The organism is Aeromonas sp. s10 (genome assembly GCF_040907975.1).
Classification (GTDB): Bacteria; Pseudomonadota; Gammaproteobacteria; order Enterobacterales; family Aeromonadaceae; genus Aeromonas; species Aeromonas caviae.
Genome location: NZ_JBFOCV010000035.1, coordinates 1 through 54648, shown reverse-complemented (window position 1 = coordinate 54648; position 54648 = coordinate 1). Strand labels below are relative to the sequence as shown.

Annotated in this window: 61 protein-coding genes, 1 other RNA gene and 1 riboswitch (1 of these 63 only partly in view); of the genes, 24 read left to right on the top strand and 38 right to left on the bottom strand. The window is 60.7% G+C overall.

Annotated features, from left to right (window positions below; translation table 11 throughout):
* The 16 genes from lfiJ to rsmI all read right to left on the bottom strand — a co-directional run.
* On the bottom strand, nucleotides 1-337 hold the 5' portion of the coding sequence (gene lfiJ / locus AB5Y59_RS11580; protein WP_201890386.1) for a lateral flagellar protein LfiJ. 80 nt of this gene lie to the left of the window's left edge; the window shows 337 of its 417 coding nt (coding positions 1-337); the start codon lies at nucleotides 335-337; its stop codon lies off the left edge, out of view.
* A gap of 9 nt (nucleotides 338-346) precedes the next feature.
* A complete protein-coding gene (gene lfiI, locus AB5Y59_RS11575) occupies nucleotides 347-1678 on the bottom strand; it encodes a lateral flagellar FliI-like assembly ATPase LfiI (protein ID WP_041214019.1) in 1332 nt (443 codons plus the stop codon).
* On the bottom strand, nucleotides 1671-2363 hold the full coding sequence (lfiH, locus tag AB5Y59_RS11570; RefSeq protein ID WP_041211826.1) for a lateral flagellar assembly protein FliH: 693 nt from the start codon (nucleotides 2361-2363) through the stop codon (nucleotides 1671-1673). Before lfiH ends, lfiI begins: the two co-directional genes overlap by 8 nt.
* 12 nt (nucleotides 2364-2375) lie before the next feature.
* Nucleotides 2376-3404: a lateral flagellar motor switch protein FliGL gene (gene fliGL, locus AB5Y59_RS11565; protein WP_041211827.1), complete on the bottom strand. Its 1029-nt coding sequence runs from the start codon at nucleotides 3402-3404 to the stop codon at nucleotides 2376-2378.
* The gene (gene fliFL / locus AB5Y59_RS11560; RefSeq protein ID WP_128312869.1) at nucleotides 3391-5145 is read right to left on the bottom strand and encodes a lateral flagellar M-ring protein FliFL; all 1755 of its coding nucleotides are present in this window, start codon (nucleotides 5143-5145) and stop codon (nucleotides 3391-3393) included. Before fliFL ends, fliGL begins: the two co-directional genes overlap by 14 nt.
* Nucleotides 5146-5153: 8 nt before the next feature.
* Nucleotides 5154-5480 (bottom strand): lateral flagellar hook-basal body complex protein LfiE, encoded by a 327-nt coding sequence (lfiE, locus tag AB5Y59_RS11555; RefSeq protein ID WP_128271445.1) that lies wholly within the window; start codon nucleotides 5478-5480, stop codon nucleotides 5154-5156.
* 11 nt (nucleotides 5481-5491) lie between these two features.
* Nucleotides 5492-6754, bottom strand: coding sequence for a lateral flagellar response regulator transcription factor LafK (gene lafK / locus AB5Y59_RS11550; RefSeq protein WP_286700740.1), 1263 nt, complete (start codon nucleotides 6752-6754; stop codon nucleotides 5492-5494).
* Nucleotides 6755-7005: 251 nt separating this feature from the next.
* Nucleotides 7006-7093: riboswitch (cyclic di-GMP riboswitch) on the bottom strand.
* A 193-nt stretch (nucleotides 7094-7286) separates the two neighbouring features.
* Entirely contained in the window at nucleotides 7287-9362 is a 2076-nt protein-coding gene (gene lfhA, locus AB5Y59_RS11545) for a lateral flagellar biosynthesis protein LfhA (protein WP_139737877.1), read from the bottom strand.
* A 3-nt stretch (nucleotides 9363-9365) separates the two neighbouring features.
* On the bottom strand, nucleotides 9366-10502 hold the full coding sequence (flhB, locus tag AB5Y59_RS11540) for a flagellar biosynthesis protein FlhB (protein ID WP_041214022.1): 1137 nt from the start codon (nucleotides 10500-10502) through the stop codon (nucleotides 9366-9368).
* On the bottom strand, nucleotides 10499-11281 hold the full coding sequence (gene lfiR / locus AB5Y59_RS11535) for a lateral flagellar biosynthetic protein LfiR (protein ID WP_104452187.1): 783 nt from the start codon (nucleotides 11279-11281) through the stop codon (nucleotides 10499-10501). Before lfiR ends, flhB begins: the two co-directional genes overlap by 4 nt.
* Nucleotides 11278-11547: a flagellar biosynthesis protein FliQ gene (fliQ, locus tag AB5Y59_RS11530; protein WP_041211832.1), complete on the bottom strand. Its 270-nt coding sequence runs from the start codon at nucleotides 11545-11547 to the stop codon at nucleotides 11278-11280. Before fliQ ends, lfiR begins: the two co-directional genes overlap by 4 nt.
* Nucleotide 11548: 1 nt before the next feature.
* Entirely contained in the window at nucleotides 11549-12283 is a 735-nt protein-coding gene (gene fliP / locus AB5Y59_RS11525) for a flagellar type III secretion system pore protein FliP (RefSeq protein ID WP_041211833.1), read from the bottom strand.
* Nucleotides 12283-12660 (bottom strand): lateral flagellar motor switch protein LfiN, encoded by a 378-nt coding sequence (lfiN, locus tag AB5Y59_RS11520; protein WP_041211834.1) that lies wholly within the window; start codon nucleotides 12658-12660, stop codon nucleotides 12283-12285. Before lfiN ends, fliP begins: the two co-directional genes overlap by 1 nt.
* 7 nt (nucleotides 12661-12667) lie before the next feature.
* Entirely contained in the window at nucleotides 12668-13543 is an 876-nt protein-coding gene (lfiM, locus tag AB5Y59_RS11515; RefSeq protein ID WP_180344885.1) for a lateral flagellar motor switch protein LfiM, read from the bottom strand.
* 219 nt (nucleotides 13544-13762) lie between these two features.
* Nucleotides 13763-14149: RNase P RNA component class A (rnpB, locus tag AB5Y59_RS11510), an RNA gene on the bottom strand.
* 62 nt (nucleotides 14150-14211) lie between these two features.
* Nucleotides 14212-15045: a 16S rRNA (cytidine(1402)-2'-O)-methyltransferase gene (gene rsmI, locus AB5Y59_RS11505; protein ID WP_201888087.1), complete on the bottom strand. Its 834-nt coding sequence runs from the start codon at nucleotides 15043-15045 to the stop codon at nucleotides 14212-14214.
* Nucleotides 15046-15244: 199 nt separating this feature from the next.
* Here rsmI and AB5Y59_RS11500 point away from each other — a divergent pair, with 199 nt between their 5' ends.
* The 4 genes from AB5Y59_RS11500 to dolP are packed head-to-tail and all read left to right on the top strand — an operon-like array spanning nucleotide 15245 to nucleotide 18531.
* Complete coding sequence (locus tag AB5Y59_RS11500; RefSeq protein ID WP_319921790.1) at nucleotides 15245-17035, top strand: penicillin-binding protein activator; 1791 nt, start codon at nucleotides 15245-15247, stop codon at nucleotides 17033-17035.
* A complete protein-coding gene (locus tag AB5Y59_RS11495) occupies nucleotides 16953-17348 on the top strand; it encodes a YraN family protein (protein WP_049637187.1) in 396 nt (131 codons plus the stop codon). Before AB5Y59_RS11500 ends, AB5Y59_RS11495 begins: the two co-directional genes overlap by 83 nt.
* A gap of 9 nt (nucleotides 17349-17357) precedes the next feature.
* Nucleotides 17358-17948, top strand: coding sequence for an SIS domain-containing protein (locus AB5Y59_RS11490; protein ID WP_010675848.1), 591 nt, complete (start codon nucleotides 17358-17360; stop codon nucleotides 17946-17948).
* A gap of 4 nt (nucleotides 17949-17952) precedes the next feature.
* A complete protein-coding gene (gene dolP / locus AB5Y59_RS11485; protein ID WP_010675849.1) occupies nucleotides 17953-18531 on the top strand; it encodes a division/outer membrane stress-associated lipid-binding lipoprotein in 579 nt (192 codons plus the stop codon).
* A gap of 44 nt (nucleotides 18532-18575) precedes the next feature.
* Here the strand turns inward: dolP and AB5Y59_RS11480 are convergent, their stop codons facing one another.
* From AB5Y59_RS11480 to zapE, 8 genes are all read right to left on the bottom strand, one after another.
* Entirely contained in the window at nucleotides 18576-19007 is a 432-nt protein-coding gene (locus tag AB5Y59_RS11480) for a ClpXP protease specificity-enhancing factor (RefSeq protein ID WP_029314842.1), read from the bottom strand.
* Nucleotides 19004-19633 carry a stringent starvation protein SspA gene (gene sspA / locus AB5Y59_RS11475; protein ID WP_039040485.1) on the bottom strand — a complete coding sequence of 210 codons (630 nt, stop codon included), beginning with the start codon at nucleotides 19631-19633 and terminating at the stop codon, nucleotides 19004-19006. The genes AB5Y59_RS11480 and sspA overlap by 4 nt, the downstream gene beginning before the upstream one ends.
* A gap of 87 nt (nucleotides 19634-19720) precedes the next feature.
* The gene (locus AB5Y59_RS11470) at nucleotides 19721-20455 is read right to left on the bottom strand and encodes a cytochrome c1 (RefSeq protein WP_104454878.1); all 735 of its coding nucleotides are present in this window, start codon (nucleotides 20453-20455) and stop codon (nucleotides 19721-19723) included.
* On the bottom strand, nucleotides 20452-21669 hold the full coding sequence (locus AB5Y59_RS11465) for a cytochrome bc complex cytochrome b subunit (RefSeq protein WP_010675853.1): 1218 nt from the start codon (nucleotides 21667-21669) through the stop codon (nucleotides 20452-20454). Before AB5Y59_RS11465 ends, AB5Y59_RS11470 begins: the two co-directional genes overlap by 4 nt.
* A gap of 2 nt (nucleotides 21670-21671) precedes the next feature.
* On the bottom strand, nucleotides 21672-22262 hold the full coding sequence (gene petA, locus AB5Y59_RS11460; RefSeq protein WP_010675854.1) for a ubiquinol-cytochrome c reductase iron-sulfur subunit: 591 nt from the start codon (nucleotides 22260-22262) through the stop codon (nucleotides 21672-21674).
* A 299-nt stretch (nucleotides 22263-22561) separates the two neighbouring features.
* A complete protein-coding gene (gene rpsI, locus AB5Y59_RS11455) occupies nucleotides 22562-22954 on the bottom strand; it encodes a 30S ribosomal protein S9 (protein ID WP_005336286.1) in 393 nt (130 codons plus the stop codon).
* 14 nt (nucleotides 22955-22968) lie between these two features.
* The gene (gene rplM, locus AB5Y59_RS11450) at nucleotides 22969-23397 is read right to left on the bottom strand and encodes a 50S ribosomal protein L13 (RefSeq protein ID WP_005336289.1); all 429 of its coding nucleotides are present in this window, start codon (nucleotides 23395-23397) and stop codon (nucleotides 22969-22971) included.
* Nucleotides 23398-23663: 266 nt separating this feature from the next.
* Nucleotides 23664-24758, bottom strand: a complete 1095-nt coding sequence (gene zapE, locus AB5Y59_RS11445; protein WP_139737881.1) for a cell division protein ZapE — start codon at nucleotides 24756-24758, stop codon at nucleotides 23664-23666.
* 139 nt (nucleotides 24759-24897) lie between these two features.
* Between zapE and AB5Y59_RS11440 the strand changes: the two genes are divergently transcribed.
* The 12 genes from AB5Y59_RS11440 (at nucleotide 24898) to AB5Y59_RS11385 (ending at nucleotide 35860) form a co-directional block, all read left to right on the top strand.
* Nucleotides 24898-25278, top strand: a complete 381-nt coding sequence (locus AB5Y59_RS11440; protein ID WP_010675856.1) for a YhcB family protein — start codon at nucleotides 24898-24900, stop codon at nucleotides 25276-25278.
* Nucleotides 25279-25359: 81 nt separating this feature from the next.
* Nucleotides 25360-26718, top strand: a complete 1359-nt coding sequence (locus AB5Y59_RS11435) for a Do family serine endopeptidase (protein ID WP_042015057.1) — start codon at nucleotides 25360-25362, stop codon at nucleotides 26716-26718.
* A gap of 89 nt (nucleotides 26719-26807) precedes the next feature.
* Nucleotides 26808-27935, top strand: coding sequence for an outer membrane-stress sensor serine endopeptidase DegS (degS, locus tag AB5Y59_RS11430; RefSeq protein WP_010675858.1), 1128 nt, complete (start codon nucleotides 26808-26810; stop codon nucleotides 27933-27935).
* Between the two features lie 307 nt (nucleotides 27936-28242).
* Nucleotides 28243-28605, top strand: a complete 363-nt coding sequence (locus AB5Y59_RS11425) for a transcriptional regulator (protein ID WP_010675859.1) — start codon at nucleotides 28243-28245, stop codon at nucleotides 28603-28605.
* On the top strand, nucleotides 28606-28971 hold the full coding sequence (locus AB5Y59_RS11420) for an SFCGS family glycine-rich protein (RefSeq protein WP_010675860.1): 366 nt from the start codon (nucleotides 28606-28608) through the stop codon (nucleotides 28969-28971).
* Nucleotides 28971-29267, top strand: coding sequence for a DUF4312 family protein (locus AB5Y59_RS11415; protein WP_041211841.1), 297 nt, complete (start codon nucleotides 28971-28973; stop codon nucleotides 29265-29267). Before AB5Y59_RS11420 ends, AB5Y59_RS11415 begins: the two co-directional genes overlap by 1 nt.
* Before the next feature lie 25 nt (nucleotides 29268-29292).
* Nucleotides 29293-30069, top strand: coding sequence for a DUF4311 domain-containing protein (locus AB5Y59_RS11410; RefSeq protein WP_010675862.1), 777 nt, complete (start codon nucleotides 29293-29295; stop codon nucleotides 30067-30069).
* Nucleotides 30070-30080: 11 nt separating this feature from the next.
* Entirely contained in the window at nucleotides 30081-30731 is a 651-nt protein-coding gene (locus AB5Y59_RS11405; RefSeq protein WP_041211843.1) for a DUF4310 family protein, read from the top strand.
* Nucleotides 30732-30873: 142 nt separating this feature from the next.
* On the top strand, nucleotides 30874-32013 hold the full coding sequence (locus AB5Y59_RS11400; protein WP_368212003.1) for an amidohydrolase/deacetylase family metallohydrolase: 1140 nt from the start codon (nucleotides 30874-30876) through the stop codon (nucleotides 32011-32013).
* Nucleotides 31997-33112 (top strand): DgaE family pyridoxal phosphate-dependent ammonia lyase, encoded by a 1116-nt coding sequence (locus tag AB5Y59_RS11395; RefSeq protein WP_368212002.1) that lies wholly within the window; start codon nucleotides 31997-31999, stop codon nucleotides 33110-33112. Before AB5Y59_RS11400 ends, AB5Y59_RS11395 begins: the two co-directional genes overlap by 17 nt.
* The gene (locus tag AB5Y59_RS11390) at nucleotides 33112-33852 is read left to right on the top strand and encodes a KDGP aldolase family protein (RefSeq protein ID WP_368212001.1); all 741 of its coding nucleotides are present in this window, start codon (nucleotides 33112-33114) and stop codon (nucleotides 33850-33852) included. The genes AB5Y59_RS11395 and AB5Y59_RS11390 overlap by 1 nt, the downstream gene beginning before the upstream one ends.
* A 103-nt stretch (nucleotides 33853-33955) precedes the next feature.
* The gene (locus tag AB5Y59_RS11385) at nucleotides 33956-35860 is read left to right on the top strand and encodes a transcription antiterminator (RefSeq protein ID WP_368212000.1); all 1905 of its coding nucleotides are present in this window, start codon (nucleotides 33956-33958) and stop codon (nucleotides 35858-35860) included.
* 15 nt (nucleotides 35861-35875) lie between these two features.
* On the opposite strand, the gene npr is transcribed toward AB5Y59_RS11385, so the two are convergent.
* The 10 genes from npr to AB5Y59_RS11335 form a co-directional block, all read right to left on the bottom strand.
* Nucleotides 35876-36148, bottom strand: a complete 273-nt coding sequence (gene npr, locus AB5Y59_RS11380; RefSeq protein ID WP_010675868.1) for a PTS phosphocarrier protein NPr — start codon at nucleotides 36146-36148, stop codon at nucleotides 35876-35878.
* A gap of 20 nt (nucleotides 36149-36168) precedes the next feature.
* Complete coding sequence (gene rapZ, locus AB5Y59_RS11375) at nucleotides 36169-37035, bottom strand: RNase adapter RapZ (protein ID WP_010675869.1); 867 nt, start codon at nucleotides 37033-37035, stop codon at nucleotides 36169-36171.
* A gap of 40 nt (nucleotides 37036-37075) precedes the next feature.
* The gene (gene ptsN / locus AB5Y59_RS11370; RefSeq protein ID WP_010675870.1) at nucleotides 37076-37522 is read right to left on the bottom strand and encodes a PTS IIA-like nitrogen regulatory protein PtsN; all 447 of its coding nucleotides are present in this window, start codon (nucleotides 37520-37522) and stop codon (nucleotides 37076-37078) included.
* Nucleotides 37523-37524: 2 nt separating this feature from the next.
* Nucleotides 37525-37812, bottom strand: a complete 288-nt coding sequence (hpf, locus tag AB5Y59_RS11365; RefSeq protein ID WP_005305957.1) for a ribosome hibernation promoting factor — start codon at nucleotides 37810-37812, stop codon at nucleotides 37525-37527.
* 20 nt (nucleotides 37813-37832) lie between these two features.
* Complete coding sequence (locus tag AB5Y59_RS11360; protein ID WP_039040474.1) at nucleotides 37833-39272, bottom strand: RNA polymerase factor sigma-54; 1440 nt, start codon at nucleotides 39270-39272, stop codon at nucleotides 37833-37835.
* A 65-nt stretch (nucleotides 39273-39337) separates the two neighbouring features.
* Complete coding sequence (lptB, locus tag AB5Y59_RS11355; protein WP_010675872.1) at nucleotides 39338-40063, bottom strand: LPS export ABC transporter ATP-binding protein; 726 nt, start codon at nucleotides 40061-40063, stop codon at nucleotides 39338-39340.
* A gap of 12 nt (nucleotides 40064-40075) precedes the next feature.
* The gene (gene lptA, locus AB5Y59_RS11350; protein WP_010675873.1) at nucleotides 40076-40594 is read right to left on the bottom strand and encodes a lipopolysaccharide transport periplasmic protein LptA; all 519 of its coding nucleotides are present in this window, start codon (nucleotides 40592-40594) and stop codon (nucleotides 40076-40078) included.
* Nucleotides 40581-41141, bottom strand: coding sequence for an LPS export ABC transporter periplasmic protein LptC (gene lptC / locus AB5Y59_RS11345; protein ID WP_039040473.1), 561 nt, complete (start codon nucleotides 41139-41141; stop codon nucleotides 40581-40583). Before lptC ends, lptA begins: the two co-directional genes overlap by 14 nt.
* Nucleotides 41138-41692 carry a 3-deoxy-manno-octulosonate-8-phosphatase KdsC gene (kdsC, locus tag AB5Y59_RS11340; RefSeq protein ID WP_368211999.1) on the bottom strand — a complete coding sequence of 185 codons (555 nt, stop codon included), beginning with the start codon at nucleotides 41690-41692 and terminating at the stop codon, nucleotides 41138-41140. Before kdsC ends, lptC begins: the two co-directional genes overlap by 4 nt.
* The gene (locus AB5Y59_RS11335; protein ID WP_029314845.1) at nucleotides 41692-42687 is read right to left on the bottom strand and encodes a KpsF/GutQ family sugar-phosphate isomerase; all 996 of its coding nucleotides are present in this window, start codon (nucleotides 42685-42687) and stop codon (nucleotides 41692-41694) included. Before AB5Y59_RS11335 ends, kdsC begins: the two co-directional genes overlap by 1 nt.
* A 206-nt stretch (nucleotides 42688-42893) precedes the next feature.
* Between AB5Y59_RS11335 and mlaF the strand changes: the two genes are divergently transcribed.
* From mlaF to murA, 7 genes are read left to right on the top strand one after another with little or no spacing between them, the layout of a single operon-like run.
* Entirely contained in the window at nucleotides 42894-43694 is an 801-nt protein-coding gene (gene mlaF, locus AB5Y59_RS11330; RefSeq protein ID WP_069785529.1) for a phospholipid ABC transporter ATP-binding protein MlaF, read from the top strand.
* Nucleotides 43694-44473, top strand: a complete 780-nt coding sequence (mlaE, locus tag AB5Y59_RS11325) for a lipid asymmetry maintenance ABC transporter permease subunit MlaE (RefSeq protein ID WP_010675878.1) — start codon at nucleotides 43694-43696, stop codon at nucleotides 44471-44473. Before mlaF ends, mlaE begins: the two co-directional genes overlap by 1 nt.
* A gap of 7 nt (nucleotides 44474-44480) precedes the next feature.
* Nucleotides 44481-44978, top strand: coding sequence for an outer membrane lipid asymmetry maintenance protein MlaD (gene mlaD, locus AB5Y59_RS11320; protein WP_043154596.1), 498 nt, complete (start codon nucleotides 44481-44483; stop codon nucleotides 44976-44978).
* 2 nt (nucleotides 44979-44980) lie between these two features.
* Nucleotides 44981-45613: a phospholipid-binding protein MlaC gene (gene mlaC / locus AB5Y59_RS11315; RefSeq protein WP_039040470.1), complete on the top strand. Its 633-nt coding sequence runs from the start codon at nucleotides 44981-44983 to the stop codon at nucleotides 45611-45613.
* The gene (locus tag AB5Y59_RS11310; protein WP_010675881.1) at nucleotides 45610-45882 is read left to right on the top strand and encodes a lipid asymmetry maintenance protein MlaB; all 273 of its coding nucleotides are present in this window, start codon (nucleotides 45610-45612) and stop codon (nucleotides 45880-45882) included. The genes mlaC and AB5Y59_RS11310 overlap by 4 nt, the downstream gene beginning before the upstream one ends.
* Nucleotides 45882-46139 carry a BolA family iron metabolism protein IbaG gene (gene ibaG / locus AB5Y59_RS11305; RefSeq protein WP_010675882.1) on the top strand — a complete coding sequence of 86 codons (258 nt, stop codon included), beginning with the start codon at nucleotides 45882-45884 and terminating at the stop codon, nucleotides 46137-46139. Before AB5Y59_RS11310 ends, ibaG begins: the two co-directional genes overlap by 1 nt.
* 19 nt (nucleotides 46140-46158) lie before the next feature.
* On the top strand, nucleotides 46159-47415 hold the full coding sequence (gene murA, locus AB5Y59_RS11300; protein ID WP_039040468.1) for a UDP-N-acetylglucosamine 1-carboxyvinyltransferase: 1257 nt from the start codon (nucleotides 46159-46161) through the stop codon (nucleotides 47413-47415).
* Nucleotides 47416-47506: 91 nt separating this feature from the next.
* Here murA and pmbA read toward each other — a convergent pair whose 3' ends face one another.
* A complete protein-coding gene (gene pmbA, locus AB5Y59_RS11295; RefSeq protein ID WP_010672690.1) occupies nucleotides 47507-48850 on the bottom strand; it encodes a metalloprotease PmbA in 1344 nt (447 codons plus the stop codon).
* A 114-nt stretch (nucleotides 48851-48964) separates the two neighbouring features.
* Between pmbA and yjgA the strand changes: the two genes are divergently transcribed.
* Complete coding sequence (gene yjgA, locus AB5Y59_RS11290; protein WP_010672689.1) at nucleotides 48965-49489, top strand: ribosome biogenesis factor YjgA; 525 nt, start codon at nucleotides 48965-48967, stop codon at nucleotides 49487-49489.
* Nucleotides 49490-49575: 86 nt separating this feature from the next.
* Here the strand turns inward: yjgA and AB5Y59_RS11285 are convergent, their stop codons facing one another.
* The 3 genes from AB5Y59_RS11285 to AB5Y59_RS11275 form a co-directional block, all read right to left on the bottom strand.
* Complete coding sequence (locus AB5Y59_RS11285) at nucleotides 49576-52659, bottom strand: transglycosylase domain-containing protein (RefSeq protein WP_268451399.1); 3084 nt, start codon at nucleotides 52657-52659, stop codon at nucleotides 49576-49578.
* A gap of 213 nt (nucleotides 52660-52872) precedes the next feature.
* Entirely contained in the window at nucleotides 52873-53190 is a 318-nt protein-coding gene (gene tmaR / locus AB5Y59_RS11280) for a PTS system regulator TmaR (RefSeq protein WP_010672687.1), read from the bottom strand.
* Nucleotides 53191-53417: 227 nt separating this feature from the next.
* Nucleotides 53418-54580 (bottom strand): IS3 family transposase gene (locus AB5Y59_RS11275; RefSeq protein ID WP_103243192.1). Its coding sequence is split into 2 segments (ribosomal slippage): nucleotides 53418-54325 and nucleotides 54325-54580, totalling 1164 coding nucleotides; the frame shifts between segments, so codons are not numbered across the junction.
* Nucleotides 54581-54648: the final 68 nt, after the last annotated feature.

Genomic DNA, 54648 nt, shown 5'->3' with positions numbered 1-54648 from the left:
GGGCCGCCAGGGCCCGCTTGTCCAGCAACAGCTCCAGCCCCTTGACCCGACCGAACTGCCTGACGAGCTGCCCCTCGTGATGAGCCAAATCCTGGCTGGCAAGCGCACACTGCTGCAACTGGTGGGTCAGCAGGTGGCGAAGCTGCCCCTGCATCTGCTGCTTGTTCTGCCACAGCAGGGGATGAAAGCTCGACGAGCCCGGATGCATCGTCTCGATGACCTCCTGCAGCCTGAGGGCTCGGTTCTCCTCCTTCATCGCCACCTCGCGCAGACGCTGCCGCTCCTTGCCCATGGCCTCCAGGGCATCCTGCTGCAGACCGAGATAGGATTTCAGCACGACGCCTCCTTACGCCCTGCCGAGCACATGCTTGAGACCGCCCAGCACCTGGGTGATGGGCGTCTCTTCCTGAATGCCCTGCTGCAGGAAGCTGGCGATGGCAGGATAGCGCTGGACCGCCTCGTCCATCTGGGGATCCGCCCCGGGCTGATAACCCCCCAGGGGCAGCAACTCACGCACCTGCTGGTAACGGCCCCAGAGCTGGCGCAGATTCACCGCCAGCCCCTGCCATTCGGGAGAGACCACCTGAGGCATCACCCGGCTCACCGAGGCACCGATGTCGATGGCGGGATAGTGCCCCTCCTCCGCCAGGCGGCGGGTCAGCACGATGTGACCATCGAGAATGGCCCTGGCGGAATCCACCACGGGATCCTGCTGGTCATCCCCTTCCGCCAGCACGGTATAGAAGGCGCTCAGGCTGCCCTCGGGGTGCGTGCCGTTGCCCGCCCGCTCCACCAGCTGGGTGAGCAGGCTGAACACCGAGGGCGGATAGCCGCGGGTCGCAGGGGGTTCGCCGATGGCCAGCGCGATTTCCCGCTGGGCCTGGGCGTAGCGGGTCAGGGAGTCCATCAGCAGCAACACATCCTGACCCTGTTCGCGGAAATATTCGGCGATGCGGTGGCACAGCTGGGCGGCGCGCAGCCGCATCAGGGGGGATTGATCCGCCGGTGCCGCGATCACCACGGCGCGGGCAAGCCCCTCGCTGCCCAGGCTGTGTTCGATGAACTCCCGCACCTCCCGGCCACGCTCGCCGATGAGCCCCACCACCACGATGCGGGCGCTGGTATTGCGGGTCATCATGCCGAGCAGCATGCTCTTGCCCACACCGGAACCGGCAAACAGTCCCAGACGCTGACCCTTGCCCACCGTCAGCAGGCCATTGATGGCCCGGATGCCCACGTCGAGCGGCTCGCGCACCGGGGTGCGCAACAGGGGATTGGGAGGGGAGGAAAACAGGGGAACCCGTTCCCCTTCCTCTTTCAGGGGACGGCCGTCCAGCGGTTGCAGCAGGCCATCCACGACCCGGCCAAGCAGATGCTCGCCGACCCGGATGGTCTCCTCTCCGTCGACGGGCAGCACCCGGGCGCCGGCATAGAGACCGCTCATGGGCTGGAGCGGCATCAGGTAGGAAATGTCCCGGTTGAAGCCGACCACTTCCGCCAGCAGGGCGGCGCCGGTGGCGGTCTCCACCTCGCAGCGCTGCCCCATGATGAGCTGGCACCCCACGACTTCCAGAGTCAGGCCGGTCACGCGCACCAACCTGCCATAACGACGATAGCCGGGCACCTCCTCCAGGCTATCGAGGGCACAGGTCAGCGCCTGTTGCAGCGCATCATGCATCCGAAGAGAGTTCCAGGGTCTGGTTGAGTTGTTCTATGCAGCGGCCGAGGCGCTCCCCCGTGTTGATCTCGACCACCGCGGCCCGTGTCTCGATGCGGGCGTCCCCCACGGCCAGTGCCGGGTCCACCTGCAACGGCCACTTCTCGCAGCGGGTCACCCCCTGCTCGGCCAGGCGCTGCCGATCTCCTTCGTTGAGGTAGATCACCAGCTCTTCCGACTCGCTCGGCAGACTGGCCATGGCCTGCTCCACCTGCTGGAGCACCTGCTGGGGATTGAGGGTGAACTCGGCCTGGATCACGCGCTTGGCCACCTGGGCCACCAGCTGGGCGACCAGGGCCTTCTGTTCCAGCATCCGGGCCCGGGTCAGGGATTCCCACTGCTGCTGCAACGTTGCAAAGGGCACCATGGCCTCATCGAAGGCGGCACGTCCCTCGGCCAGCCCCTGGGCCAGACCGCGCACCTGTCCCTGTTGCAGCCCCTTGGCCTCCCCCTCGAACAGGCCACTGGCCAGCCCCTGCTGGTAACCGGCCTGATACCCTTCCGCCTGTCCCTGCTCCAGCCCCTGCTGGTAGCCGTATTCGAACTCTTCCTGCTGGCTTCTGGCCTCTTCCCCGCTCTGGCCCAGCGCCGGGAAGCGGTAGAGACGGGTGGCACCTGCCGCCAGTTTGCGCACATGCTGACTCATGCCTGTCTCCTGTTAACTGACGGTGGGCTCTTCGAACAGCTGGAACTCGATCTCGCCCTGCTCCACCAGCTCGCGCACCAGCTTCATGGCCTCTTCCCGGGCCTGCTCCACCTTGCGCAGGGAGACGCTGCCCTGATCCTGGATCTGGGCCTCCAGTGCCTGTGCCATCCGTTTGGGCATGGCGCCAAGCACCACCTTGCGGAAACCGGCATCGGTGTTCTTCAGGGCCAGGGCCAGCAGATCCGCCGGCAGCTCCTGCACCAGACGTTGCAGGGTATCGTCGCTCTGGCGACGCAGGGCCATGAAGTCGAACATGTTCTTCTCGATTTCGAGGGCCAGCTCACCATCGTGCTCCCGCAGCAGAGTGAGCATCTGCTCCTTGTTTCCCTGATAGCGATTGAGGATATCGGCCACCTGGCGCACCCCGTTGACCTTGGCGCCGGACTGATCGGCCACATAGGCGAGGCAGCGATCCAGGGTGAGCCGCAGCTCACCAAGCACGTGTTCGCTGACCGAGCTGAGGCTCGCGACCCGCACCAGCAGATCGTCGTGCACCGACCCCGGCAGGGCATCGAGCACGGCAGAGGCGGTCTGGGGGGGCAGGAAGGCGAGCAAGACAGCCTGCATCTGGGGATGCTCATTGCGGAAGAAGCGGGCCAGCACATCCGCCGGCACCCATTGCAGGCGCTGGATGTCCTGGCTCATCGCATCGCCATAGAGGCTGTCGAGCAGGCTGCGGGAAAGCCGCTGGCCCAGCGCCAGATCCAGGGTCTGTTCCAGATATTCCCGGGAGGCGCTGCCGATGCCGCTCTGCTCGCGATACTGGTTGAAGAACTGCTGCAGGGTCCACTTGGCTTCTATCGAACTCACGCCGGAGAGGCTGGCCATCTTGGAGATGAGGCGCTGCACTTCGTCGCGGGACAACTTCTGCATCACCTTGGCCGCCGCCTCGGTGCCCATGCTCAGCAGCAGGATCGCGGCTTTTTCCAGATTGTCGATGTCGATGTCGACCGCGTTCTGATTCAGATTAACGTTGCTCATTGCCACTCACCCATTGTCTGACCACTTCCGCCACCCGGGCCGTGTCCTTGTCTACCAGCAGTTGCAGGTGCTTGAGCTGGACTTCCAGCTCGGAACCCGGTTCGGGCAGCGCCTCCAGATCCAGGGAGGAGAACTGGGGCTCGAGCCGGAACTCGGACTGAGACTGGGACAGGCTCTTGCCCGTCGCAGACTCTTCCAGTTCCCCATCCCCTTCCCGGCGCATGGAGAGGCCCATGGTTGGCTCCTGCTCCTCGTCCGGCTCCTGTGCGGCATCAGTGTCGGGATATTGCTGGGTACGCACCAGGTGCTTCACCAGAGGACGGATGCCGAAGAACACCAGGGTCAGCCCCAGCAAACCACCCACCAGGTAACGCAGGGAGTCTTGCCAGTAAGGGGTTTCCAGCCAGCTCGACGCTGGCGGCTCCACCGGCACCGCACCGGTGAAATCGAAGACCTGCAGGCTGATCTGGTCGCCACGGGAGCCGTCAAAGCCCACCGAACGCTCCACCATCTGGCGGATCTGCTCGAGCTGTTCCGGGCTCCACCCCTCCTTGGGAGCGCTCTGCTGATTGAGCAGGATGGAGACATTCATTTTCTCCAGTCGTCCCTGCTGATAGCGGGTATGCACTATGGTGCGGCTGCTTTCATACTGCCTGCTGACTTCCTGCCGCTCGGTGCGGGTATCGTTCTTGGCAGGCTCCTGGGCAGCATTCCCCTCGGTGGCGGCCTGATCGGTCTTGGGAGCGGTTTCGGGCGGTCGATTGGAGAGCGCACCGGGGATACCGAGGGCCAGGGCATCAATGGTCTTGTCCGATTTGTTGGACTCCCTGGTCACCACGGCATTGGGATCGAGCTGTTGCTGGGTCTCTTCCACCGCATTGAAATTGACGTCCGCGGCGATCTGCACCCGGAAGTTGCCCGTGCCCAGCATGGGGGAGAGCATGTCGCTGGCACGCTGGCGAATGTACTGCTCCAGCTTGCGCACATATTCCATCTGCTGGACGCTCTGCTTGCCGAAACCGGCCTTGTCGCCGAGCTCGGCACTCAGCAGCTGGCCGCTTTGATCCACCACGGTGACGGCCCCGGGCTTCATGCCGGAGATACTGCCCGCCACCAGGTTGGCAATCGCCTCGACCTGGCCCGGCTCCATGGTCTGGCCCGGTTGCAGATCCAGCATCACGGACGCGCTGGGTTTTTCCTCGTCGCGCCCCACGAACAGGGTCCGCTTCGGAATGGCCAGATGTACCCGGGCACTGCGCACTGCATCCAGGGAGATGATGGTTCTGGCCAGCTCCCCTTCCAGGGCATGGCGGTAGCGCGCCCCTTCCATGAACTCGCTGGTGCCAAGGCCGGTGACATTGTCGAGCCCCTCCAGGCCGGACGGCATGGCCGCCCTCACGCCCCGCGCGGCCAGCGCCATGCGGATGTGGGCCAACTGGCTTTCAGGTACCAGGATCTGGCCGGAGCTTTTCTCCAGCCGGAAGGGTACCTGCTCCTTCTCCAGCATCTCCATGATGTTGGCGGTGTCGTAAAGCTCCTGCTTGCCGTAGAGGGGCACGTAATTCTTGCTGGAGGTCCAGAGGATGACCACTATGGTGGCGGCAACCACGGCGGCCAGCAGCGCGATGGTCAGAATGGATTTGTTGTCGCGAGACAGGGTACGCCAGTTGCGCACCCCGTCCTGCACCCGGGCCAGCAGGGAGCCCGACGCCCCAGGTGCGGAGGATACCAGTTCAGTCATGATCAACCTCAGAGCGGCATGCGCATGATGTCATCAAAGCCCGTCATCAGTTTGTTGCGCACCTGCATCAGGGCGGAAAAACTGAGACCGGCCTTCTGGCTGGCCACCATGGCCCCCACCAGATCGTCGCTCTGACCCGCATCGACGGCGGTCATCAATCGGGAGGCGATGTTCTGCTGCTCGTTGACGCGGCCGACGACGTCGCGCATGGCGTCGCTGAACGAGACGCCTGACGCCTCGTTCGGTTCGATGGAAGGGGCTTGACTGGCGACTCGCTGCATTTCCTGCATCTGCTGCAGGAGCGTCACCTGTGATGACATGATCTCAATCTTCACTCGGTTATCCCTTAGTTTTGTATCTGCTGCTCGACATCGATGCCCTGCTCGCGCATGGCAGCCAGCTTGTATCTAAGTGCCCGGGTCGTCATTCCGAGGGCTTCGGCCGTGCGTGTCCGGTGACCACGGAAACGGCGCAACGTCTCAAGGACGAATTGAAATTCAGCATGCCGCTTGGTCTCGCTGAGCCCCTCGGGGGCCGCAAGCGCCTGCGGTTGCGGGGTGTCGGCTTCGGCGGCGTAATGGGGCAACATCAGATCGACGGCCTGAATATGCAAGCCGCGAGCCATAATTAGCGCTCGCTGAATCACGTTGTCCAGTTCACGCACATTGCCAGGCCAGTCATAGGAGAGCAGTTGCTGACGGGCACTCTCGCCGAGGCGATACCCCTGCTGTGCGGCGTAGCGTTCGATGAAGTATTCCGCCAGAGGCAGGATGTCATCCCGTCTCTCCCGCAGTGCCGGCCAGCTCATGGGAAGCACGTCGAGCCGGTAGAAAAGGTCCTCGCGAAACGCGCCCTGCAGCACCAGCTCCCTCAGGTCCCGGTTGCTGGCGGCGATGATCCGCACATCCAGCGCGATCACCTGATGACTGCCGAGGCGTTCCACCTCTTTCTCCTGCAACACCCGCAGCAACTTGGCCTGCAGCGCCAGCGGCAGTTCGGAGATCTCGTCGAGTAGCAGAGTACCGCCCTGGGCCAGCTCGAATTTTCCCTGCTGGTTGGCGGTTGCCCCGGTGAAGGCCCCCTTGCTGTGTCCGAACAGGATGGATTCGAGCATGGCTTCCGGGATGGCCGCACAGTTGATGGCCACGAAAGGCTTGCCGGCCCGGCTGGACATCTCGTGGATGTAGCGAGCCAGTCGCTCCTTGCCTGTCCCGGATTCGCCACCGATGAGGATGGTGGCCGATGTCTTGGCTGCCCGCCGGGCAAGCTGCAACACCTGCAGGCTCTGGGGAGACGTGGCGATCAGATTGGGAATGGCCTGGCGCAGGCGCAGGGCCCCTCTCACCACATCGAGGATCTGGCGCTGGCTGAAGGGCTTGATGATGTAGTCGATGGCGCCGGCCCGCATGGCTTCCGCCGCCAGGTAGGCCTGATGCTCGTTGACCAGAATGACGCAGTCGGTCCCTGCCAGCGTCTGCACCATGGCGGGCCCGGCCTCGGTCATGACCGCCATGTCGAGCAGAATGAGATCGACCGCATTGTTCGAGAGAAATTGCTTGGCCAGCGACACGGAATCGACACAGGAAACACGATAACCGGCACTGAGCAATATACGATCAACATCGTTTCCATTTGATAACGAAGCGGAAACTAATAATAAATGAGCATGCGTTTCAATACCGGTCGGTATTGAATTTTCCTTGCTAGATAAATCAGAAAACATATATCCCGAACCTGTGATTGCACATGAATCAATCAACAGAACTGATGCGTGAAAAATAAAGACACACAAATAGAGACCGCACCCGTTATTGAGTGAATGGTCTGTATCGGTATAAAAACAAGGCGGGAAATCATGGCCTTGGTAACCCCGCTATCATTAGCATCAATGCTGTTAGACCGGAGGCTTTGCGTCCTGACTTTTCAGTTCAGTTTGCCTTTATCATGCGACGACCCGTATTTGGATGGCATGGCTACGTTGTCCCTGAAGCCATGTGATACATCCGACTATTTCTATTTTTTCTTTGCTGTCAGTATGTATCGCGTCAAAAGTCGTCACATGATAGCGGCTTTATATGACAATTCAAGCAGATATGCGGAATAGGCGCTTCCTGTCCCTGTGACGCCAAGGCAATTCCACTTCAGCCCAGAGTCCCGATGACTTCGACTCGCAAATCTTCCGGTATCTCGTTATAGGAGAGCACCTTGAGGCCTTTCGAGAAGGAACGGGCATAACGGGCTATCAGCGGTCTGAGCTGGGGCATCACCACCAGCACGGGCGCATATCCCTGTTGCTGCAGTTGCTCCTTCACCAGCGGCATGTTCTGCTGCAACTGCGCCAGCAACTGGGGATCCACCGGGAAGCTGTCCAGCTGGATCTTGCCCTGCTGCTGTGACTGGCTCATGGCCGTCAGCAGGGTCTGCTCCAGCCGGTCATCCAGGGTGAAGGCCGCCAGCACGTCGCGGGACCCTATCGCCTGTCTGACGATCTGGCGCTTCAGTGCGCAGCGCACATCGGACGCCAACAGGACGGGATCCTTGGTCAGCTCGCTCGCATCCAGCAAGGTGGTGGCGATGGTGCGGATGTCGGTGAGGCTGATCTGCTCCTTGAGCAACTGGCGGAAGACCCGCAGCTGCTGCATCTGGGTCAGGGCCAGATTGAGCTCTTCCGCAAGACGGGGGGACTGGGCCGCCAGATGCTGACCCAGCTTGCCCACCTCGTCATGACCAAACAGGCCGTCGAGCTGGTCCCTGAGCAGCTTGCTGGCGTGAGTCGCGATGACGGTGGCGGAATCCACCACCGAGTAGCCCAGATTGAGGGCCTTGGCCTTGTTGTCCGGCGAAATCCAGACCGCACTCATGCCATAGGCAGGATCCTGTGTCAGCTCGCCATCCAGGGCGCCATAGGTTTCACCGCTGCTGATGGCCATCAACCGCTGGCAATCCACATTGCCCGAGGCCAAAGGGATGCCGGAGAGCTTGATGCGGTACTGGTCCGGCTGCAATTGCAGGTTGTCCCTCACCCGGATCTCGGGCAGCAGGAAGCCGTACTGCTCGGAGAGTGTCTTGCGAATACCGCGCACCCGGGCCAGCAGCTCGGCCCCCTTGTCCGCCTCCGCCAGCGGTACCAGGCGATAACCCAGTTCGATGGCGACCGCATCCACCGGGGGCAGGTCCTGCCACTCCAGTCCCTGGGGCTCCGGCTGCACCATCTGGCGCGTCAGCGCCTCGGCCGCATCCAGCGCGGGATCCTGCACCCGGCGCTTGCTGACGCTCCAGCCGGTCCAGGCCAGCACGGCCGCAAAGCTGAGGAAGGCCAGCATGGGCATGCCGGGAACCAGCCCCAGGATCAGCATGACGGTAGCCGCCGTGTAGATCACCCGAGGAGAGGCCAGGATCTGCTGGCCAACCTGATCCGACATCTCCCCTTCGTCACTCACGCGGGTGACGATGATGGCTGCCGCCGTGGACATCAGCAGGGAGGGGATCTGGGCGACCAGACCGTCACCTATGGTGAGCAGGGCATAGATGCGGAAGGCATCGGAAACCGGCAGCGAGTGCTGGAAGATGCCGATGGCCAGGCCCCCTACCAGGTTGATGATGAGCACCAGCAGACCGGCGATGGCATCACCACGTACGAACTTGGAGGCCCCGTCCATGGCCCCGTAGAAGTCTGCTTCCCTGGCGATCTCCTCCCGTCTTGCCCGGGCCTGGTGCTGATCCAGGGTCCCTGCATTGAGGTCGGCGTCGATGGCCATCTGCTTGCCCGGCATGGCGTCCAGGGTGAAGCGGGCGGACACTTCCGAGATCCGCTCGCCCCCCTTGGTGATCACCACGAAGTTGATGATCATCAGAATGACGAAGACCACCAGACCCACCACGTAGTTGCCACCGATGACCACTTCGCCGAAGGCCTGGATCACCTTGCCGGCCGCTTCGTTGCCCTCATGGCCGTGCAGCAGCACCACCCGGGTGGAGGCGACGTTGAGGGAGAGCCGCATCAGGGTCGCCACCAGCAGCACGGTCGGGAAGACGGAGAAGTCGAGGGGCCGGCGGGCCGAGACGGAGACCAGCAGCACCAGCACCGCCAGCACGATGTTGAAGGTGAACAGGGCATCCAGCAGCCAGCCTGGCAGAGGCAGTATCATCATCGCCAGGATGGCCAGCAGCATCATGGGGATGGCTGTATAGGATTGGGTAAAGACACGCCAGTTCACAACTTACCTCTCAGGTTGACGTAATTCGGGCGGTACGTGCAGGGGGGCAAGGGGATTGGGTTTCCTGCCCTTGCCAGCCTCATAGGCCCGTAGCTGCAATACATGGTTCAATACATAGGCGACCGCGGTGTACAGACCCGCCGGCACTTCCTGATCCACCCGGGTGGAGTAGTAGATGGCCCGGGTCAGCTCGGGCAGGCTCATCACCCGCTTGTCATGGGCTTTGGCCACCTCGCGGATCCGCTCCGCCATGCCGTCCACCCCCTTGGCAATCACATAGGGGGCGTTGGCCCGCTCGGGATCGTACTTGATGGCCACCGCATAATGGGTCGGGTTCACTATGATGACATCGGCCTGGGGCACACGCTGTTCGATGCGGGCCCTGGCCAGCATCCCCTGCACCTGGCGGATCCTCGCCTTGATCTCCGGACGCCCCTCGCTGTTCTTGTGCTCGTCCTTGACCTCCTGCTTGGTCATCTTCAACTGCTTGTTCAAGGACCAGCGCTGGTAGGGCACATCCAGCACCGCGATGAGCATCTGCACACTGCCTAGCAAGATGAATGCCTGGGAGAGGATCCGCAGCGCCTGCTCCATGGCCGCCTGGGGAGGCATGCGGTTCATCATCATCAGGGTGGGCCACTGGTGCTGGAGCATCATGGCCAGGGTGCCGCCGATCAGCAGCACCTTGAGCAGGGATTTCAGGAGTTCCATCAGGCTGTGAGTGGAGAACATCCGCTTGAGCCCCTTGAGCGGATTGAGCTTCTCCCCGCTTGGCATCAGCTTCTTCCAGACCAGCACCATGCCGCCAGGCACGCTACTGAGCAGCACCAGCAGCAGGGCCAGCACGCCAAACAGAGGCAGCAGCACCCACAGCATCCCGATCAGGGCGTCCGCGGTCCACTGGATCATCATCTGGGGATCCCGTGCCCCCTGCCAGTTGAAACGCTGGGGCTGCTTCATCAGCTCGGCAAAGAAGAGCCCGAAACTCGGCACCATCCACTGCATGACCAGACCGCCGACGAGCAGCAGGCCGGCCGAGCTCAACTCCCTGGAGCGTGCAATCTGGCCCTCTTCCCGCGCCTTGCGCCGTTTCTGGGAGGAGGCCTCTTCGGTTTTGTCCTGGGCGCTGTGCTGGCTCATGTCGGCGTCAATGCCCTGAGCTGGGTCAGCACATAACCGACCAGATCCAGGTAGCGGGCCGGGACGCCGCTGATGGAGATGGCCATGGTGAGCAGCCCCAGCAGCAACGTCATGGGGAAGCCCAGAGAGAAGATGTTCAGGGAAGGGGCCGTGCGATTGAGCACCCCGAAGGTGAGGTTCACCATCAGCATGGCCACCACGGCAGGCAGGGTCAGGATGAGGGCAGCTCCGATGCTCCAGCCAAACAGGCCGATGACCCCCTTCAGATCGAGGACGTAGAGCGAGGTTCCCGGCGGCCAGGTGCGCAGGCTCTGCACCAGGACATCCAAAGTCACCAGATGGCCGTTCAGACCGAGGAACAACAGGGAGCAGAAGACCAGCATGATCTGGCTGACGATGGGCGCCGTGTCTCCGTTGGAAGGATCGTTCATCACCGCCATCCCCAACCCCATCTGCATGGAGAGGATCTGCCCCGCCATGGTCATCACCATGAACAGCATCTGTATGCAGAGCCCGAACAGCAGACCGAACAGCAACTGCTCCAGGGTCAGCACCATCATGCCGGCACTGAGGGGATCCAGCGCCGGCATGCCTTTCATCATGGGGGCGATCAGCAGACTGATGACGAAGGCCAGCAGGATGCGAACCTGTGCAGGCACCCGGCCGTCGCCGAATACCGGCATCACCCAGAAGGCGGCCGCAATGCGAATGAAGGGCCACCACCACTGTCCCAGCCAGGCGGTCAGCTCGGCCGCACTGAACGACAGCAGGGAGTTCATCCGATAAGCCCGGGGATCTTCTGGAACAGGTCGGCGAACAGGGTGGTGATCTGCGACAGCAGCCAGTTTCCCGTGAAGATGAGGGTCAGCAGGGTCACGATGAAACGGGGCAGGAAGCTCAGTGTCTGTTCCTGGATCTGGGTCGCCGCCTGGAAGATGCTGACCACCAGCCCGACGATGAGACCGGGCACGATCAGCACCGAGACCATGATGACCACCAGGTTCACGGCCCCGCCCACCAGGGCCACACTCTGCTCGGGGGTCACGTCAGCCTCCCCCGCCGAAACTGGCCGCCAGGGTACCGACCGTCATGGACCAGCCATCCACCAGCACGAAGACCATCAACTTGAATGGCAGCGAGATGATGAGAGGGGAGAGCATCATCATCCCCATGGCCATCAACACGCTGGCGACCACCAGATCGATGACCAGAAAGGGGATGAACAGCATGAAACCTATCTGGAAGGCGGTGTTCAGCTCGCTCAGCACGAAGGCCGGCAACAGCACGCCGAACGGCACCTCGCTCTTGGCGAGGGTGGTCGGCTCTCCGGAGATGCGCAGCATCTGCTCGAGATCCGGCTCCCGGGTCTGGGCCAGCATGAATTGGCGCAGCGGTTTTTCGGCGCGGGCCAGCCCCTCCGTCAGGGTGATCTCGTTCTGGTCGTATGGCACGAAGGCGTTCTGGTACATCTCGGTCCAGACCGGCCTCATGATCACCAGGGTCAGGATCAGGCTGATGCCGATCAGCACCCGGTTGGGTGGGCTCTGCTGCAATCCCAGGGCCTGACGCAGGATGGCCAGCACTATGATGATCCGGGTAAAACTGGTCATCATCAGCAGCAGGGTCGGCAGCAGACCCAGCAGGGTCATGAAGAAGAGGATCTGCAGCTTGACGCTGTAGTCCTCTCCCCCTGCTTCGCTCGGCGATACCGAGAACAGCGTCATGTCCGCGCCCCAGCTCGGCAACGCCAGCAGGAGCAGGGCAACCAGCAGATAACGCATCAGTCGTTCATGCCGCCCAGCAATTTGGTGTCCACGACGTCCACCAGCCGCAGCCCGTATTTGCCGTTGACCACCACCACCTCGCCCCTGGCCAGCAGGCGCCCGTTGACGCGGACATCCAGCGGCTCGCCCGCCAGCTTGTCCAGCTCGATGACGGCCCCCTCTTCCACCTTCATCAGCTCGCCCAGCGCCACCTCGGTGCTGGCCACTTCCAGCGTCACCTTGACCGGAATGTGGTGAAAGAAGGAGAGATCCCGCTGCTTGGTACTGCTGGTCGGCGCCATGTAGTCGGCCGCACTCGGCATGCTGATGTCGTCCCCAAACAGCTGATCCAGGCCATCCAGATCCAGCGGGTCATTCATGTTGTGCTCGTTCACGATTCGACTACTCCTCTACCACTGTTGCGACCTGGTACACCAGGCTGCCTTTATGTTCGGCAATGCGTCCATTGAAACAGGGGCGCTGGCCGATCAGGGCCGGCACCACCTCGGGTAAATCCAGCGAGAGCACATCTCCCACCTTGAGGCATTCGAGATCCGCCAGCGTCATGGACATCTGCCCCATGACTACCCGCAGCCGCACCGGCACCTGGATCAGCGCCTCTTCCAGTTGCGCCACCTGCACACGCTGACCTTCAGCGATACCGGGCGCCTCTTCGGGGGGCGCCAGCCAGAACTGCCAATCGTGCTGGCTGCCACCGGCCAGCATACTGGCCTGCGCCTTCCAGAGCGGGCCTGCGGGCAGGGCCTCCCGGGAGATCAGATTCAGCTGCCAGGAGAGGTCTCCCTGCCCCTGACAGGTCGACCAGATTTCCACCTGATACTGGCACAGCCGCAGCAGCAGTCGCTGTTCAGTGTCGGTCAATCCCCTGCCATGGGGTGCCGTGGCCCCCTTGTGTTGCAGAGTGCCGCCGAAAAACAGCACGGCAAGCCGATAGATGACCGCAGGAGAGATGGAGAAAAAGGCGACACGCTGGGCATCCAGAGGAGTACGGGCTTCGACCCAGACCTGATGATCATCCTCCTCTTGCGGCAACGCAGAAGAAAAGTCCTGGTAACCCAGATCGCATTCCGCCGCATTGAACAACTGGGCCATGCAGCCCGACGCCTGCTGGGAAAAGACGCTCAGTTGGGTGTTGAGTTGCCTGAGACGGGCCTGGTTGGCCCTCTCGACCCCCAGCAAGTCATATTGAGGCAGGGCTCTGCCCCGCTCGGCACAGATCAACCGGGAAGGGGTGTGCATTACGCCGCTTGATGACATTACAAATCCACCTTTGCCATTTTCATCTCGTCCTGCTGCATGGAGACATGCCGGCTCCATGATCGATACCGATAGCCCAGACGACACAGAGCGACCGAAAGGGGCGAGAACTTTATTACAAAACCCCAAAAGGCGCCACGCGACCGCGTGACCAGCCGAAAATAAAAATCCCGGCACCAAAAGGTGCCGGGATTTCGAGGTAATCACTTACCAGAAAGAGGTCGGAGTCGGCCTGTAAGCCGGGTTCTGTACCGGGTTGCCCCGGGTAGCAATCATTCCTCTAGGCCAGCAATCGCTCGCTGGCTCAAGCAACCTACCCGCCCCCAACGCGGGCCGCGCCAATAGGGGCCTATTTGGTCTTGCTTCGGGTGGAGTTTACCGTGCCACGAACTGTTGCCAGTCGCGCGGTGCGCTCTTACCGCACCCTTTCACCCTTACCTGATCCCTTGCGGGCCATCGGCGGTCTGCTCTCTGTTGCACTGGTCGTAGGCTCGCGCCCCCCAGGCGTTACCTGGCACCCTGCCCTGTGAAGCCCGGACTTTCCTCCCCTCCGCCCGTCTGTCCCGAGGGACACAACGACGAAGCAGCGATTGCCCAGCCAACTCCGAGGCGCGGATTATAGCCTCGCGAGACAGACGGGGTAAACCGTCAATTCCGGTTTACGGCAATTAATAGTGCTCGAGACCGTATTTGTAGAGGGCGTTCTTCTTCACCCCGTGGATCTCGGCGGTGAGGGCCGCAGCCTTCTTGAGGGGCAGCTCGCCGACCAGCAGGCCCAGGGTGCGGATCGCCTCCGCAGGCAACTCGTCATCCACCTTGCTGGCACCGGCGACCACCAGCACTATCTCCCCGCGGCAACGGTTATCGTCCTCTCCGAGCCAGGCCAGCATCTCGGAGGCGGGCAGACCGTGGATGGACTCGAAGGTCTTGGTCAGCTCGCGGCACACCACCACCTGGCGCTCGCCAAGGATGCGAGCAATGGCTTCCACCGTCTCCTGCACCCGGCGCGGCGATTCGTAGAACACCAGAGAGCGGGTGTCTTCGATGACGGCTTGCAGGCGATCATCCCGCCCCTTGGCCTTGGCCGGCAGGAAACCCTCGAAGGCGAAGCGGTCGGTGGGCAGCCCGGCGGCGGACAGCGCCGTGATGGCAGCGCAGGGACCGGGCAGCGGCACCACCTTGACCCCGGCTTCGCGACAACGGGTGACCAGGTGATAACCGGGGTCGCTGATGAGCGGCGTCCCCGCATCGGAGACCAGGGCCACGCTCTTGCCCTCCTTGATGCGGGCGATCAGCACATCCGCTTTTTGCTGCTCGTTGTGATCGTGCAGGGCAAAGGTCGGTACCGAGATCTGGTAGTGGTTGAGCAGGATCCCGGTATGCCGGGTATCCTCGGCGGCCACCAGATCGACGCTGCGCAGCACGTCCAGTGCTCGCTGGGTGATGTCGGCCAGATTGCCGATCGGAGTGGGGACTATATACAGGGTTGGGATGTCACTCATGGGAGCTCCGAGTGTCCCGACAATTGTGTCGCCATATTGGCCCGTTTACACTATGGAGAATTTCAACACTGGTCGGGGAATGAACTTGAACCGGGTTATAAAGCAGCTAAGTGTATCACGACTCTTCGGCATCCTACTCGCGGCAGTCCTGCTCGCCGCCTGTGCGTCGGAGCCCAATCAATCTTCCGGACAACCCGGCATGCCGTCAGCCTTCTCGGATCTGACCAAGAATGCCCAGTGGTATCTGGAGCAGGTGGATCCCGCCAAACCGGCAGAGGCCTTCGTGTGGCAGATGATGGCGGCGCGCAGCTATCTGGCGCTCGGCCAGGCCAAACCGGCTGCCGCTCTGTATCAGCAGTTGCAGAAGCAGGCGAAGAGCCCGGTGCAGCAGGCGCAGTTGCAACTGCTGCAGGCACACCTGCTGCTCGCCCAGGGCAACGCCAACCAGGCGCTGATCCTGCTGGAAGGCAAGCCGGATGTGGTGCTGGATGCCGATACCCAGAAGGACTGGTACCGCCAGCGCGTGGTGCTGCAGCTCGACATCAACAACAAGTTTGGTGCGGCCAAGTCGCTGATCCTGCTGGAACCTTATCTGGCCAAGAATGAGCTGGCCACCAATCACCAGCAGATCTGGTCACTGCTGAAAAGCATGACCCCCTCCACCCTGCAGGCGCTCGAAGAGGAGCCAGCTCCCGATGTCACCACCGGCTGGCTGCGACTGGCGGCGCTGGTGAACGAGTTCGGGGCACAGCCGAGCCAGCTGGCCCGCCAGCTTGCCGGCTGGAAGCAGAGCTTCCCTAACCACCCTGCCCAGAGCGACATGCCGGCCGGCCTTGGGGATCTCGCTATCACGGACAACGGTTCGCTGCAGCAGATCGCCGTCTTCCTGCCGCTCTCCGGCAACCTGGAAGCCCAGGGGGCCGCCATCCGCAACGGCATGCTGATGTCCTACAAGGAAAATCAGAGCCAGTTCACCCTGAACTTCTACGATACCCAGGGCAAGGCGATGGGGGATCTCTACAAGCAGGCGATTCAGGAAGGGGCCAACATGATCATCGGCCCCCTGCTCAAGGATCAGGTGGAGGAGCTGCTCAAGTCGAATCCGACCGTGCCGGTGCTGGCGCTCAACGAGCTGGACAAGCCGATCGTCAACGACAACACCTTCTATTTCTCGCTCTCCGCCGCTGCCGATGCGAGCCAGGCGGCCCAGTACCTCTATGGTCAGGGCTATCGCAAGCCGCTGCTGATCGCGGCACAAGGCCGGATTGGCTACAGCAGTATCAAGGCGTTTGAGCAGGCCTGGGCCGGCGTCAGCCAGGAGAAGCCCGTGGTTGCCACCTTCGGGGCACGCAACGAAGTGCAGGGCATGGTCAAGAACGCTCTGAGCGGCCGTTCCACCGCACGAGCCGGGGAGATTGTCCAGCTGTCCGATGCCACGCCGCGCAGCATCGACGCCGTCTATGTGGTGGCCAACAGCCTGGAGACCCGGATGATCAAGCCCTATGTGGACATCTCGGTCAACCCCATGGGCAGCCTGCCCATCTACAGCAGCTCTCGGGGATACGACGGCGGGACGACCGAGGTGGCATCCGAGCTCAACGGCATGCATATCTCCGACATGCCACTGCTGCTGGGTGGCTTCGAGACGCAGCGTGAACAGATTGCCCTGCTCTGGCCCCAGACCCAGGGCGACCTGCTGCGCTTGTTCGCCCTCGGCTACGATGCCGTCAGCCTGGCAGGCAACCTGCCGCAAATGCGCAAGGTCAATGCCATGCAGCAACCCGGCATGAGTGGCCAGCTGAGCGTGGATCCCCAGGGCAACATAGTGCGCATGCTGGACTGGGCCACCTACCAGAATGGCAAGCTGGTCAGCGACAGCGCCGCCCCCCAGCTGGAGGATGCGACTCATGAAGAGGCTACTGACACAACTTCACCAGCAGTGGTTGAACCTGTTGCCGTCGGCAGCGACGAGCAAGGGACAACACTTTGAACAAATAGCGGAGCGCTGGTTGCAGGCCCGCGGCCTGCAACCCGTGACCCGCAACTACCGCTGTCGTGGCGGCGAGATCGATCTCATCATGCGCCAGGGGGAGACCCTGGTGTTCGTTGAAGTGAGATATCGTGCCCACGCCACCCATGGCGGTGCAGCCAGCTCGGTCACCCGGCGCAAGCAGCACAAGATCGTGCTGGCCGCGCGCCACTATTTCAAGCAACATGCCATCAATGAGGCCAACCAGGCCTGTCGATTCGATGTGATCGCGTTCGAGGGCGACCAGCCGGACTGGATCCAGAACGCGTTTTAAGAGGACCCCATGACTGATCCCATCAAAGAGAATTACACCGAAAGCATCCAGACCAAGATAGCTGCCGCCGAAGCACTGCCGGATGCCATCCATACGGCAGCCCAGATGCTGACCATCTGCCTGCTCAATGGCCACAAGGTGATGGCATGTGGCAATGGTCCCTCCTCGGCATTGGCACAGCTGTTCATTTCCGAACTGGTGAACTGCTATGAAACTCCTCGCCCCTCCCTGCCCGGTCTCGCCCTGACGCCCGACATGGCGACCATCAGCGCCATCGCCACGGATCACGGTTTCGAAGAGGTCTATGCCAAGCAGATCCGAGCTCTGGGACAACCAGGCGACATTCTGGTGGTCATCACCACGACAGGCAACAGCCGCAGCCTGATCAAGGCTGCGGAGGCCGCCCTCTCCCGCGACATGACCATCATTGTTCTCGGTGGCGGAGACGGGGGAGAGATCGCCGGTCTGCTGGGCCCCAATGACGTGGAGATCCGCGTTCCTTCCGCTCGCCGTCCTCGTATTCTGGAAGTGAACCTGTTGACCCTGCACTGTCTCTGTGATCTCATCGACCAGACACTTTTCCCGCAACAGGAAGACTGAAACCATGAAGAAGCCTATTCTCGCTCTTGCCCTGCTGACCGGCGTCCTGCTGCTGCAAGGCTGTGCTGCCGTGGTGGTCGGTGGCGCGGCTGGCACCGCCAAGGCGAGCGGCGATCGCCGCACCCTGGGTGCCCAGTGGGACGATCAGACCATAGAGCTGAAAGCCGCCAACCTGTTGGCCGACAACAAGCCCCTGAGCGCCGCCAGCAAGATCAGTGTCTACAGCAACAACGGCCGTGTGCTGCTGGTGGGTCAGACACCCTCTGACGCTTACAAACAGGAAGCGGGCAGAATCGTGAGCCGGATTGAAGGGGTTCGCCATGTCTACAACGAGCTGCGCCTTGGCAAACCAGTCAGTATCGGCGTGCGCAGCAATGACACCTGGATCACCTCCAAGGTGCGGGCCGACATGCTGGGCACCAAGAACTTCGACAGCGCCAAGGTGAAGGTTGTCACCGAGAATGGCGAGGTATTTCTCATTGGGTTGGTCACCCGCCAGGAAGGGGATCAGGCCGTGGAAATCGCCCGCCACGTCAGCGGCGTTAAACAGGTGATCAAAGCCTTCGAGTTTGCCCAGAATTGACCATCTGGCAGGATGAAAAAACGCAGCCTTCAGGCTGCGTTTTTTTATTTGATGACTTTCAGGGTCGGGCGACCGCTCGGGCGCGGTGGTTCCGGCTCGGGGTCAACCGACGTTGGTGTCTGTGCCTGTTCCAGCCAGAGGTCATACCCGGGCTCCGGCGGGAACAGGGTCCCTACTCCGTTCTCCCTGGCATGGATGGCCAGTACGGCCGCCATGGGAATATAGACCTGCTGCGATACGCCACCGAAACGGGCGCTGAAGCTGACAGCGTCATTGTCCATGTGGAACTGGCCCACGGCCCGGGGGGCGATGTTCAGAACAATCTGGCCATCCTGCACGAACTGCATCGGTACCATCACATGGGGAATGTTGGCATTGACCACCAGATGGGGTGTCAGATCGTTATCCAGCAACCAGTCAAAAAACGCCCGCAGCAGATACGGGCGACTGGGTGTCATTGTCGGTTCCATGCTCATACGCCGGCACGGATCTCGCGCTCGGCCTCGGTCAGGGAAGCCTGGAAGGATTCACGCTCGAACAGGCGTACCATGTAAGCCTTCAGCTCTTTGGCGCCACGGCCGGTGAAATCGATGCCCAGGCTCGGCAGACGCCACAGCAACGGCGCCATGTAGCAGTCGACCAGACCGAACTCTTCGCTCATGAAGTAGGGCATCTCGCCGAAGATGGGGGCGATGGCCAGCAGGTTGTCGCGCAACTCGGCACGGGCGGCTTCGGTATCTGTGCCCGCCATGATCTTGTCGGCCAGAGAGTACCAGTCCAGCTCGATGCGGTGCATCATCAAACGGCTGTTGCCGCGCGCGACCGGATAAACCGGCATCAGGGGCGGATGCGGGAAACGCTCGTCCAGATACTCCATGATGATGCGCGAGGTGTACAACGCCAGCTCGCGATCCACCAGAGTCGGTACAGTGTTGTACGGGTTCAGCTCGGCCAGCTCATCCGGCAGGTTGGCAGGATCAACCTGGCAGATATCCACGCTAACACCCTTCTCCGCCAGGACAATACGCACCTGATGGCTGAACATATCGTTGGCACCGGAAAACAGCGTCATTACCGAACGCTTATTGGCAGCTACAGCCATTGAACCCTCCCGTCATTAAAAAGCAGAAACGGCAATGAAGCATGTCTGTCTTCATTGCCGTGCGTCATATTACTCCGATCTGGTCGCTTAGTGAACGTCGCGCCAGAATTCCTTCTTCAACAGCACAGTGAAGATGAAGAAGATAGCGATGAATCCGAGTACCCAGAAGCCCATGCGTTCGCGCTCCTGCTGCACCGGCTCAGCCGAGTAGACCAAGAAGTTTACCAGATCCAGTACCGTCTGATCATATTCTTCGTTGTTCATTTCACCGTTGCCGTCAGATTTGATGCTGACGACTTGCTGCATCTCCACGCCATCCAGGGTGTGCGTCTTGAACTCGGCGCGGGGCGTCCCCTGCAACGGCTCCAGCACATGGGGCATACCCACGGACGGGAAGACGGCGTTGTTCACCCCGAATGGACGGGTTTCGTCCACATAGAAGGAACGCAGATAGGTGTAGATCCAGTCTGCACCACGCACCCGGGCAACCAGGGTCAGGTCGGGGGGCGGCGCGCCGAACCAGCGAGCAGCATCCTTCTCGGACATGGCGCTCTTCATCAGATCGCCGATCTTGGCGCCGGTGAAGACCAGGTTCTCCTTCATCAGATCGTCCGGAATGCCAATGTCGGCCGCCACCCGGTTATAACGCTGGTACTGGGTGGAGTGACAGCCGGCACAGTAGTTCATGAAGGTGGCGGCCCCCCGTTGCAGGGATGCCTTGTCACTCAGATCGTACTCCGCCTTGTCGAGAGGGAAGCCACCGCCAGAGGCCAACACCAGACCAGGCAGCAGGGCCAGCACTGCAAAAATTATTCTTTTCATTTGAATGTCACCCTCTCCGGCAGCGGCTTGGTGTTCTCATTCTTGCTGTAGAAGAACAACAGGACGAAGAATCCGAAATAACCCAGAGTACAGAGTTGTGCAATCAGCGTCAGGGTCGGGGTTGATGGCAGCACGCCCAGCACCCCCAGGATAATGAAGCAGACCACGAACTGGGCGATGTTCAGCTTGTGCAGGGTGCTGCGGTAACGCACCGAGCGCACCTTGCAGCGATCCAGCCAGGGCAACAGGAACAGCACCACGATGGAGAGGCCCATCATGATGACCCCCAGGAGCTTGTCCGGCACCGCACGCAGGATGGCGTAGAAGGGGGTGAAGTACCAGACCGGAGCGATATGCGCCGGTGTCTTCAGGCCGTTGGCCACCTCAAAGTTCGGTTTCTCGAGGAAATAGCCCCACATATCCGGCTTGAAGAAGATGATGGCACAGAAGAAGAACAGGAAACCGGCTACCCCGATCATGTCCTTCACGGTGAAGTAGGGGTGGAACGCGACCGCATCCAGTGGCCAGCCGTTCTCGTCCTTGTGCTTCTTGATGTCGATGCCATCGGGGTTGTTGGAGCCCACCTCGTGCAGCGCCAGGATATGCATGGCCACCAGCATCACCAGCACCAGCGGCAGAGCGATGACGTGCAGCGCAAAGAAGCGGTTCAGGGTCGCACCCGAGATGACATAATCCCCCCGGATCCACAGGGTCAGATCGTCACCGATAACGGGGATGGCACCGAACAGCGAGATGATGACCTGGGCCCCCCAGAACGACATCTGCCCCCAGGGCAGCAGGTAACCCATGAAGGCCTCGGCCATCAGCACCAGGAAGATCAGCATGCCGAAGATCCACAGCAGTTCCCGCGGCTTCTGGTAAGAGCCGTAGATCATGCCGCGGAACATGTGCAGGTAGACCACGATGAAGAAGGCGGATGCCCCGGTTGAGTGCATGTAACGCAGCAGCCAGCCGTAATCCACATCCCGCATGATGTATTCCACGGAAGCGAAGGCACCTTCCGCCGAAGGGTTGTAGTTCATGGTCAGCCAGATGCCGGTGATGATCTGGTTGACCAGCACCAACATGGCAAGCGAGCCGAAGAAGTACCAGAAGTTCAGGTTCTTGGGCGCCGGATACTTGGCCATATGGTCGTTGTACATGGCCGTGAGCGGGAAACGATCATCGATCCAGCCCATGAGTTTGGCAAACATGGTCAGGCCTCCTTGCCATCGGCACCGACCAGAATGGTGGTGTCGCTAAGAAATTGGTATGGCGGAATGACCAGGTTCAGCGGTGCGGGGACGCCCTGGAACACTCGACCAGCCATGTCGAATTTAGAGCCATGGCAGGGGCAGAAGAAGCCGGAAGTTACCCCTTGGACCTGCTCGCCGAAGCTGTCGGGCAGATAGGACGGGGAGCATCCCAGATGAGTGCAGATGCCAACGGCCACGAAGATTTCCGGTTTGATGGATCTGTAGCCATTGTGGGCATAGTCCGGCTGCTGTGGCTCGTCTGACGCAGGATCCCGCAGCTTGTCATCGTGTGCAGCCAGAGCATCCAGCGTCTGTTTGGTGCGCTTCACCACCCAGACCGGTTTGCCACGCCACTCGACGCGGATCAGCTGACCCGGCTCCAGCTTGCTGATATCCACTTCAACCGGGGCCCCTGCCGCCTTGGCTTTGGCACTCGGATTCCATGACTTAATAAACGGCACTGCGGTAAAAGCAGCTCCTACACCGCCAACGGCAACCGTTGACCAGGTAAGAAATCTGCGGCGACCGGTATCAACTGGCGCATTGCTCATCCAAAAACTCTCCCATGTGGACTCCGCTCATTCTTATAGTGTCCCTGTTTACTTCTCCTCTCCCTCTGACAACTGCGATGGAAGCGGAGTGGCAATTGACACAGAAAGACCATGGAAATTTTAAAGAAAAGATAACAATTTGACAAGAAAGGGAGTCGATGGGCAAAAACAATAAATACACAATTTTTTGTCTTTTGTGACGTATGCTTAGCATTGCCACATGTAACATTACCAATAAAAAAAGCCTGGCAAATTGCCAGGCTTTTTTGACACTCCTGAGAGTGCGTACCAAAAGCGAATTAACGCTTGGAGTACTGCGGACGCTTACGCGCTTTGTGCAGACCGACTTTCTTACGCTCAACCTTACGGGCATCACGAGTAACAAAGCCAGCTTTACGCAGTTCGGAACGCAGGGTCTCGTCGTACTGCATCAGAGCACGAGTGATACCGTGGCGGATCGCACCAGCTTGACCGGAGATGCCACCACCGTTAACGGTGATGTACAGATCCAGTTTCTCGGTCATCTCGACCAGTTCCAGCGGCTGACGAACTACCATGCGGGCAGTCGGACGGCCGAAGTATTGCTCCAGGGAGCGCTGGTTGATTACGATTTTACCGCTACCCGCTTTGATGAATACGCGAGCAGTGGAGCTTTTGCGACGGCCGGTACCGTAGTATTGATTTTCTGCCATGTTGCCAGTTCCCGTTAGATATCCAGTACTTGAGGTTGCTGAGCAGCATGAGCGTGCTCTGCGCCTGCGTAAACTTTCAGCTTACGGAACATGGCACGGCCCAGCGGCCCCTTCGGCAGCATGCCCTTGACGGCAGCTTCGATTACCATTTCCGGCTTACGCTGAATCAGCTTGTCGAAGCTGATGGACTTGATACCACCCGGGAAACCGGAGTGAGCGTGGTACATTTTGTCGGTAAATTTCTTACCGGTTACGTGTACCTTCTCAGCGTTTACAACGATGATGTAGTCACCGGTGTCAACGTGCGGAGTGTACTCGGCTTTGTGCTTACCACGCAGACGAGCAGCGATCTCGGTTGCGATACGACCCAGAGTTTTACCTTCTGCGTCCACAATGTACCAGTCACGTTTTACGGTTTCTGGCTTGGCAACGAAAGTTTTCATTAAGTTAAACCCAATTACCTGTTACAGACCCAATTGCTTATGGGGGCTCTCCCACAAACAACAAACGATGGCCTACCTGTACCCCTTCGAATACAAGTAAAGCTTAAAGTGTTGCTGTCTTATCGACAGCTGTAACGTGGGCCGGGCGATTATAAGTGAAGTTGCCTTAAATATCACCTGCTAATTTCACTGCCATGAAGCTAGCAAATGTCGCCCGGCCCTACCTGCCGCAGATGCCCATCCGACTGGCAGGCGCGGTATTGTGACTAAGGAAGGTGCACTCTGGCAAGGTATTCGTGCGATTGCATCTCCTGAAGCCGTGAAAGGCAACGCTTGAATTCGAAATTCAGCAAGCCTTCGCCATAGAGCCCGGTCATGGGGACCGCCGCCGATATGATGAGCTTGACGTGCCGCTCATAAAACTCGTCCACCATGGCGATGAAGCGGCGGGCCGCGTCATCCGTGCCGCTTCCCATGGGTTGCACATTGGCCAGCAGGACGGTGTGGAACTCACGGGCCAGTTCGATGTAGTCGCCCTGGGACCGTGGAGTACAGCACAGCTGTTCAAACTCCATATAAAGCACCCCTTCCCCCACGCCCATTGCACTCAGTTGGCGATGGTTGACTTCCAGTGCGGCGGCAGTCACCGCCCCAGTCCCGGTCAACTGGCTGAAATAACGATCCAGGTTGCTCCTGGCCTGCTCATCCAGCGGGAAGTGATAGATCTCTGCCTGTTCCAGGGTTCGCAGCCGGTAATCGACACCGCCATCGACATTGATCACCTCGCAGTGACGCTCGATAAGCGCGATAGCAGGCAGGAAGCGAGCACGCTGCAACCCGTTGCGGTAGAGATCCTGAGGGGGGATGTTGGATGTGGCCACCAGCACTACGCCATGGCCAAAGAGTTCCTGGAACAGAGTGCCGAGCAGCATGGCATCCGTGATATCCGAGACGAAAAACTCGTCGAAACAGATGACGTCGGTCTCGTCGGTCAGCTTGCGGGCGATCAGCTTGAGCGGATCGGACTGACCGGTCAGCCCTCTGAGCTCGTCGTGCACACGGTGCATGAAACGGTGGAAGTGGATGCGCAGTTTGCGCTCCCCCGGCAGGCTCTCAAAAAAAGTATCCATCAGCCAGGTCTTGCCTCTGCCCACACCGCCCCACATATATAACCCCTGGACGGGGTCACGGGTTTTCGGCTTTTGCAGCCAACCCAGCAGGCCACGGGATCTGGTCGGAGTCGGGCTTGCGCACAGATCCTGATAGAGTCGCTCCAGGCGGGCGACTGCCATGGCCTGGGCCGGATCGGCCACAAAGCCGGGGCGCTGCAAATCCTGCTGATATTTTTGCTGCGGGGTCATCCTGTAAACCGCCTCCAAGTCCCTGAATGAGGGACAAAATGGTATCACGCTCTCGGGGGGCACGGTATAGTGCCAACGAGGCGTTGCGGTCCATCCGACCGCTTCAAATTCATCGTGTTAGCTGTAACAAGGAGCTTCTATGACTCTGTTTAACGGGATCCTGCTGGCGATCGCCGCCCTGATCATCGGCGTGCTGATCGGCCGCTTCTCTGTCCGTAGCCGGGATGCCGGACGCCTGGAACAGGAGCTGAAAAAAGCCCACAAGGAGCTGGAAAGCTACCAGGGGCAGATCACCACCCACTTCGCCGACAGCGCAGCCCTGATGGAGCAACTGGCCGAACAGTACCAGACCCTTTATCGCCATATGGCGGAACAGAGCAAGTTCCTGGCCAAGGTACAGGAACCACTGTTCCGCGAACCCGAAGTGGAAGAAACAGGCGATGCCGCCAACAGCGAGGAGCCGGGCCTTCCTCCCCGCGATTACGCCGGTGCGTCCGGCCTGCTCAAGCAGCCGGGCTGATCGTCGGTTGAACTAATTACGCTTTATCGTGGTCAGACCTTGACGATTGCACTGCAACTTTTTCTGGGAGCTGTTTCTCATATGCGTAAATCTCTTTCTGTATTCAGTGTCTTAGCCCTCAGTGTCGGTATCGCCATGTCCTCAGCACCGGCGCAGGCCGCACTGCCCCTGATGGCGAACAACCAGGAGATGCCGAGCCTGGCCCCCGTCCTCGAGCAGGTGACCCCTGCCGTGGTCAACATCTCCGTCTCTGGCAAGAAGATCACCCGCCAGCGCCTGCCGGAACAATTCCGCTTCTTCTTCGGCCCCAACATGCCTGACGAGCAGGTGAGCGAGCAGCCCTTCCAGGCGCTTGGTTCCGGCGTCATCATCGATGCCAAGAAAGGCTACGTGATCACCAACGCCCACGTGGTCCACGAGGCGGACGAAATCAAGGTCAACCTGAAGGATGGCCGTGAGTATGCAGCCAAGAAAATAGGGGAAGACAAACAGTCGGATATCGCCCTGCTGCAAATCAAGGCCGAGGATCTGGTGCAGATCAAGTTCGCCGACTCCGACGAGCTGAGAGTCGGTGACTACGCGCTGGCCATCGGCAACCCGTTCGGCCTGGGCCAGACCGTCACCTCCGGCATTGTCAGCGCCCTGGGTCGCAGCGGCCTCAACATCGAAAATCTGGAGAACTTCATCCAGACCGATGCGGCCATCAACTCCGGCAACTCGGGCGGCGCCCTGCTCAACCTGCGCGGGGAGCTGATCGGCATCAACACCGCCATCCTGGGCCCCAACGGCGGCAACATCGGCATCGGCTTTGCCATCCCGTCCAACATGGTGCGCGATCTCTCCGAGCAGATCGTGAAATACGGCGAAGTGCGCCGTGGCCAGCTGGGGATTACCGGCACCGAGCTCACCAGCGAAATCGCCAAGACCTTCGGCTACAACAAGAAGGACGGTGCCTTCGTCAACCAGGTCATGCCTGACTCCGCCGCCGCCAAGGCAGGCATCAAGGCAGGTGACATCATCATCAGCATCGATGGCAAGCCCATCCGCTCCTTCGGCGAGCTGCGTGCCAAAATCGCCACCATGGGGGCCGACAAGCAGGTCTCGCTCGGCCTCATCCGTGACGGCAAGGAGCAGACCGTCAAGGTCACCCTGAAGAAAGCGGATGACAGCGAGATCCTGGCCAGCGCCCTGCATCCGGCACTGGAAGGAGCCAAGCTGAGCACCACCACGGACCCCGTGACCGGCGTGGCCGTCTCCGACATAGATCCCCGCTCACCGGCAGCCGCCTCCGGCCTGCAGAAAGGCGACATCATCATCGGAGTCAACCGCCAGCGCATCAACTCCATGGGTGAACTGACCAAGGTGTTGAAAAACAAGCCGGAAGTCCTGGCGCTGAACATCCAGCGCGGCGACTCCTCCCTCTATTTGGTGATCCGTTAAGCCCCTCACACCCGCGGCAACCGCCGCGGGTGATTTTTATCCATCGATAATGTTATTCTCTGCCCGCAGCCTGTACGGACGAGAATGACATGAAAATCCCACCACTGATCAGCTACTTGGGCAAGTCCGTCGGCTTTGGCCTCGCCATGGCTGCGCTTTTGTTGCTGGTGTTCCCCAATTTTCGCGGCGGCGCCCCCCTGCCGGGCCTCATCACCAATGCCCGCGAGCTGAGCTTCTCCTACGCAGCCCATCGTGCCGGCCCTGCCGTCGTCAACATCTACACCCGCAGCTTCGCCGGCAATCGCGGTGAAAAAGCCGAACTCAGACCCCAGGGGCTGGGGTCCGGCGTCATCATGAACCAGCGCGGTCACGTGCTCACCAACTATCACGTCATCGCCGATGCGGACCAGATCATCGTCGCCCTGCAAGATGGTCGGGTATTCAGTGCAGAGCTGGTCGGCACCGACAAACTGACCGATCTGGCGGTGCTCTACATCGAATCGGACAACCTGCCGGTGATCCCGCAGGACCCGGATCGTCTGCCGGACGTGGGAGACGTGGTGCTCGCCATCGGCAACCCCTACAACGTCGGCCAGACCATCACCCAGGGCATCATCAGCGCCACCGGGCGTATCGGCCTCTCCAGCATGGGGCCGGACAGCAACGGCCGGCAGGATCTGCTGCAAACCGATGCCGCCATCAACGAGGGCAACTCCGGCGGCGCCCTGGTCAATGGCCGTGGCGATCTGGTGGGTATCAATACCGCCGCCTACCACCTCAACGGCAATCAGGAGAGCTATGGCATCAGTTTTGCCATCCCCTACAAGCTGGCCAAGCGCATCATGGACGAGCTGATCGCCAACGGCCGGGTCATCCGCGGCTACCTCGGCATCTCCAGCGTCGAGATCAATCCCATCGTCGCGCGCATGCTGAACCTGGGGGACTTGCAGGGGTTGGTGGTGGAGAGCCTGGATCCCAATGGCCCAGCCACCAAGGCCGGTCTCAAACGTGGGGATGTGCTGCTCAAGATCAACGGAGAGGCCATCACCGGCGTGCGTCCCGTCATGGACAAGATCGTCGAGAGCCGCCCCGGCACCAAGCTCACCATCTCGGTGATCCGCAACGGCAAGCCGCTGGACGTCGATGTCATCATCGAAGAGGACCTGCGCTACCAGAATCAGACCCTGCCGACCAGCAGTGCGGCACCCGCCACCTGAGAGGCGGATCCTCGCAGGGCCCGACAGGGCCCTTTTTCGTGCCCGCTTTCCTCCGGCCCCGCTTGTGCGTGAGACAGCTCACACATTGCGCCAATGAGCAATCGGGCGAAGACGCCGTCAAAACGCGCCACCGATCACACTCCCTTGCCGCCAGTCCGCTCCTTTCCTCTTCTTGATCGCCAAAAGGGCTTCTTTTGATGCCTTTTCCTCCGGATTTCCACTTCGAATCGGAAAAAACCTGCCTCCTCCCGCACTCTCCTCCGCTTTATGGTGATCCCATCCTTTCTGCCAGCCTGGAGAGCAGACCTTGAACACCGACACCCATGACGCCCCCCTGACCCCGGACAGCCCGGCACTGCTGCGCAAGACCGACCTGACCCTGGCCCGCATTCACAACCTGCTGGCGGATCAGGGCATACGCCCCAACGACGTGCAGCAACAGATGCTGGCCTCCCACGTCAAGGCCATGGTGTGGCGTTCCTACAGCGGGGAATCCCTGCCGGAGGTCGACCTCAGCCTGTTCGAGGAGATCTCCCCCCTCTCCCTGCGCCTGGCCGAACAGGTCGTCGCCTGGCTCGACCGCCTCGCCTACGAGGAGGCGCACCTCTTGTCCGTCCATTTTGAAGTGGCCAAAGAAAACGAACTCAGCTCAGTAAAAGGAGAAAGCTAAATGACTGCCATCAAACTCGTGATTGGAGATCGTCTCGGCAAGGGTCAGAAAGTGGGGGCGGGCGCAGAAGCCGCCGGCGCCACCGTGACCGTCATCCCCGGCATGGCCGCCGACATGAAACTCGGTGATGTGATGAACAAGGAGCAGGCCGACCTTGGCATCTCCTTCTGCGGCAGCGGTGGCGCGGGCGCCATCACGGCCCAGACCAAGTACGGCTACAAGTGCCGCTACGGCATGCGATCCATCGAAGAGGGTGTCACCGCCATCAACGAGGGGTGCGTGGTACTGGGCTTCGGCTTCATGGACAAGGAAGAGCTGGGCCAGAAGCTGATCGAAGCCTTCGCCAAGAAACACGGACGCGCCTGATGAAAGAGCACTTCACCACCCGGATCACGGTCAACGGCAAGGGGGCGACTCGCCAGCAGGCGTTCGCCGCCGCCCTCAGCCAGGTGCAACCCAGCCTGCTCAAGGAGAGCCCCAAGGTGATGCTGCGCATCGAACCCCTCGAGGTCGAGGTGCTCGAGGCCGAGGAGTCGGTACGGGTGGAGAAGTTCCTGTTCTTCTTCCTGCCACGCCAGCGCCACGAGTTCCGGGTCCGGCTGGCGATCACCGTCAAGGTCACCAGCCTGGATGTCGACAAGGTGGATTTCACCCGGGCCTGACCCCACAACCAAAAGGACAAGTTGGATGTTTCTAATCATTTTGATGAAGTCACTCATCATCGGCGGCCTGGTAGGCGTCGGGGTGGGGGCTGGCGCGGCGCGGATGTTCCACGCCCCGACCGTGCAGGGGATGGGCGCGTTCCGTACCCTGGGCGAGCTCAACTCCTGCGAAGGGGACCCCGCCTCCCACTTCTCGTTCGGTCTGGGCTTCTTCTTCAACGCCTGGGCCTCCACGGTCGCGGCCGGCGCCTTCACTCAGGACGTGGATCACCGCATCCTGCCGAACTGGGGTGCAGCGGCCCTGATGATCAAGAACCGGGATCTCGCCACCACCCTCCATGACCCGAAGAAGATGGCCATCGCCTGCGGCATCATAGGTGCCATCGTGGTCGCCTTCCTCAACAGCACGGCCGCCGCCGTACCTGCCGCCCTGCAGGTGACCGCGGTCAAGGTGCTGGTGCCCGCCGCCAACCTGCTGGTCAACACCGTCATGCCGGTGATCTTCTGGCTGGCCGCCATCGAGGCAGGCAAGAAGTCCGGCTTCTGGGCCACCATCTTCGGCGGTCTGGCCCAGCTCATCATGGGCAACGCGGTACCGGGCTTGGTGCTTGGCATCCTGATCGGCAAGGGGGTGGAGGAGAGCGGCTGGAACCACGTCACCAAGGTGATGATGAGTGCCATCGTCCTGCTGTTCGTGCTGAGCGGCTTCTTCCGCGGCTTTGACATGAAACTCATTGAATCCTTCCACCTGGGCGTTCCCCTGTGGCTGGAAAACGTCCACAACCTCATGAGCGGCAAATAAGGAAGCACACCATGGATGAGAAACTGAGAAACAACTTCTGGTATGCCGACTGGTCCTTCCCCATCTTTGTCGGTCTGCTCTCTTCCGGCGTCTTCGCCGGTACCCACATGTTCTACCTCTACGGGGTCGGCGCCTTCAACGAGGTGGCCTTCGTTGCCATGCTCAAGGCCGGTATGGACACGGGGGCCTATGGTGCAGTCGCCGCCTTCGGTGCCAGCTTCCTGTTCGCCCGCATCATCGAGGGCTCCCTGGTGGGGATCCTCGACATCGGCGGCGCCATCCAGACCGGAGTCGGCCTCGGGGTGCCCGCCCTGCTGCTGGGGGCCGGCATCGTCTATCCGGTGGAAAACTTCACCGCTTCCCTGATCACCGGCATGGGGATTGGGATGGCCATCGGCTACGTGATCATCCTGGCGCGCAAGTTCACCATCAACCAGAGCAACTCCACCTATGGCGCAGACGTCATGATGGGGGCTGGCAACAGCTCGGGCCGCTTCCTCGGTCCCCTCATCATCCTCTCCGCCATGGGCGCCTCCATTCCCATCGGGATAGGCTCCCTGCTGGGTGCACTGCTGTTCTACATCTGGGAAAAGCCCATCACGGGCGGCGCCATTCTGGGGGCCATGCTGTTCGGGACCTTCTTCCCCATCGCCCTGGCTTAATCCAAAGCCGTCTCTTGGGGGGCATTCAAGAACCTGTTTGCGCTCTGTCGCGAGAGGTCGTCAGCAAGGTGAAGAGCAACAGATGAGCCTTGGAAGCGGCCTCGCAGTAAGAGCACAAGCAGGTTCCAAGAGGGATATCAGCATGTACGACATGATCATCAGGGCGGGACGCCTGGGAAACGGGCAGCTTGTCGACGTCGCCATCAAGCATGGCAAGATAGCGGCGCTGGGTTCGCTGCCAGAGAGCACGGAGGCGAAGCAAACCCTCACTCTGGGCGGGCAGGTCCATGTGAGCGCCGGCTGGATCGACGGCCACACACACTGCTACCCCGCCTCTCCCATCTATCACGATGAGCCGGACAAGGTGGGCGTGGAATCCGGCGTCACCACCGTCATCGACGCCGGCAGCACCGGAGCCGACGATGTGGACGACTTCCAGCGCATAGCCGCCACCTGCAAGACCCGGGTGCATGCCCTGCTCAACATCTCCCGCATCGGTCTGCTGCGCCAGAACGAGCTGGCGGATCCGGCAGACATCGATCCCGCCCTCGCCCAGGCGGCCATCCGGCGCCATCCCGGCTTCATCGTCGGCATCAAGGCGCGCATGAGCGGCAGCGTGGTGGGTGAAAGCGGTCTGCAACCCCTGCGCATGGCCAAGCAGATCCAACAGGCCAATGGCAGCCTGCCACTGATGGTGCACGTGGGCAACACGCCGCCGGATCTGGACGAGATCGTCGCCCTGCTGGGGGAGGGCGATCTGCTGACCCACTGCTTCAACGGCAAGCCCAACCGCATCCTGACCCCGGCGGGTGAACTGCGCCAGGCGGTGCGCGAGGCGATGCGGCGGGGACTCTTGCTCGACATCGGCCATGGCGGTGCCAGCTTCAGCTTCGAGGTGGCGGAGCTGGCCATTGCCCAGGGCATCCTGCCCCACACCATCAGCTCAGACATCTACTGCAAGAACCGCATCAAGGGGCCCGTCTACAGCCTTGCCCACGTGATGTCGAAGTTCTTCGCCATCGGCATGACCCTGGAGCAGGTGCTCGCCTGCGTCACTCACCAGGCCGCCGATGCCCTGCGCCTGCCCGGCAAGGGACGACTCGAGGTGGGCGCCGATGCAGACATCACCCTGTTCGAGGTGAGCTGCGGCCCCACTCTCTTTACCGATACCGAGGCCGGCACCCGCAACGGTGATCGGCAACTGCTCCCTCTCGCCGCCCTGGTGGGCGGCGCACTGGTTCTGACTCACTACGGGAAATCACACCATGCCTTCTGTGTATGAGAAATACCGGCTCAAACCGGTGATCAACGCCTCCGGGCGCATGACCATTCTCGGCGTCTCCACCCCCGAGCAGGAGGTGGTCGACGCGGTCAACTTCGGCCTCGGCCACTACTTCGAGGTGAAGGATCTGGTCAACAAGACCGGCGCCTACCTGGCCGAACTGCTGGGTGTTGAAGATGCGATGGTGGTCTCCTGCGCCAGCGCCGGCATCGCCCAGTCGGTGGCCGCCGTGATCGTGCGCGGCGACCCCTATCGCCTCGAGCAGTTGCATGCTCATGCCCACGACGTGCCGAGCGACATCGTGCTGCCCAAGGGCCACAACGTGAACTTTGGTGCCCCCGTCGGCACCATGGTCAACCTGGGGGGCGGCAGGGTGGTGGAGGCAGGCTACGCCAACGAGTGCTCACCCGCCCAGCTGGCCGCCGCCATCAATGCCAATACCGCCGCCATCCTCTACATCAAGTCCCACCACTGCGTGCAGAAGAGCATTCTGTCGGTGGCCGAGGCGGCCGAGGTGGCCAAGGCCCACGGGCTCCCGCTCATCGTCGATGCGGCGGCTGAGGAGGATCTGCGTCTCTACTACAACCAGGGGGCTGATCTGGTCATCTACAGCGGCGCCAAGGCCATCGAAGGGCCCACCAGCGGCCTGGTGCTCGGCAGGCGTCAGTATGTGGAGTGGGTCAAGCAGCAGGCTGGCGGCATAGGCCGTGCCATGAAGGTGGGCAAGGAGGGGATCCTCGGCCTGACCCACGCCATCGAGCGCTACCTGGCCAAAGAGAAGGAGAGCGGCGCCGCCATGGTCGCCAAGATGACCCCCTTCATCGAGCGCCTCAACCAGCTGCCCGGCGTCACCGCCAAGGTGGTGTGGGACAGCGCGGGGCGCGACATCGCCCGCACCGACATCGCCTTCGACCACCAGCAGATCCGCATGACCACGGTGGAAGTGGTCTCCCGTCTGCAACAGGGTACCCCCGCCATCTACTGCCGCGGCTACAAGGCCAACGAGGGGCACATCGAGATAGACGTGCGCAGCGTCAGCCAGCCCCAGCTCGACCAGATCCACTCCGCCATTGCCCACCTCGTTCAGGAGAACAACTGATGTCTCTTACCCCCAATTACTACAGCGATCGGGTCTGCCTCAACGTGCTGGCAGGTTCCAAAGAGAATGCCGTCGACATTTATGAGGCTGCCGAGGGCCACGTCCTGGTCGGTGTGCTCTCCAAGAACTACCCGGACATTCCCTCTGCCGTCGCCGACATGGAGGCCTACGCCAAGCTTATCGACAACGCCCTCTCCATCGGGCTGGGAGCAGGTGATCCGCGCCAGTCCGCCATGGTGGCCGAGCTGGCCCGCCAGTTGCAGCCCCAGCACGTCAATCAGGTGTTCACCGGGGTCGGGGCCAGCCGGGCGCTGCTCGGTCAAGCTGACACCCTCGTCAATGGCCTTGTCTCCCCCACCGGCACCCCCGGCATGGTGAAGATCTCCACCGGCCCCCTCAGCGCGCAGCAGGCTGACGGCATCGTCCCCATCGATACCGCCATTGCCCTGCTCAAGGACATGGGGGGCAGCTCGGTCAAATTCTTCCCCATGGGGGGACTCGCCTGCCGCGCCGAGTATCAGGCAGTGGCCGAGGCCTGTGCCCGCCACGGCTTCTGGCTGGAGCCCACCGGCGGTATCGATCTTGAGAACTTCGAGGAGATACTGCGGATCGCGCTGGAGGCAGGAGTCGAGAAGGTGATCCCCCATGTCTACAGCTCCATCATCGACAGCGAGAGCGGCCAGACCCGGCCGGAGGATGTGCGTACCCTCCTCGCCATGGTGAAGGCACTGCTGGCATAGCAACCCCACAGGCACCGGTCCGATCACTGGGCGGTGCCTGGCTTGTTAATGACCCCCTTGTTAACATCGACCCACCATGCGCGACAGGAGTCCCCACCCCCTCATGACCAAGCTGCCCCACCCCAGACTCCAGCAACTGCTCGCCCTGCTTCACGCGGAGCCCCTGCCACAGGAGGAGCTGGCCCGCCGTCTCAATGTTTCCACCCGCACGGTGCGTACCGACGTGGCGACCCTGAACGAGCTCATCGCCACCCGGGGCGCCCACCTGATCCATCAGCGGGGCAGCGGTTACCAGCTCAAGATCTACAATCAGGGACTGTTCGATGCGCTGCTGGCCGCCCAGGGGCAGGAGAGTCCCCTGCCTCGCACCAGCCGCGAGCGGGTGCTGCACCTCCAGGTCTTGCTGCTGACGGCGGAACAGGGGATCAAGCTCGACGAGCTGGCGGACACCTGGTATCTGAGCCGGGCGGCTTTGCAAGGGGACATGACGGAGGTGCGGGAGCGGCTCGCCCACTTCGGGCTCACCATCGACAGCAAACCCAGAGTGGGGATGCGCATTGCGGGAAGCGAGATGGCGATCCGCGCCTGCCTCACCCAACTGCTCTGCCAGGAGCTGCTGCACCAGCATCCGCTCCAGAGCCTGTTGCCCACCCTCTGCCCCAGCAAGACGCTGGAGGTAGTGGGCAACCACATTCACGAGCAACTCGGTCGCCATCAGCTACGCCTGGCCGACGAGAGCCTGCAGCAAGTCACCGTCTACTGTGCCGTCGCCCTGCTTCGCCAGGCGTCTGGCCACGAGTTGCGCCAGTTTGCCAGCGACGACATCACCCCGCCCCTGGCAGTGGTGGCCCGCGACATCTATGCCGAGCTGCCGACCCTGACTTCACCGGGGCAGGAAGAGATCGCCTGTCTCGCCATCCAGATCCAGGCTCGCCTCACTGCAGAGACGCCCCTGCTCAGCCCGGCCATGGCGGCCGAGAGCGAGCAGCTGACTGCGCACCTGCTGGGTTACATCCACCAGCACTACCCCTATGACCTGCGCGGCGACCCGCAATTGCGAGCCGACCTGCAGACCCACATCGGCGCCATGCTGCTGCGGGTCAAATACCAGATTGGCAGCCACAATCCCCTGGCGGACCACATCAAGCAGTATTACCCCCTCGCCTACGACATCACCCTGGCGGCCATCTCTGAGTGGATCAGGCAGACCCCCTACCGGTTGACCCACCACGAGATCGGCTACCTGGTGATCCACATCGGGGTCGGACTGGAGCGTCACTACGACATCGGTTACACCCGGCGCCCCCAGGCGCTGCTGCTGTGCGATGCGGGCAACGCCACCTTCCGGGTGCTGGAAGCACGCATCCGGCGGGAATACCCCCAACTGCAGCTGACCACGCTGGAGTCGGTGCGGGACTATGAGGGACTGGTGCGAGTCGAGCAGGATTTCGTCATCAGCACCCTCAAGGTGAGCGAGAAGAATGCTCCCGTGGTACAGGTCTCCCCCTTCCCGACCCAATACCAGCTGGAGCAGCTCGGCAAGCTGGTGCTCGTCGATCGCACCCGTCCCTATCTGCTCGACAAGTATTTCGATGCCGACCACTTCATGGTGCTTGATGAACCCATCAGCCAGGGGGTGCTGTTTGATCGCATCTGCAGCCAGCTTGAGGCGGAGGATCTGGTGGAGAGCGGATTCCGGGGATCCTTGCAGGAGCGGGAGCGAATCGTCTCAACCATGCTGGGGGACGGCATCGCTCTGCCCCACTCCCTCGGCCTGCTGGCGCGCCGCACCCTGGTCTATACCGTGCTGGCCCCCCAGGGGATCGACTGGGGCAACGGCGAGAGCGCTACCCTCATCTTCGTGCTGGCCATCGCCAAGGCGGATTATGAGGAAGCCATGGGACTTTATGATCTGTTTCTGGCACTGATGAACGAAAAAGCCAGCAGAAGTCTGCTGGCTTGTCGGGATTTTGCCGCTTTCAAGGCGCTGGCTCGCAGCGCACCTTGAGCACGCCGAGGCGTATTACTCCTCATTGAAGCCCGAGGTGAACAGCGCCACCACGGCGGCCAGGGCCTCCACCTCTTCGGGGCCCTCCACCTGCACCTCCACCTGTTTGCCCTGGGCGGAGTCCAGCATCAGCAGGCCGATCACGCTGTCCGCGTCGGCCTCGACCCCCTCTTCGTTGCGCAGCAGCACGTGGGCATCGAACCCCTGCACCAGCTCGAACAGCATCATGGCCGGTCGGGCGTGAATGCCTAACTTGTTTTTGACTTCTACCGAGGCGGAAACGGTCATCTGAGCATCCTGTGGATCTGTCAGGCGGGGTTTGAACGCTTGTCCAACGTGCGATGGCGGATCTGCACGTTCTTGCCAAGCAACCGGAATGCGCTGGCCAGCCGTTCGGCGATGAACACCGAGCGGTGTTGTCCGCCGGTACAGCCAATCCCGACGGTCACATAGCTGCGATTGTTGCGCTCCAGGTGGGGCAACCAGGTCCCCAGCATATTCTCGATCTGCTGGATGAACAGCATGACATCCGGCTGGCTGGAGAGGTAGTTGGCCACGGGCTCATCCTTGCCGGTGAAGGGCTTGAGCTCCGGGATCCAGTGCGGGTTGGGCAGGAAACGGGCGTCGAACACGAAGTCCGCATCCTTGGGAATGCCGTACTTGAAACCGAATGACTCGAACACCAGCACCAGCTCGTTCTCTTTCTTGCCGAGCACCCGGGTTTTGATGAGCTCGCTGAGATCGTGAATGCTGAGGTTGGTGGTGTCGATGCGCAGGTCGGCGGTCGAGGAGAGCGGTGCCAGCAGGTGGGTCTCTTCCCGGATCGCCTCGTCCAGCGAAAGCTTGTTGCGGGACAGAGGATGCAGACGACGGCTCTCACCGTAGCGTTTGAGCAGGGTCGCGTTGTCCGCATCAAAGAAGAAGCTCGAAAACTTGACTCGCCCCTCGTTGCGCACCTGGCTCAGCAGGTTCTCCAGCCTGTCTGCCTGGGCAGGCAGGTTGCGCACGTCGATGCTGACCGCCAGCTTGTCATACTGGCTCTCCACCGACACGATCAACTGGGGCAGCAGGTTGACCGGCAGGTTGTCCACGCAGTAGTACCCGAGATCCTCGAGCACCCTCAGGGCCACCGTCTTGCCGGAGCCCGAACGACCGCTTACTACAATTAACTGCATCTTGTCCCCTCACGCCAACGTGGCTGTGTCAGACCCGGCCTCAGGCCGACGTCATGATCTGATAGAGTTCTTCGTCGCTGGTCGCCTGGCGCAGCTGGCGGCAGACGGCCTTGTCACCCAGTTTGGATGCCATCAGGGAAAGAGTCTTGAGGTGCTGCTTGCACTCGCTTTCCGGCACCAGCAATGCAAAGAGCAGGTCAACCGGTTGATTGTCGATAGAATCGAAAGGGATGGGCTCGGAGAAGGTCATCAACACGGCGGTCGGCGCGAAGGCGTCGTCAATCCGGCCGTGGGGGATGGCGATACCGGCTCCGATCCCGGTACTACCCATCTTTTCTCGCGCCAGCAGGCTTTCAAACAGGACCTGGCGGGAAGCGCCGAGGCGCTCTGCGGCCAGTTCACTGATGATCTCGAGCGCGCGTTTCTTGCTGGTACAAGGGACCGCACTCTTGGTGCAGTCCCGACTCAGTATGTGTTCAAGTTGCATAGTTATTTTTGATTTAACTTATCTTTGTGCTTGATGATCTGCCGATCCAGTTTATCCAGCAGGGTATCAATCGCCGCATACATGTCGGCATGCTGCGAATTGGCGAACACCTCTCCCCCGCTGACATGCAGCTTGGCTTCGGCGATCTGGTTCAGTTTTTCGACGCTCAACACCACGTGTACGTTGTTGATATGGTCAAAGTGACGCTCGAGTTTGGCAAATTTGTTGTTCACATAATCACGCAGAGCTTCGGTAATCTCGACATGGTGTCCGGTCAGGTTAATTTGCATAACGTCTTCCTTTTGTTTGCCTAAACCAGGCGTTTGCGCTGATTGGATGGCGGGATCAACAAGGATTCACGGTACTTTGCGATCGTGCGTCTCGCCACCATAATACCCTGTTCGGCCAGCAAATCCGCGATCTTGCTATCACTAAGCGGCTTGGCGGGGTTTTCCGCCGTCACCAGCTTCTTGATCAGGGCGCGAATAGCGGTCGATGAGCACTCTCCTCCTCCCTCCGTATTGACGTGACTGGAGAAAAAAAACTTCAGTTCAAAAATGCCGCGGGGCGTATGCATGTACTTCTGGGTCGTGACCCGTGAAATGGTCGACTCATGCATCTCCACCGCTTCCGCGATGTCGTTGAGTACCATGGGTTTCATGGCCTCTTCGCCGTACTCGAAAAAGCCCTGCTGCTGCTCGACGATGCAGCTGGCCACCTTGAGCAGGGTGTCGTTACGACTCTCCAGGCTCTTGATGAACCACTTGGCCTCCTGCAAATGAGAACGGATGAACTGGGTATCCGTGCTGCTGCGGGCATTGCGCGCCATGGCCGCATAGGCCTCGTTGACACGGATGCGCGGAGCAGAATCCGGATTGAGTTCAACCACCCACTTGCTGCCCTTCTTGACCACGGACACATCCGGGATCACGTACTGGGATTCACTCTGGATGATGCCGTTGCCGGGTCTGGGCTCCAGTTGCTGGATGAGATCCAGCACCTCCTTGAGATCGCTCTCCTTGAGGCGGGTCTTGCGAGCCAGGGTGCGGTAGTCGCGATTGCCGAGCAGGTCCATGTGTTCGCGGATCACCTCTCTGGCTTCGTCGAGCCAGGGCAGGTCCGGCGAATACTGGCCGAGCTGGATCAGCAGACACTCTTGCACCGAACGGGCGGCGATGCCGACCGGATCGAAATGCTGCACCCGCTTGAGCACGGCTTCGATCTCATCCAGTTCGACTTCTACCTCCTCGCTGCTGACTGCAGCCTGAATATCCTCGAGGGTGGCAGTCAGATACCCGGATTCGTCGATGGCATCGATGATGGCAAGGGCGATGGCAGCATCCACATCACTGAACGGGGTGAGCCGCATCTGCCACAGCAGGTAGTCCTGCAGGTTCTCGGTGGTCTCCCCCTGATAGACGCTGTCTTCCCCGTCATGGATGGGGCCTGCACTCTGGGCCGTACCGGCCGAGTAGACCTCGTCCCAGGTGGTGTCCACCGGCAGTTCATCCGGCATGCTCTCCTGGGCCATGGCATCGCTGGAGTCGAGTTGACTGGCGTCCTGTGTCTCTGTCTGACTGGTTTCCTGCGCCTCGTTCTCCTCTTGCTCCAGCAAGGGGTTGTTGTCGAGCGCTTGCTGAATTTCCTGCTGGAGTTCCAGGGTGGAGAGCTGGAGCAGACGAATCGCTTGTTGTAATTGTGGCGTCATGGTCAGGGACTGACCGAGACGCAACTGTAATGTCGGCTTCATCTACGTCGGGATATCCTTATGTTCAGCGAGGCAGTCACCTAACAAAAATGAGGGGTGCCCCCTTACTATAGACTGAATTGATCGCCCAAATAGACGCGCTTGACCTGCTCATCGGCGAGGATATCGGCCGGCGCGCCCTCGGCAATCATCTTGCCGTGGCTGACGATGTAGGCCTTCTCGCACACATCCAGCGTCTCTCTGACGTTGTGGTCCGTAATCAGCACACCCAACCCGCGTTCTTTCAGATGCTGGATGATCTTTTTGATATCGATGACTGAAATAGGATCAACACCTGCGAAAGGCTCATCGAGCAGAATGAATCTCGGCTCTGCCGCCAGCGCCCGGGCGATTTCCACCCGGCGCCGCTCCCCACCCGAGAGGCTCTGACCCAGGCTGTCGCGGATATGGGTGATATTGAACTCTTCCAGCAACTGTTCGACCTTATCCTCCCGCTCTTCGCGGCTCAACCCCTTGCGGGTCTGCATGACCCCCATCAAGTTGTCGAACACCGACAGGCGCCGGAAGATGGAGGCCTCCTGAGGCAGATAGCCGATGCCATTGCGGGCACGGATATGCATGGGCTGCAGGCTGATGTCCTGCTCGTCGATGGTGATGAGGCCGGCATCTCGCTGCACCAGGCCCACGATCATGTAGAAGGAGGTCGTCTTGCCCGCGCCGTTCGGGCCGAGCAGGCCCACGATCTGGCCCGTTCCCACCTCCAGGCTCACATCGCTGACCACCATGCGGCGCTTGTAGCTCTTTTGCAGACCCGTTGCTTTTAACACTGCCATGGCTGTTGTTTCCTACTTCTTCTGATCGGCGGGTTTGTCAAAGTTCTCCACCTGATCCGGCAGGAACACCGTCTTGACGCGCTGGGTGGGCCCCTTGCTCTCGGCAATCATCTTCTGCTTGACGATGTCGTAGCGAATGAGATCGCCGGTCACCTGGCTGTCTTCCTGCTTGAGCTGGCCATTGCCGGTGATGGTCACCAGCCGGTTCTTAAGCTCGTAGCGGATGCTGTTGCCATGGGCATTGACCGGTTTGCCGTTGTCCAGCACCTGGAAGAAGGTGGCTGGGTTGCCATACGCGGTCATGACCTCGGCGCCCTTGTCGCCGGAGCGGATCACCACCACCTTGTCAGCCTTAATCTTGATGGTGCCCTGGGTGATGATGACATCCTCGCTGAAGGTGATGCGGTTGTCCTGCATCTCGGCCACCTGCTTGACCGCATCCACATAGACCTTCTCGGCAAAGTCGGACTCTTTGGCATTCAGGGAACCGCACAGCAACAGGGCCGTGAGGGCCAGATTAACGTTTTTCATTGAAATAAGTGGCATGGCCTTTATCCAGTAACTCGAAATATTTACGTTCCAGGTGACCCTTGAGGCCAACGCCCTCGGTCTGGAACTCCTGGCCCACAATGCTGATGTGCTGGTTGCTTCTCATCCCCTGCGTCACCAGATCCAGCTCCAGATAGGAGGTATCCAGCGTGGAGATGAAGGAGGCGGGCAGCAGACCGTCCAGATGCACCTTGTCACGGAGGATCACATTGTCATCGGTGTTGAGCACCCCGGTTTCGGCCGTCAGCTTCCATTCGGCCGCGCCCTTGTCATCGAACATGTAGACCACCGGCTTGGTGAAAGTGGCCTGCTCAAGCACCTGGTAGTACTCCGCATATTCGGATTCCAGCCGCTCGGTGCGCTTGCCCTGCTCGTTGAAGCGGGTCGTCACCAACTCTCTGGCGGTGAAGTCCGGTTGAAAATTTTCCGTCTTGGTGGTCGGCTCGGGGACCAGCTCGATTTCCCCCAGCTGCCAGGCCGCCAGCGCAGCCAGAAACAGCAGGCCGAACAGCACAGTCTGTTTGTTCATCGCGACGCCTCGGGTTGATAGTCAGCCAATCCCTGGGCCTGCAAAATCAGGTCGCACACCTCACGCACGGCCCCGACGCCACCGCCAAGCCGCGTCACCAGATCCGCCTTCGCCAGCACAAGCGGATGGGCGTCGGCAACGGCGATACCCAGGCCGCAAGCCTGCATCACCGGCAGATCGATGGTGTCATCTCCCATATAGGCGGCTTGCGATGCATCCAGCCCGAGCTTGGTCAGCAAGGCCTCGAAGTGGGGCAGCTTTTTGTCTGCACCCTGCACCAGATGCTGGACACCCAGACTCTTCATGCGATCGCTGACGATGCGGGAGTTTCGCCCCGTGATGACGGCAATCTCGATGCCCGCATTGAGCAGGGCACGCATGCCGGCACCGTCACGGGTGCAGAAGGTCTTCAGCTCTTCGCCGTTATTGCCCATATAGATGAAGCCGTTGGAGAGCACCCCATCCACATCGCACACCAGCAGGCGGATCTGCGCCGCCTTCTCGTACTGGCTGCGCGTCACCGGACCATAGAGGGTCGGTACGTCTTGCATCAAATTACTCCGGCTTTCAGCAGGTCATGCATGTTGAAGGCACCCAGCGGGTGTCTCTCCCCATCCACGACCAACAACCCGTTGATTTTCCTGGTTTCCATCAGCTTGACGGCCTCGGCCGCCATCATCTCAGGCCCTACGGTAACACAGTTCACCGTCATGACGCGGCTGATGGGGGTGTGATGAATATCCACCTGCAGGTCCAGAATGCGGCGCAGGTCACCATCGGTGAACAGACCGGCAAGCAGCCCTTGATCGTCCACCACCGCCGTCATGCCGAGCCCCTTGCGGCTCACTTCCAGCAGCGCCTGGCTGATGGTGGCATCTATCCCCACCTTGGGCAACAGCTCGCCGCTGTGCATCAGATCGCCCACTCGCAACAGCAACCGCTTGCCGAGGGACCCGCCCGGATGCGACAGCGCAAAGTCATCGGCGGTGAAGCCACGGGCCTCCAGCAGGGCCACGGCCAGCGCGTCCCCCATCACCAGGGTGGCGGTAGTGCTGGATGTCGGGGCCAGACCGAGGGGGCAGGCCTCTTTCTCCACCTTGATGCACAGGTGCACGTTGGCCTCTTTCGCCATGGTGGAAGCCGGATTGCCTGTCATGCAGATGAGTGGAATGCCGCGGCGCTTGAGCACCGGCAGCAGGGCCAGGATCTCGTCGCTCTCGCCGGAGTTGGAAATGGCGATGATGAGATCCCCGGCTGAGATCATGCCGAGATCCCCGTGGCTCGCCTCGCCCGGGTGCAGGAAGAAGGCGGGCGTTCCCGTGCTGGCCAGGGTCGCGGCAATCTTGTTGCCGATATGACCCGACTTGCCCATGCCGGTCACCACTATCTTGCCGCCACAGCGCAGCACCATCTCGCAGGCGCGCTCGAACGCCTCGTCAAGGTACTGGTAGAGTCCATCAATGGCTTGTTTTTCTATGTCCAGCACCGCTCGGGCGCTGCGACGGAAATCGAACAATTCAGACACTTTTTCAGGCTTTACAGACATAAAGGCACAGCTCCGGGCCGAAATTTGCTGCGGGATTATAAAAAAGTCTGCCGAGATAAGCGAATCGGATGCGGAATGGGCGGTCATTGACGCAGGTTGTTACATAAAACTGTCGCGTACTTGGGGGGGAAACCCGCTCAATAGTTGTTCCTCGCTGTTGCTTAGACCTAGACTAGCCCATAAAATTCGCTCTTCATTTATACCGGATGGACAATTGTTTGAACGATGACCTGATCACCATCTCCGACCTGACCTTCAGTCACGGGGATCGGCTGCTGTACGACAGGATCAACCTGACCATTCCCCGTGGCAAGGTCACCGCCGTCATGGGTCCGAGCGGGATCGGCAAGACCACCTTGCTGCGCCTGATCGGGGGCCAGCTCAAGCCTGAGTCCGGTCAGATCCTGTTTGACGGGGAAGACGTTCCCACTCTCTCCCGTTCACGCCTGTATGAAGTGCGTAAACGGATGAGCATGCTGTTCCAGAGTGGCGCATTGTTCACCGGCATGACCGTCTTCGACAACGTGGCCTTCCCGCTGCGGGAGCACTCCGGCCTGCCGGAAGAGCTGATCCGCACCATCGTCATGATGAAACTGCAGGCTGTCGGTCTGCGCGGGGCGGCCAAGCTGATGCCGTCCGAGCTCTCCGGTGGCATGGCGCGTCGCGCGGCCCTGGCGAGATCCATCGCGCTGGATCCGGATCTCATCATGTATGACGAGCCCTTCGTGGGGCAGGACCCCATCACCATGGCGGTGCTGGTGAAGCTCATCAAGGAGCTCAACGATGCCCTCGGCATCACCTCCGTCATCGTCACCCACGACGTGAAGGAGGTGCTGAGCATCGCCGACTACGCCTACATCATCGCCAACCGCAAGGTAGTGGCACACGGCACACCGGAGCAGCTGCGCGAGGAGCACAATCCCGAAGTCGAGCAGTTCCTCAAGGGATTGCCCGACGGTCCTGTTCCGTTTCATTTTCCGGCAGGCGACCTGCTACAGGATCTGTGATGTTGACAAGTCAGATAAGCAAGCTGGGCCGCAGCGGTGTGCGTTTCATCAACGCCGTCGGCCGGGCAACCATCATGCTGTTTCATGCACTGGCAGGACGACCCCAGCCACGCAAGCACTTCCCGCTGCTGGTGCAGCAACTGTATGTGGTGGGAGTGCAATCCGTCGCCATCATACTGGTGTCCGGCCTCTTCATCGGCATGGTGCTCTCCCTGCAGGGTTACAACGTATTGAAGGATTTCGGCGCAGAGCAGAGCCTGGGGCCTCTGGTTTCCCTCTCCCTGCTCCGTGAGCTGGGCCCGGTCGTCACCGCCCTGCTGTTCGCCGGTCGTGCGGGCTCCGCCCTCACCGCCGAGATCGGCCTGATGAAGGCCACCGAGCAGCTCTCCAGCCTGGAGATGATGGCGGTCGATCCGCTGCGCCGGGTCGTGGCGCCCCGCTTCTGGGCCGGGGTCATCAGCATGCCGCTGCTGGCCTTCATGTTCAGCCTGATCGGCATCTTTGGCGGCAAGCTGGTTGGTGTCGACTGGCTGGGGGTGGACGAAGGCAGTTTCTGGTCCGCCATGCAGGCCTCCGTCGACTGGCAGGACGACATCATGCAGGGCGCCATCAAGAGCCTGATCTTTGCCCTGGTGGTGACCTGGATAGCGCTCTTCAACGGCTATGATGCCAAACCGACCTCGGCCGGGATCAGTCAGGCGACGACCCGTACCGTGGTTCACTCATCCCTGGCCGTGCTCGGTCTGGATTTTATACTCACCGCAGTCATGTTTGGATAAGGGAAAGATGAAGTTCAGCAAAGTAGAATTTCTGGTTGGCGCCTTCATGCTGGCTGGCATCGCGGCCATTCTGGCATTGGCACTGCAAGTGGCGGGATTGAGTTTCAAACCGGAAGGAGAAACCTATACCCTGCGCGCCCATTTCGATAATATCGGCGGCCTGAAAGTACGCTCGCCGGTCAAGGTCGGCGGCGTCGTCGTCGGTCGTGTCAGCGACATCACCCTGGATCCCAAGAGCCAGGTCCCCATCGTTTCCCTGCAGATGCAGAAGAGTGCCGGCGAGTTCTCCGAGACCAGCACCCTCTCCATCCTGACCTCTGGCCTGCTCGGTGAGCAGTACATCGGTCTGGCACCGGGGTTCAGCGATGAGGAGATGGGCACCAGCATGCTCAAGGATGGCGACATGATCGAAGACACCAAGTCCGCCATCGTGCTGGAAGATCTGATTGGCAAGTTCCTCTACAGCCAGTCCTCCCCGACCAACACACCCGCAACCAAGGAGTAACCATGTTCAAGAAGATCGCCCTGATGCTGGGTCTGATGACCAGCATGCTGTTCTCCCTCGTCGCCCGTGCGGATGTCAACACTTCGGACCCCTATGCCCTCGTGGATCAGGCCGCCCAGCAGACCTTTGCCCGCCTGAAAGCCGATCAGGCCCAGGTGAAGAGCAACCCCGATCACCTGCGCGTCATCATCCGCGAGGAGCTGCTGCCCTACGTGGACAACCGCTTCGCCGCCTACAAGGTGCTCGGCAACCAGATCAAACAGACGACCCCTGCCCAGCGTGACGCCTTTGTGGACGTCTTCACCGAGTACATGGTGAGCTCCTACGCCGACGCCCTGGCACACTTTGACAAGCAGACCGTCAAGGTCCAACCCGGCAAAGCCGCCGAGAGCAACATCACCGCCGTCAACGTCAGCGTGAAAGAGGCCGGCAAGCCGGACATCTTCCTCGAGTTCAAGCTGCGCAAGAACAACAAGACCGGCGAGTGGAAAGCCTTCGACATGGTTGCCGAAGGGATCAGCCTGCTCTCTGCCAAGCAGAACGAGCTGGGTGGCCTCATTCGCCAGAACGGCATCGATGCGGTGATCGCCCAGCTGCGTGAACACAATGCCAAGCCGCTGGTGATCAAGTCATGATCCTGAGCGGTGACTTGCAGGCCCCGCAGGTCAACGATCTGTGGCAACGCCGCGCCGACTGGTGGCAGGACGACCGGCTCGAACTCGGTGCCGTCACTACCCTGGATTCCGCCGGCCTTGCCCTGCTGGTCAAGTGGGCCAAGGCGGCACTGGCACGGGGTGCCACTCCGACACTGGTGGGTGCCTCCAACGATTTCCATACGCTGGCCAACCTCTACGGGGTGGCCAGCCTCTTTCATTCAACCCCGCTCACAACTGAGGACTCATAATGCAAGTCTCTGAAATTGAAGCGATACTCCTCGAGGCTTTGCCATTGTCCGAAGTCCATGTCAAAGGGGACGGCAGTCACTACCAGGTGATCGCCGTCGGCGACATGTTTGACGGCATGAGCCGGGTCAAGAAACAACAGGCCATCTATGCCCCGCTGATGGACAAGATCGCCACCAACGAGATCCACGCTCTCTCCATCAAGGCCTATACCGACGCCGAGTGGAAACGCGAGCGTAAATTCCAGCTGCCCTCCTGATTTGGTAAAGAAGTAAACCATGGACAAATTCAAGATCACCGGCCCCTGCACCCTCTCCGGTGAAGTGACCATCTCCGGCGCCAAGAATGCCGCCCTGCCCATCCTGTTTGCCACCCTGCTGTGTGACGAAGAGGTTCAACTCTCCAACGTACCGCGCCTGAAAGACGTGGGTACCACCCTCAAGCTGCTGGAGATGCTGGGCGCCACCACCAAGGTCAACGGCAATGTGACCGTGCTGACCGGTGCGGTAAACAATCATGTCGCCCCCTACGAGCTGGTGAAGACCATGCGAGCCTCCATCCTGGCCCTGGGCCCGCTGGCAGCCCGCTTCGGTGCAGCAGACGTCTCCCTGCCCGGCGGCTGTGCCATCGGTGCCCGCCCGGTCAACCTGCATGTCCACGGCCTGGAGCTGATGGGCGCGAAGATCGTCATCGAAGAGGGCTACATCAAAGCCCGCGTCGACGGCCGCCTGAAAGGTGCCCACATCCTGATGGACATGGTTTCCGTGACCGGTACCGAGAACCTGATGATGGCCGCCACCCTGGCTGACGGTCGCACCGTGATCGAAAACGCCGCCCGTGAGCCCGAGGTGGTCGATCTGGCCAACTTCCTCAACGCGCTGGGCGCCAAGATCCAGGGCGCGGGCACCGATACCCTGACCATCGACGGCGTAGAACGTCTGCACGGTGGCAGCTACAGCGTGCAGCCCGATCGCATCGAGACCGGCACCTTCTTGGTGGGCGCCGCCGTGACCGGTGGCAAGATCACCTGCCGCAACACCGACCCCAGCCTGCTGGAAGCCGTACTGGTCAAACTGGAAGAGGCTGGCGCCCTGATTGAAAAGGGTGACGACTGGATCACCCTCGACATGACAGGTCGCACCCTGAAACCTGTCACCATCAAGACCGCCCCCTACCCGGCGTTCCCGACCGACATGCAGGCACAGTTCACCGTGCTGAACGCGGTCGCCCAGGGCACCGGCATGGTCACCGAGACCATCTTCGAGAACCGCTTCATGCACGTGCCCGAGCTGGTTCGGATGGGTGCCGACATCGAACTGCAGGGCAATGTGGCCATCTGCCGCGACACCCAGCAGCTCAAGGGTGCCCAGGTGATGGCGACCGATCTGCGCGCCTCCGCCAGCCTGGTGCTGGCCGGCTTCGTGGCCGAAGGGGCCACCATCGTCGATCGCATCTATCACATCGACCGTGGCTACGAAGACATCGAGCACAAGCTGCAAGGCCTGGGTGGTCGCATCGAGCGCATCAAGGAATAAGCTGGCTTCACCATGAGCCGACGATAAAAAGGCCCCCTCGCAAAGCGAGGGGGCCTTTTTCATGGCCGTGTACCAGATCGGACGGAGGGGATCAGTGCCCCGCCAGTTTCATCTGCTCGACCAGTACGGAGCCGGTCTTGAGGCTGGAACGCTCATCCTCATCACTGCCCACCGCCACGATATGGCTGAACATGTCGGCTAGATTGCCTGCAATGGTGATCTCCTCCACAGGATAGAGGATCTCGCCATTTTCAACCCAGAAACCGGCTGCGCCGCGGGAGTAATCACCATTGACGATGTTGACCCCCTGCCCCATCAGCTCGGTCACCAGCAGCCCGGTACCCATCTCCTTGAGCATGCCCTGGAAGTCCTGGCCGGTATTGGAAACCTGCCAGTTATGGATACCCCCGGCATGGCCCGTGGTGGTCAGGCCCAGTTTGCGGGCGGAGTAGGAGGTGAGCAGCCAGCTCATCAGCTCGCCGTTGCGGATGATGTCCATGTCGCGGGTGCGAACCCCTTCCCCGTCGAACGGGGTGCTGGCAAGTCCTCCCGGCAAGTGGGGGAACTCCTGGATGGTGAGCCACTCGGGCAGGATCTGCTTGCCCAGTTTGTCCAGCAGGAAGCTCGACTTGCGATAGAGGTTCCCCCCACTGATGGCCATCACCAGATGGCCCCACAGACCGGCAGCGGTATCGGGGTGGAACAGCACAGGGGCATGGCGGGTGCTGATCTTGCGAGCCCCCAGGCGGGAAACAGTGCGCTCCACCGCCTCGTCAGCGATGCGCTGGGGGCTCCACAGCCCGTCCAGGGAGCGGCTGGAGGAGTAGCCGTAGTCGCGCTGCATGTCGCCATCCTGCTCGCCGATCAGTACGCAGCTCAGGGAGTTGCGCGATGCAGCATAGCCTTTGACGAAGCCGTGGCTGTTGCCATAAACCTTGACGCCCAGGTGGCTGGAGAAACTGGCTCCGTCAGAGTGCTTGATGCGGGCATCCCGTCCCAAGGCCAGCCGCTCGCACTCGATGGCCAGCGCGATGCCACGCTGGGGATCCAGCTCGATTTGGTGGCACAGTTGCAGGTCCGGGGCATCCCAAGCCAGCAGATCCGCATCCGCAAGACCGGCGCAGTCATCGGGAGAGGTGTGGCGGGCGATCTCCATGGCCGCTTCCACGGCGGCGCGAATGGCCGGCTTGGTCAGATCCGTGGTGGAGGAGGACCCCTTGCAACCGTCGCGATAGACGGCGATGCCGAGTGCGCCATCCTTGTTGAATTCGATGCTTTCCAGCTCGCAGCCCCGGGTGTTCACCGAGAGGCCGGTCTGTTTGCTGATGGAGACTTCGGCAAGCCCGGCGCCCAGCCCTTTCGCTATCTCAAGGGCCTCGGCGACCACGGCCTCGAGATGGGATTGATCCTGGCGGATTTGATCTTGCTGGTCCATAACTCACATATGTATGAAGGGAAGGAAAGGGGCTAAGCATATCAGACCCCTGCGCCCAGCGGGAGAAGCTGGTAACATATCCGCCAAACGTGAATGACAGGAATACAAAGACCGATGAGTCAATATCAAGACGACAACGAGTGGGAAGACTGGGGCCCCAGCAAGAGCCAGCTCAAGCGTGATGCCGAGGCCTTGCAGAAGATGGGGGAAGAGATCGTCTCCCTGAGTCACAGCGAGCTGGAGAAGATCCCCCTGGATGAAGAGCTTGCCGAAGCGGTCGAGCTGGGCCGCAAGCTCAAGCCGAAGAAGGATGAGTCCTTCCGCCGCCATCTCCAGTTCATCGGCCGTCTGATGCGTAGCCGCGATGTCGCCCCCATCGAAGAGGCCCTCTCCATCATCAAGATGCGTCACTCCACCGTGAACGCCCGCCTGCACCGCCTCGAACAGTGGCGCGAGCGGCTGATCACCGAAGGCGACAGCGCCCTCAACGAGCTGATGTCCCAGTTCCACGAGCTGGATCGCCAGAAGCTGCGTCAGCTGATCCGCACCGCCAACAAGGAGCGGGAGCTGAACAAGCCGCCGGTAGCCTATCGCGAGATGTACCAGTACCTGCGCGGTGAAATTGAAGATCTGTTGTAAGTGATGACTCACGTCCACCTCATGGCGGCGTGCAGTACACAATCAAACGGGGCCGAAATGGCCCCGTTTTTTCATGCGATGTCCGCTCAGCTGCCCGCCATGCACTGGGTGTGAGTAGCGGGTTGCAGATAGGGTACCAGCAGGGGGGCCATCCCCTTGAGCACCTGTACAGGCAGCGCCGACGTGAAGCGGAACTTGTCGGACTGGCTGCCTGGTACATAGGCCGTCAGCGTGCCGAAGTGATCATCCCCGATGTAGAAGACGAACGTCGCAGTCCGGTTGCGAGCCAGTGAACTGGTCACATTGCCGTAGCGACCCACCGTCTCGATCCGGTTGTCCCCGGTCCCCGTCTTGCCCCCCAGGGCCAGGACAGTACCATCCTGCAAGGCGAAGGCCCCGGCGATGCGCCGCGCCGTCCCCCCTTCCACCACCTTGGAGAGTGCATTGCGCAAGGCGTTGGCCACCTCGGCAGGCATCACCCGTTCCCCCTGGGTGTTCGCCGGCTCAAAGACGGTGGCGAAGGGAGTCCCCTTGGCAAAGGAGAGGTGTTCGATGCGCAGGGTGGGGGCGCGCACGCCACCGTTCTGGATGATCCCCATCAGCTCGGCCAACGCAGCAGGACGATCGCCCGAGCTGCCCAGTGCGGTCGCCAGGGACGGAACCAGGTGATCGAACGGGTAGCCCAGGCGAGCCCAGCGCTGATGGATGTCGAGGAAGGCCTCAACCTCCAGCATGGTGCGGATCCGGCTATCCCGGGCACTGCGATGACGGGTCTTGAACAGCCAGCTGTAGACCTCCTGACGCTCGTCACGGCTGGCGGTTACCGCATCGGTAAAGGTGGCCTTGTCAAACTCCTTGAGATAGGCAAGCAACCACAGCTCAAGTGGATGCACCCGTGCGATATAACCTTGATCCGGAAGAGAATATTTGCCAGGGCCGTAATTGGTATAGAGCTGCTCTATGCGCTTCTCGGTCAATTTCTCCCGCGGCAGGCGCTTGGCCAGGAAAGCGGCAAAATCGGCCTGGGAGGCTTCCGGCATCAGATAGCGATGCACGGCGGCGAGACGCACCGCGCTGGGTTTGAGACCATCGAGGAAGGTATCGAGCTGCTCTTCTGCACTCTTGCCACGATATTTGCGCCAGAACCTCAGCAGATAGGTCTGGCCCTCCTTGTCGGCAAACTTGGCCAGATACTCGGTACGGCGAGGATCCCTGTCATCTTTCAGCAACTGGGCACGATTTCCCTCCTTGTAGAGGCTGTAGCGGACGATGTCCCGCATCAAGCGCACGAAGGGCAGGTTGATGGATTCCCGCAGCGCATCGCGAATGGGCGGGATGCGACCGTTGTCTTCCTTGCGGAAGTTGTTGAAGGTGTGCATGCCACCGCCGGTAAAGAAGCCTTCATAGGGACTCGCGGAATACTTGCGGTCCAGTGCGGCCTCCAGCATCACCGGCAGGCTTCTGTCCTTGGCACTCATCAGATAGGCGATGGCCCAGCGGCTGATGTTGTCCTGATCGGACACTTCGATCTTTCGCAGGCTCTCCACCGGCATGTTGCCGTAGCTGTCATGCAACTCGGTGACAATCTCGAGATAGGTCGTCAGTACCCGCAACTTGGCGGTGGATCCCAGTTCAAGCTTGCTGCCCTCATTGATGTCGAACGGCTGGTCCGTGTTGTCGGTCTGCACCCTCACCTTGACCCCTTCCGGCGTCTTCTCGAACAGGGTAAAGCTGTACTTCACATCACCCGTCTTCTCCGGCGAGAGCAGGCGCTCACCAAACAGGCCCACCTGGGCTGCGAATGCAGGGTCTGCCAGTTGCTGCAGATACCGTGACACCTCGTTCTGCAGCGGCATATTGAGGGTGGTGTTGGCCGTCAGATCCATGCGGTCCAGATCATAAAGCTGCACCCCGAGCTGACGACTGAGACGAGTGCGAGCCACCTGCAGCCCCTTGTTGTTGTTGACTCGAGTGATGGCAGGTGCCTGCAGGAAATCGCGGAAGACCAGCTTGGCCTTGAGAGCCGACTCCATCAGGGGGGGCGTGATCATTCCCTCCTGCACGAAGAGTCGCAGATAGCTGTCTGTCAGGGTAGACAGTGCTTCTCTACCCTGCGCCAGGTAATAGGAAGGACGGCGGTGGGCGATCATCAGGGAGACAACCTGGCGCAAGGCAAGGCCCTGCTCGGCCAGGGTAGAATCCTGGTTGCGAGCGGGATCCAGCAGTCGATTCACCTCATCAACATTGGCGCCAAACCAGACCCAGAGGCCATCACCGAGACCGTGCACCTCGCCATAACCGGGCGCCGCAGAGAGCGGGACCGAGTTGAGGTAGGCCCAGGCAACCAGCTTGCGGGCCTCCAGGGTCTCGGGCCCCAGCCGATAGGCACGAACGCTGGCCGAGACCATCTGGCGGATCTTCTCGGTCGGCGAAACAGTCAGTCCATCGGGAGAATGACGATACTTTTCCACCTGGGTCGCAAGGGTACTGCCGCCAGCAGATTGATCCTGCATATCCAGCGCCTTGCCCACCTGAGACAGCGCCGCCTTGGCAAAGCGCGGCCAGTCTACGGCCGGGTTGGCCAGCGGTTCCTTGTTGCTCAGGAGTTCACGGTTCTCGATAAACAGCAGAGACTGGATGACCAGGGGCGGTATGGCATTGAAATCCGGATAGTAATGAGTCGGATACTTGTACTGGTAGAAAGGCTCGGCACGGCAGTCATAGAGTGTCAATCCTGCCTGGACCTTCTCGGTATAAGGCACGAAGAAACCGTGGCTGGCGTAGTTGTAGAGCGCATCGGAAAAACGGACCTGTTCGCTCACCTGGTAGCCACGCTGAACGAGACGTTCCTGGATCATGGGCATCAGCACATAACCGAGTCGCTTGTCGAACGGGCCGTCGTCGGGGAAGGCAATCTGCTTGCTGGGGCCGGGTTCGAGCTGATAGGTCAGGGTGGCCGCATAGCGGGAGATCTCCTGTGACTGCAGTCGGGAGGTCTTCATTTCATAACCCACCAGGGCGACCACTGCAGCCAGGCAAAGCAAGAAGATAAAACAGAACAACCAGCGCCACCAGGGTCGGCGTTTACGCTGTTGTTGCCCGTCCGTATTAGGTACGGATGAATCCTGAGATGCCACTTTATTTGAATCCGTCTGTTTTGATGCGCCCATATCAGCCCCACCATGGTTGCGCAATTTATTGTCTTTCAATCAAGCTTAGTCGTTTCAAGTCAAGGGCTTGAAATCTATTGACCGCTTTGCAGCGATGTTAACAGGGCGATTGTGAAAATGGGAGCCGATTGTTGCAACGCGGCAAGAGATCCGAGCTGCGGCATGAAAATGAAACACCGGCCAGAGGCCGGTGTTGACGAGAGCGGGGCGGTATTATTTGCTGGTGCTCATACTCTTCAGCTTGGTACTCAGCTCCTTGCGCTCCTTGGAAAGCTCGGCATTTTTAATGATATGGTCATCTACGCGCTCTTCATAATCGGTCCGCATGTTGGCGATGATGGCCTGAACCTCGTCAATGCTCATACCGGGTTTGATATAGTCACTCAGGTTGTCGAGCAACAGTACCCGCTTCTGGTTGTCACGGATCTTTTTCTCGTTGTCCGCGATTTCACGCTTGAGCTTGTTCTGACGACGGGACATACGCACATATTCCAGCACATCGTTGAAGGTTGACTTGTTTACTTGTTCCATATCGGTACCACTGAGTGAAGGTGAATAAAAACAGGCGGAGAGTCCCATACCAGAAAAAGAAACCGAAACCATGGCACGGGCAAACCCGGAATGCCCCTTACTCTACCGAGTTATGATTCAGATACAACCCCAATCGCAGCGCGGGCGGCGGGTTTAGACAGAACGGATCCGACTGGGTTATTACGCGAAAAATGATGAAAACGGAGAGAGCCAACATGTTGTAGTGGTCAACTAAATCCGGACACACAGTTAAGCCGATTTTCGGCCTCTGCTGGCGGTATCCCATCATTGTGTTGATGCGGGCGCCGCCAGTTGTAGTAATCCATCAGGTAGTAGCTGATATCCCGCTTGGCTTCCCGCAGGCTCATGTACCCCGTGGTCGGAAGCCATTCCGTCTTGAGGCTCCTGAACAGCCGCTCCATCGGCGCGTTATCCCAGCAGTTGCCACGCCGACTCATGCTCTGGGTCATGCGATAGCGCCACAGCCGTTGCCGAAATACCCGGCTGCCGTATTGGCTGCCCTGGTCGGAGTGAAACAGCACGCCAGACGGGCAGCCCCGTTGCTGATACGCCATGTCGAGCGCTTTCACGGCCAACTCAGCATCAGGCCTGCCGGACATCGCCCAGCCCACGACCCGTCGGGTGTGGAGGTCGAGCACCGCGGCCAGGTAATGCCAGCGGCCACCTGCCCATACGTAAGTGATGTCGCCGCACCACACCTGATTGGGTTGCTGGACATCAAATTCACGCGCCAGAAGATTGGGAATATCCGGTCGTTCAGACCGCGCGACCTGATAACGATGAGCTCCCGGTTGTTTGGAGACCAGCCCGGCCTCCTTCATCAGGCGACGCACCTTGAACCGACCAATCTGATGCCCCAGTGCCCGCATCATTGACATCAAGGCCCGGCTGCCAGCTGAGCCTCTACTCTCTTTGAACAAACACCGTAACTCACTTCTCTGCTGCACCCGTTCACGGTTAATTGTGCGCCTGCGAGCCAGATAGTCGTAAAAACAGGCGGTTGGTATACCGAAAGCGCAACAGACCAGGGTGGTGGGGGCTTGCTCCCTTAATCGGTCTATCAGCGCGTACGTTCGAGTTCGTCCGCCATCAAGAGAGCAGTAGCCTTTTTTAGAATGGCCTTTTCGCGTTCAAGCCGGTTGATGCGGGCTTCCAACTCCTGAATTTTTTGCTGCTCAGGGGTCAGCGCCCGGTTAGCAGGTGTAGCGCCACTTCGTTCTGATTGAAGTTGCTGAACCCATCGACGCAGCACGGTTTCGCCGACATCCAGTGAACGGCTGGCTTCGGGGACTGAATAGCCTTGGTCGAGCACCAGGGATGCGGCTTCCAGCTTGAACTCGGCAGTAAATGAGCGACGTAATCTTGTCATTGAACACCTCAAATAATGGTGGCGACTGTACCACCTAAAACGGTGTCCGGGATGATTAGACCACTACA

Excerpts from the sequence above, each read along its gene's own strand:
- AB5Y59_RS11435 (WP_042015057.1), top strand. The coding sequence starts at position 25,360 with ATGCGTAAATCTCTTTCTGTATTCAGTGTCTTAGCCCTCAGTGTCGGT.
- rpsI (WP_005336286.1), bottom strand. The coding sequence starts at position 22,954 with ATGGCAGAAAATCAATACTACGGTACCGGCCGTCGCAAAAGCTCCACT.
- AB5Y59_RS11420 (WP_010675860.1), top strand. The coding sequence starts at position 28,606 with ATGACTGCCATCAAACTCGTGATTGGAGATCGTCTCGGCAAGGGTCAG.
- AB5Y59_RS11490 (WP_010675848.1), top strand. The coding sequence starts at position 17,358 with ATGACTGATCCCATCAAAGAGAATTACACCGAAAGCATCCAGACCAAG.
- AB5Y59_RS11285 (WP_268451399.1), bottom strand. The coding sequence starts at position 52,659 with ATGGGCGCATCAAAACAGACGGATTCAAATAAAGTGGCATCTCAGGAT.
- lfiM (WP_180344885.1), bottom strand. The coding sequence starts at position 13,543 with ATGTCATCAAGCGGCGTAATGCACACCCCTTCCCGGTTGATCTGTGCC.
- ptsN (WP_010675870.1), bottom strand. The coding sequence starts at position 37,522 with ATGCAACTTGAACACATACTGAGTCGGGACTGCACCAAGAGTGCGGTC.
- yjgA (WP_010672689.1), top strand. The coding sequence starts at position 48,965 with ATGAGTCAATATCAAGACGACAACGAGTGGGAAGACTGGGGCCCCAGC.
- flhB (WP_041214022.1), bottom strand. The coding sequence starts at position 10,502 with ATGAGCCAGCACAGCGCCCAGGACAAAACCGAAGAGGCCTCCTCCCAG.
- AB5Y59_RS11395 (WP_368212002.1), top strand. The coding sequence starts at position 31,997 with ATGCCTTCTGTGTATGAGAAATACCGGCTCAAACCGGTGATCAACGCC.
- lptB (WP_010675872.1), bottom strand. The coding sequence starts at position 40,063 with ATGGCAGTGTTAAAAGCAACGGGTCTGCAAAAGAGCTACAAGCGCCGC.
- sspA (WP_039040485.1), bottom strand. The coding sequence starts at position 19,633 with ATGGCTGTAGCTGCCAATAAGCGTTCGGTAATGACGCTGTTTTCCGGT.
- dolP (WP_010675849.1), top strand. The coding sequence starts at position 17,953 with ATGAAGAAGCCTATTCTCGCTCTTGCCCTGCTGACCGGCGTCCTGCTG.
- fliGL (WP_041211827.1), bottom strand. The coding sequence starts at position 3,404 with ATGAGCAACGTTAATCTGAATCAGAACGCGGTCGACATCGACATCGAC.
- pmbA (WP_010672690.1), bottom strand. The coding sequence starts at position 48,850 with ATGGACCAGCAAGATCAAATCCGCCAGGATCAATCCCATCTCGAGGCC.
- AB5Y59_RS11360 (WP_039040474.1), bottom strand. The coding sequence starts at position 39,272 with ATGAAGCCGACATTACAGTTGCGTCTCGGTCAGTCCCTGACCATGACG.
- AB5Y59_RS11335 (WP_029314845.1), bottom strand. The coding sequence starts at position 42,687 with ATGTCTGTAAAGCCTGAAAAAGTGTCTGAATTGTTCGATTTCCGTCGC.
- tmaR (WP_010672687.1), bottom strand. The coding sequence starts at position 53,190 with ATGGAACAAGTAAACAAGTCAACCTTCAACGATGTGCTGGAATATGTG.
- ibaG (WP_010675882.1), top strand. The coding sequence starts at position 45,882 with ATGCAAGTCTCTGAAATTGAAGCGATACTCCTCGAGGCTTTGCCATTG.
- lfiH (WP_041211826.1), bottom strand. The coding sequence starts at position 2,363 with ATGAGTCAGCATGTGCGCAAACTGGCGGCAGGTGCCACCCGTCTCTAC.
- degS (WP_010675858.1), top strand. The coding sequence starts at position 26,808 with ATGAAAATCCCACCACTGATCAGCTACTTGGGCAAGTCCGTCGGCTTT.
- AB5Y59_RS11410 (WP_010675862.1), top strand. The coding sequence starts at position 29,293 with ATGTTTCTAATCATTTTGATGAAGTCACTCATCATCGGCGGCCTGGTA.
- hpf (WP_005305957.1), bottom strand. The coding sequence starts at position 37,812 with ATGCAAATTAACCTGACCGGACACCATGTCGAGATTACCGAAGCTCTG.
- lfiR (WP_104452187.1), bottom strand. The coding sequence starts at position 11,281 with ATGAACTCCCTGCTGTCGTTCAGTGCGGCCGAGCTGACCGCCTGGCTG.
- AB5Y59_RS11310 (WP_010675881.1), top strand. The coding sequence starts at position 45,610 with ATGATCCTGAGCGGTGACTTGCAGGCCCCGCAGGTCAACGATCTGTGG.
- mlaF (WP_069785529.1), top strand. The coding sequence starts at position 42,894 with ATGGACAATTGTTTGAACGATGACCTGATCACCATCTCCGACCTGACC.
- mlaD (WP_043154596.1), top strand. The coding sequence starts at position 44,481 with ATGAAGTTCAGCAAAGTAGAATTTCTGGTTGGCGCCTTCATGCTGGCT.
- mlaE (WP_010675878.1), top strand. The coding sequence starts at position 43,694 with ATGTTGACAAGTCAGATAAGCAAGCTGGGCCGCAGCGGTGTGCGTTTC.
- AB5Y59_RS11440 (WP_010675856.1), top strand. The coding sequence starts at position 24,898 with ATGACTCTGTTTAACGGGATCCTGCTGGCGATCGCCGCCCTGATCATC.
- AB5Y59_RS11470 (WP_104454878.1), bottom strand. The coding sequence starts at position 20,455 with ATGAAAAGAATAATTTTTGCAGTGCTGGCCCTGCTGCCTGGTCTGGTG.
- rsmI (WP_201888087.1), bottom strand. The coding sequence starts at position 15,045 with ATGAGTGACATCCCAACCCTGTATATAGTCCCCACTCCGATCGGCAAT.
- fliFL (WP_128312869.1), bottom strand. The coding sequence starts at position 5,145 with ATGACTGAACTGGTATCCTCCGCACCTGGGGCGTCGGGCTCCCTGCTG.
- murA (WP_039040468.1), top strand. The coding sequence starts at position 46,159 with ATGGACAAATTCAAGATCACCGGCCCCTGCACCCTCTCCGGTGAAGTG.
- zapE (WP_139737881.1), bottom strand. The coding sequence starts at position 24,758 with ATGACCCCGCAGCAAAAATATCAGCAGGATTTGCAGCGCCCCGGCTTT.
- lptC (WP_039040473.1), bottom strand. The coding sequence starts at position 41,141 with ATGAACAAACAGACTGTGCTGTTCGGCCTGCTGTTTCTGGCTGCGCTG.
- lptA (WP_010675873.1), bottom strand. The coding sequence starts at position 40,594 with ATGAAAAACGTTAATCTGGCCCTCACGGCCCTGTTGCTGTGCGGTTCC.
- AB5Y59_RS11415 (WP_041211841.1), top strand. The coding sequence starts at position 28,971 with ATGAAAGAGCACTTCACCACCCGGATCACGGTCAACGGCAAGGGGGCG.
- petA (WP_010675854.1), bottom strand. The coding sequence starts at position 22,262 with ATGAGCAATGCGCCAGTTGATACCGGTCGCCGCAGATTTCTTACCTGG.
- mlaC (WP_039040470.1), top strand. The coding sequence starts at position 44,981 with ATGTTCAAGAAGATCGCCCTGATGCTGGGTCTGATGACCAGCATGCTG.
- AB5Y59_RS11400 (WP_368212003.1), top strand. The coding sequence starts at position 30,874 with ATGTACGACATGATCATCAGGGCGGGACGCCTGGGAAACGGGCAGCTT.
- lfiI (WP_041214019.1), bottom strand. The coding sequence starts at position 1,678 with ATGCATGATGCGCTGCAACAGGCGCTGACCTGTGCCCTCGATAGCCTG.
- rapZ (WP_010675869.1), bottom strand. The coding sequence starts at position 37,035 with ATGCAGTTAATTGTAGTAAGCGGTCGTTCGGGCTCCGGCAAGACGGTG.
- fliP (WP_041211833.1), bottom strand. The coding sequence starts at position 12,283 with ATGCGTTATCTGCTGGTTGCCCTGCTCCTGCTGGCGTTGCCGAGCTGG.
- rplM (WP_005336289.1), bottom strand. The coding sequence starts at position 23,397 with ATGAAAACTTTCGTTGCCAAGCCAGAAACCGTAAAACGTGACTGGTAC.
- AB5Y59_RS11500 (WP_319921790.1), top strand. The coding sequence starts at position 15,245 with ATGCCGTCAGCCTTCTCGGATCTGACCAAGAATGCCCAGTGGTATCTG.
- AB5Y59_RS11390 (WP_368212001.1), top strand. The coding sequence starts at position 33,112 with ATGTCTCTTACCCCCAATTACTACAGCGATCGGGTCTGCCTCAACGTG.
- AB5Y59_RS11385 (WP_368212000.1), top strand. The coding sequence starts at position 33,956 with ATGACCAAGCTGCCCCACCCCAGACTCCAGCAACTGCTCGCCCTGCTT.
- npr (WP_010675868.1), bottom strand. The coding sequence starts at position 36,148 with ATGACCGTTTCCGCCTCGGTAGAAGTCAAAAACAAGTTAGGCATTCAC.
- AB5Y59_RS11495 (WP_049637187.1), top strand. The coding sequence starts at position 16,953 with ATGAAGAGGCTACTGACACAACTTCACCAGCAGTGGTTGAACCTGTTG.
- kdsC (WP_368211999.1), bottom strand. The coding sequence starts at position 41,692 with ATGCAAGACGTACCGACCCTCTATGGTCCGGTGACGCGCAGCCAGTAC.
- AB5Y59_RS11465 (WP_010675853.1), bottom strand. The coding sequence starts at position 21,669 with ATGTTTGCCAAACTCATGGGCTGGATCGATGATCGTTTCCCGCTCACG.
- AB5Y59_RS11405 (WP_041211843.1), top strand. The coding sequence starts at position 30,081 with ATGGATGAGAAACTGAGAAACAACTTCTGGTATGCCGACTGGTCCTTC.
- AB5Y59_RS11480 (WP_029314842.1), bottom strand. The coding sequence starts at position 19,007 with ATGAGCATGGAACCGACAATGACACCCAGTCGCCCGTATCTGCTGCGG.